Annotated in this window: 42 protein-coding genes (2 of these 42 cut by a window edge); 3 read left to right on the forward strand and 39 right to left on the reverse strand. The window is 35.7% G+C overall.

Going from position 1 to position 57,671, the window contains the following annotated elements; all coding sequences use genetic code 11:
• Nucleotides 1-1,074, reverse strand: the 5' portion of a protein-coding gene (gene uvrB, locus DM447_RS14220; RefSeq protein WP_112181847.1) for an excinuclease ABC subunit UvrB. The gene continues 909 nt to the left of window position 1, outside the view; 1,074 of the gene's 1,983 nt are visible here — the first part of the coding sequence; its start codon is at nucleotides 1,072-1,074; its stop codon lies off the left edge, out of view.
• 159 nt (nucleotides 1,075-1,233) lie between these two features.
• Nucleotides 1,234-2,820, reverse strand: a complete 1,587-nt coding sequence (locus tag DM447_RS14225) for a peptide chain release factor 3 (protein WP_112181848.1) — start codon at nucleotides 2,818-2,820, stop codon at nucleotides 1,234-1,236.
• Nucleotides 2,821-3,128: 308 nt separating this feature from the next.
• Here DM447_RS14225 and DM447_RS14230 point away from each other — a divergent pair, with 308 nt between their 5' ends.
• Nucleotides 3,129-6,359, forward strand: a complete 3,231-nt coding sequence (locus tag DM447_RS14230) for a DEAD/DEAH box helicase (protein ID WP_112181849.1) — start codon at nucleotides 3,129-3,131, stop codon at nucleotides 6,357-6,359.
• 70 nt (nucleotides 6,360-6,429) lie between these two features.
• Here DM447_RS14230 and DM447_RS14235 read toward each other — a convergent pair whose 3' ends face one another.
• The 33 genes from DM447_RS14235 to xylA form a co-directional block, all read right to left on the reverse strand.
• On the reverse strand, nucleotides 6,430-7,317 hold the full coding sequence (locus DM447_RS14235) for a diacylglycerol/lipid kinase family protein (RefSeq protein WP_112181850.1): 888 nt from the start codon (nucleotides 7,315-7,317) through the stop codon (nucleotides 6,430-6,432).
• A 1,207-nt stretch (nucleotides 7,318-8,524) separates the two neighbouring features.
• Nucleotides 8,525-9,172 (reverse strand): GTP pyrophosphokinase, encoded by a 648-nt coding sequence (locus DM447_RS14240; RefSeq protein WP_112181851.1) that lies wholly within the window; start codon nucleotides 9,170-9,172, stop codon nucleotides 8,525-8,527.
• A 105-nt stretch (nucleotides 9,173-9,277) separates the two neighbouring features.
• A complete protein-coding gene (locus DM447_RS14245; RefSeq protein WP_112181852.1) occupies nucleotides 9,278-10,462 on the reverse strand; it encodes a PDZ domain-containing protein in 1,185 nt (394 codons plus the stop codon).
• 152 nt (nucleotides 10,463-10,614) lie between these two features.
• Nucleotides 10,615-12,096 carry a S41 family peptidase gene (locus DM447_RS14250; protein WP_112181853.1) on the reverse strand — a complete coding sequence of 494 codons (1,482 nt, stop codon included), beginning with the start codon at nucleotides 12,094-12,096 and terminating at the stop codon, nucleotides 10,615-10,617.
• 137 nt (nucleotides 12,097-12,233) lie between these two features.
• Entirely contained in the window at nucleotides 12,234-13,628 is a 1,395-nt protein-coding gene (locus tag DM447_RS14255; RefSeq protein ID WP_112181854.1) for a murein hydrolase activator EnvC family protein, read from the reverse strand.
• 81 nt (nucleotides 13,629-13,709) lie between these two features.
• Entirely contained in the window at nucleotides 13,710-14,603 is an 894-nt protein-coding gene (gene ftsX / locus DM447_RS14260) for a permease-like cell division protein FtsX (protein ID WP_112181855.1), read from the reverse strand.
• Nucleotides 14,593-15,279 (reverse strand): cell division ATP-binding protein FtsE, encoded by a 687-nt coding sequence (gene ftsE / locus DM447_RS14265; protein WP_112181856.1) that lies wholly within the window; start codon nucleotides 15,277-15,279, stop codon nucleotides 14,593-14,595. The genes ftsX and ftsE overlap by 11 nt, the downstream gene beginning before the upstream one ends.
• A 314-nt stretch (nucleotides 15,280-15,593) precedes the next feature.
• Nucleotides 15,594-16,460, reverse strand: coding sequence for a YitT family protein (locus DM447_RS14270; protein WP_232824120.1), 867 nt, complete (start codon nucleotides 16,458-16,460; stop codon nucleotides 15,594-15,596).
• Nucleotides 16,461-16,706: 246 nt separating this feature from the next.
• Nucleotides 16,707-17,808 (reverse strand): peptide chain release factor 2 gene (prfB, locus tag DM447_RS14275; RefSeq protein ID WP_112181858.1). Its coding sequence is split into 2 segments (ribosomal slippage): nucleotides 16,707-17,735 and nucleotides 17,737-17,808, totalling 1,101 coding nucleotides; the frame shifts between segments, so codons are not numbered across the junction.
• A gap of 92 nt (nucleotides 17,809-17,900) precedes the next feature.
• A complete protein-coding gene (gene secA / locus DM447_RS14280; protein WP_112181859.1) occupies nucleotides 17,901-20,408 on the reverse strand; it encodes a preprotein translocase subunit SecA in 2,508 nt (835 codons plus the stop codon).
• A gap of 181 nt (nucleotides 20,409-20,589) precedes the next feature.
• The gene (locus tag DM447_RS14285) at nucleotides 20,590-21,204 is read right to left on the reverse strand and encodes a type 2 periplasmic-binding domain-containing protein (RefSeq protein ID WP_112181860.1); all 615 of its coding nucleotides are present in this window, start codon (nucleotides 21,202-21,204) and stop codon (nucleotides 20,590-20,592) included.
• A gap of 177 nt (nucleotides 21,205-21,381) precedes the next feature.
• Nucleotides 21,382-23,697, reverse strand: coding sequence for an alpha-xylosidase (gene yicI, locus DM447_RS14290; protein WP_112181861.1), 2,316 nt, complete (start codon nucleotides 23,695-23,697; stop codon nucleotides 21,382-21,384).
• Between the two features lie 14 nt (nucleotides 23,698-23,711).
• Complete coding sequence (locus DM447_RS14295) at nucleotides 23,712-25,742, reverse strand: beta-galactosidase (RefSeq protein WP_112181862.1); 2,031 nt, start codon at nucleotides 25,740-25,742, stop codon at nucleotides 23,712-23,714.
• A 16-nt stretch (nucleotides 25,743-25,758) separates the two neighbouring features.
• Entirely contained in the window at nucleotides 25,759-26,661 is a 903-nt protein-coding gene (locus DM447_RS14300; RefSeq protein ID WP_112181863.1) for an ROK family protein, read from the reverse strand.
• A gap of 71 nt (nucleotides 26,662-26,732) precedes the next feature.
• Nucleotides 26,733-28,403 carry an ABC transporter substrate-binding protein gene (locus DM447_RS14305; protein ID WP_112181864.1) on the reverse strand — a complete coding sequence of 557 codons (1,671 nt, stop codon included), beginning with the start codon at nucleotides 28,401-28,403 and terminating at the stop codon, nucleotides 26,733-26,735.
• 59 nt (nucleotides 28,404-28,462) lie between these two features.
• Nucleotides 28,463-29,347, reverse strand: a complete 885-nt coding sequence (locus tag DM447_RS14310; protein ID WP_112181865.1) for a carbohydrate ABC transporter permease — start codon at nucleotides 29,345-29,347, stop codon at nucleotides 28,463-28,465.
• A gap of 59 nt (nucleotides 29,348-29,406) precedes the next feature.
• Nucleotides 29,407-30,423 carry an ABC transporter permease gene (locus DM447_RS14315; RefSeq protein ID WP_369974646.1) on the reverse strand — a complete coding sequence of 339 codons (1,017 nt, stop codon included), beginning with the start codon at nucleotides 30,421-30,423 and terminating at the stop codon, nucleotides 29,407-29,409.
• 224 nt (nucleotides 30,424-30,647) lie between these two features.
• Entirely contained in the window at nucleotides 30,648-31,274 is a 627-nt protein-coding gene (locus DM447_RS14320; protein WP_112181866.1) for a kinase, read from the reverse strand.
• A gap of 53 nt (nucleotides 31,275-31,327) precedes the next feature.
• Nucleotides 31,328-31,603, reverse strand: coding sequence for a hypothetical protein (locus DM447_RS14325; protein ID WP_112181867.1), 276 nt, complete (start codon nucleotides 31,601-31,603; stop codon nucleotides 31,328-31,330).
• A 281-nt stretch (nucleotides 31,604-31,884) separates the two neighbouring features.
• On the reverse strand, nucleotides 31,885-32,409 hold the full coding sequence (locus DM447_RS14330) for a GNAT family N-acetyltransferase (protein ID WP_112181868.1): 525 nt from the start codon (nucleotides 32,407-32,409) through the stop codon (nucleotides 31,885-31,887).
• 155 nt (nucleotides 32,410-32,564) lie between these two features.
• The gene (locus tag DM447_RS14335) at nucleotides 32,565-33,029 is read right to left on the reverse strand and encodes a GNAT family N-acetyltransferase (RefSeq protein WP_112181869.1); all 465 of its coding nucleotides are present in this window, start codon (nucleotides 33,027-33,029) and stop codon (nucleotides 32,565-32,567) included.
• A gap of 124 nt (nucleotides 33,030-33,153) precedes the next feature.
• On the reverse strand, nucleotides 33,154-33,468 hold the full coding sequence (locus tag DM447_RS18865) for a TIGR04104 family putative zinc finger protein (protein ID WP_112181870.1): 315 nt from the start codon (nucleotides 33,466-33,468) through the stop codon (nucleotides 33,154-33,156).
• 112 nt (nucleotides 33,469-33,580) lie between these two features.
• On the reverse strand, nucleotides 33,581-34,111 hold the full coding sequence (locus DM447_RS14345) for a hypothetical protein (protein ID WP_112181871.1): 531 nt from the start codon (nucleotides 34,109-34,111) through the stop codon (nucleotides 33,581-33,583).
• A gap of 618 nt (nucleotides 34,112-34,729) precedes the next feature.
• Complete coding sequence (locus tag DM447_RS14350) at nucleotides 34,730-35,428, reverse strand: dihydropteridine reductase (protein ID WP_112181872.1); 699 nt, start codon at nucleotides 35,426-35,428, stop codon at nucleotides 34,730-34,732.
• Between the two features lie 127 nt (nucleotides 35,429-35,555).
• Nucleotides 35,556-36,926 carry a DUF4340 domain-containing protein gene (locus DM447_RS14355; RefSeq protein WP_112181873.1) on the reverse strand — a complete coding sequence of 457 codons (1,371 nt, stop codon included), beginning with the start codon at nucleotides 36,924-36,926 and terminating at the stop codon, nucleotides 35,556-35,558.
• A gap of 114 nt (nucleotides 36,927-37,040) precedes the next feature.
• On the reverse strand, nucleotides 37,041-37,715 hold the full coding sequence (locus DM447_RS14360) for a YesL family protein (RefSeq protein WP_112181874.1): 675 nt from the start codon (nucleotides 37,713-37,715) through the stop codon (nucleotides 37,041-37,043).
• Between the two features lie 19 nt (nucleotides 37,716-37,734).
• Nucleotides 37,735-39,252: a response regulator transcription factor gene (locus DM447_RS14365; RefSeq protein WP_112181875.1), complete on the reverse strand. Its 1,518-nt coding sequence runs from the start codon at nucleotides 39,250-39,252 to the stop codon at nucleotides 37,735-37,737.
• Nucleotides 39,253-39,364: 112 nt separating this feature from the next.
• Nucleotides 39,365-41,161 carry a sensor histidine kinase gene (locus DM447_RS14370; protein ID WP_112181876.1) on the reverse strand — a complete coding sequence of 599 codons (1,797 nt, stop codon included), beginning with the start codon at nucleotides 41,159-41,161 and terminating at the stop codon, nucleotides 39,365-39,367.
• Between the two features lie 52 nt (nucleotides 41,162-41,213).
• Nucleotides 41,214-42,701 carry a glycoside hydrolase family 1 protein gene (locus tag DM447_RS14375; RefSeq protein ID WP_112181877.1) on the reverse strand — a complete coding sequence of 496 codons (1,488 nt, stop codon included), beginning with the start codon at nucleotides 42,699-42,701 and terminating at the stop codon, nucleotides 41,214-41,216.
• Nucleotides 42,702-43,114: 413 nt separating this feature from the next.
• Complete coding sequence (locus tag DM447_RS14385) at nucleotides 43,115-45,439, reverse strand: glycosyl hydrolase family 95 catalytic domain-containing protein (RefSeq protein ID WP_112181879.1); 2,325 nt, start codon at nucleotides 45,437-45,439, stop codon at nucleotides 43,115-43,117.
• A 2-nt stretch (nucleotides 45,440-45,441) separates the two neighbouring features.
• Nucleotides 45,442-48,261 (reverse strand): glycoside hydrolase family 3 protein, encoded by a 2,820-nt coding sequence (locus DM447_RS14390; RefSeq protein ID WP_112181880.1) that lies wholly within the window; start codon nucleotides 48,259-48,261, stop codon nucleotides 45,442-45,444.
• Nucleotides 48,262-48,366: 105 nt separating this feature from the next.
• The gene (gene xylB / locus DM447_RS14395) at nucleotides 48,367-49,863 is read right to left on the reverse strand and encodes a xylulokinase (RefSeq protein ID WP_112181881.1); all 1,497 of its coding nucleotides are present in this window, start codon (nucleotides 49,861-49,863) and stop codon (nucleotides 48,367-48,369) included.
• Nucleotides 49,864-49,876: 13 nt separating this feature from the next.
• Complete coding sequence (xylA, locus tag DM447_RS14400; RefSeq protein WP_112181882.1) at nucleotides 49,877-51,202, reverse strand: xylose isomerase; 1,326 nt, start codon at nucleotides 51,200-51,202, stop codon at nucleotides 49,877-49,879.
• Between the two features lie 855 nt (nucleotides 51,203-52,057).
• Here xylA and DM447_RS14405 point away from each other — a divergent pair.
• The gene (locus DM447_RS14405; protein WP_112181883.1) at nucleotides 52,058-53,242 is read left to right on the forward strand and encodes an ROK family transcriptional regulator; all 1,185 of its coding nucleotides are present in this window, start codon (nucleotides 52,058-52,060) and stop codon (nucleotides 53,240-53,242) included.
• 76 nt (nucleotides 53,243-53,318) lie between these two features.
• Complete coding sequence (locus DM447_RS14410; protein WP_162632658.1) at nucleotides 53,319-54,287, forward strand: nuclease-related domain-containing protein; 969 nt, start codon at nucleotides 53,319-53,321, stop codon at nucleotides 54,285-54,287.
• A 362-nt stretch (nucleotides 54,288-54,649) separates the two neighbouring features.
• On the opposite strand, the gene hpf is transcribed toward DM447_RS14410, so the two are convergent.
• The 4 genes from hpf to DM447_RS14430 all read right to left on the reverse strand — a co-directional run.
• Nucleotides 54,650-55,201, reverse strand: a complete 552-nt coding sequence (gene hpf, locus DM447_RS14415; RefSeq protein WP_112181885.1) for a ribosome hibernation-promoting factor, HPF/YfiA family — start codon at nucleotides 55,199-55,201, stop codon at nucleotides 54,650-54,652.
• Between the two features lie 267 nt (nucleotides 55,202-55,468).
• On the reverse strand, nucleotides 55,469-56,239 hold the full coding sequence (locus tag DM447_RS14420; RefSeq protein ID WP_112181886.1) for a PHP domain-containing protein: 771 nt from the start codon (nucleotides 56,237-56,239) through the stop codon (nucleotides 55,469-55,471).
• A 19-nt stretch (nucleotides 56,240-56,258) separates the two neighbouring features.
• Nucleotides 56,259-57,077 (reverse strand): energy-coupling factor transporter transmembrane component T family protein, encoded by an 819-nt coding sequence (locus tag DM447_RS14425; protein WP_112181887.1) that lies wholly within the window; start codon nucleotides 57,075-57,077, stop codon nucleotides 56,259-56,261.
• Nucleotides 57,061-57,671 carry the end of an ABC transporter ATP-binding protein gene (locus DM447_RS14430; protein WP_112181888.1) on the reverse strand. It continues 1,099 nt past the right edge of the window, so only the last 611 of its 1,710 coding nucleotides appear in the window; the start codon falls outside the window, past its right edge — the gene reads right to left on this strand; the stop codon is at nucleotides 57,061-57,063. The genes DM447_RS14425 and DM447_RS14430 overlap by 17 nt, the downstream gene beginning before the upstream one ends.

The raw sequence follows: 57,671 nt of genomic DNA on the forward strand, positions 1-57,671 counted from the left end.
CTTTCTTGCTTGGTCACCATTAAACATTCCACGAACCTGTGGTAACGTTACATGTGACTCATCAACAACAATCATGAAATCATCTGGAAAATAATCAATTAACGTATATGGAGTTGAACCAGCTTCTCTCAATGTTAAATGACGAGAGTAGTTTTCAATCCCTGAACAGAAACCCATTTCCTCCATCATTTCCAAATCATAACGCGTCCGCTGTTCAATTCGCTGTGCTTCAAGTAATTTATTATTTTCACGGAAAAACGTTAGCTGTTCTTCCAATTCTTTTTCAATATTTTTCATAGCGACTTTTAATTTTTCTTCACCAGTAACAAAGTGGGAAGCAGGGAAAATAGCGATGTGTTCGCGATCACCAACAATTTCTCCAGTTAGCGCATCTACTTCTCGTATACGATCAACCTCATCACCAAAAAATTCAACTCGTATACAGTGTTCTTCTCGAGAAGCCGGAATAATTTCAACCGAATCTCCACGAACTCTGAATGTACCACGTTGGAAATCTATATCATTACGTGCATACTGAATATCGACTAATTCACGAAGTAATGCGTCTCGGTCTTTCTCCATTCCAACCCGAATGGATAATACTTGATTTCGGTATTCTTCAGGAGAACCTAAACCATAAATACACGATACACTTGCTACGATTAAAACATCTTTTCTTTCAAATAAGGCAGACGTTGCTGAGTGTCGTAATTTATCAATTTCATCATTAATACTTGCATCTTTCTCTATAAATGTATCCGTCGAAGGAACATATGCTTCAGGCTGATAATAATTATAATAACTAACAAAATATTCTACAGCATTATTAGGAAAAAACTCTTTGAATTCACTATATAGTTGTCCAGCAAGTGTTTTATTATGAGCAATGACTAACGTCGGTTTGTTTACTTCTGTAATAACATTAGACATCGTAAATGTCTTACCAGTTCCTGTTGCTCCAAGTAATGTCTGTTCACGTCTACCAGCATTAATTCCGGAAACTAATTCCTTAATTGCTGATGGCTGATCACCCTCGGGCTTATATTTCGACACTAACTCAAATTTATCTACCACGATGCACCCTCCGTTCTACTCTTCACTTATCTATGATACCACATTATACTACTTTTCAAACCAAAATGCGAACAAATATTCGTTTTATTCATATTTAAAAAGATATGTAACAAAAAGCTTGAGGTACAGTTACCCCAAGCTTCTTTACTACATTATCTTTTAATAAGATTGATCATACTGATTGACTTCAAACAAGTCAATTAACTCGATATCTTTATGTTTATCTTTAAACCAACGAAGAGCAAAATCATTCTTAAATAATACTAAAAATGTTCCTTCACGGTCTTTAACTAACAGGTTTCGATCGTCGAATAACGTCGTATCGACTTGTTCCTGGTTTAACCAGCGTGGTACTCGTTCACCGATAGATTCTAACGTTACTTCTACATTATACTCGTGTTTCATACGATGTTCAAATACTTGATACTGTAATTCACCAACAGCTCCGATAATGTAGCTTTCCATCGGATAACGTGTAAATAATTGAATTGCACCTTCTTGGACCAGTTGTTCTAAACCTTTTCTGAATTGTTTTGATTTCATTACGTTTTTTGCAGTTACTTGCTTAAATAACTCAGGTGGGAATTGTGGTAATTCATCATAAACAAAAGATTCTTTACCTTCTGTTAATGTATCACCTATTCGATATGCATTCGGATCATATATCCCGATAATATCACCTGCATAGGCAACTTCAACTGTATCACGAGTGGAAGCCACAAATTGTTGTGTTTGAGACAATTTGATTTGTTTACCTGTTCGTTCTAATCTAACACTCATTCCACGCTCAAACTTACCTGAACAAACCCGTAGGAATGCTACACGATCACGATGGGCTGGATTCATGTTTGCTTGGATCTTAAAGACAAATCCTGAAAAATCCGGGTTATCGGGACTAACTAATCCTTCTGTTGTCTTTCTAGGAACAGGTTTGGGAGCCATTTCGATAAACGTATCAAAAAAACTTTGCACACCAAACGGCGCTAAAGCACTACCGAAGAAAACTGGTGTTTGATCCCCACTCAAGACCGCATCTAATGAATAGTCATCTCCTGCTTCTTCAATTAATTCCAACTCATCTAATGTATCTTGATATGTTGGATTTTCCACAAGTGCCTTATTCTCTGGATTATCTAAATCTGCATAAGGAATAGTTGTTTCTGCTTCATTTCCATTATATTGTACAAACTGTTTATTTTGACGATCAAATATGCCTAAGAAACGCTTACCCATGCCAACAGGCCAATTCATTGGATATGTTTCGATTTCTAAAACTTCTTCAATTTGTTCTAAAAGTGCTAATGGTTCACGACCTTCACGATCCATTTTGTTGATGAAAGTGAAAATCGGAATACCACGCATTTTACAAACTTTAAATAATTTAATAGTTTGGGCTTCAATACCTTTTGTTGCATCAATAATCATCACAACACTATCTACAGCTGTTAATGTACGATACGTGTCTTCACTAAAATCCTCGTGACCCGGTGTATCTAATATATTAACTTTATAATCTTTATATGGAAAGTTCATCACACTGGACGTTACAGAAATTCCACGTTGTTTCTCAATTTCCATCCAGTCAGATGTAGCAAATTTACCTGATTTTTTTGCTTTTACAGTCCCTGCTTCTCGAATTAGGTTACCAAACAATAACAATTTCTCTGTTAATGTTGTTTTACCAGCATCAGGGTGTGATATGATCGCAAATGTTTTTCTCTTATTTACTTCTTCTTGCATTGTCATTTTATAAATCCCTTCCTATCTTTAATTTGATTCATTTATAAAACATGGATTACTAAGGGATTTCTACATCGGTATAATGCTCCTTCATCTAATGTATAAGTGCTTTTTAAATGTCTATTCACGTTAGTAAAAATAGCACGTTTTTTAGGATAAAGTCAACTATTTTCACGCCAAATGACTGCCCATTTTAATCAATTGATCCTTAAAATACAAATAAAAATTTTCATTCTTACAGTTTTTGACGACAATTATTTGTTATAATGAAAAGATATACTTTTGCTAATACAAGACAAGGTAGGGAAATAATTATGCGTACCTTTTTTTTAGAAACACAAGACATTGTCAAAATAACCGGCCAACGGTTTTATAAAAGGGGCTTTGACTACTTCAAAAAAGGAAGAGTCATTGGTTTAACATACAATCAAACAATTAACACATGGAGTGCACAAGTTCGTGGAGCAAGTAGCTACAACGTTCGTATTTTCTTTTTTGATGACGATGAGCTAGAAGGTAATTGTGATTGTCCTGCATACGCCACACATTTCACTTGTAAACACATTGCAGCAGTTTTACTCGCAATAAGTAACAGTAATTCTAATGACCCTAGTCAGACAGTCTTGACTAGTACGACGAAACCAAACCCAACATTGCCAGTGAGACCGCAAGCTAAAAGTGATCCATTCACATTACGAATGCTAGAAGCTTTTAGTAGTGAAAATAGAGCGCATGTTTTGGATGCAAAAGAGCTTCGGATTGATTATACGTTAATTCAACGTAAAAACACACAAAATGCAAAACTGTTTTTAGAAGTTGAGTTACAAGTTGGTATAAAAAAAACGTATATAATTAAAGAAATCCGTACCTTTCTTACCCACGTTAAAAATCAGCAACCATACCCTGTTACAAATACATTCACATATGATCCTTTACTTCATAAGTTTGCAGAAGAGGACAAAGACATCATAGATCAGCTTATACAGGCCTATCAAAATGAAATTCTATATGATAATGACTATGGAATGACAAACAAACGTGCGGTTAGAATACCACCAAATTCAGCCAAGCCTTTATTAGAAGGAATTAGTGCAAGAGATCATACGATGAAAGATTTACAAGGCCAAATATTCGGAAGCTTTTTCTTGGAAGATAAGCTACCACCACTTACTTTTCCAATAGATCTTGAGAATGAAGATAGCTTCTCTATTAATCTGGGTGCTTTGCTTCGTTTTAATTATTTTGATGGATATGGTTATTTATATGAAGCACACACCTTTTATCTTACAAATGCTAAACAGCGCTTAATTATTGATCAGCTGTTTTCATTATTGCCTTATCGTACCAAGCATGTACATTTGATTGCCCGAGATAAGATGGAAGCATTTGTATCAAATGTCATGCCGAAATTAGAAAGAATAGGGCAACCCATTTATTCTGAAAAAACAAACGAACTACTTGCGATAACATCACTTAAGACAAAAATATATTTAGATGAATTACAGGATACACTTACAGCAAATGTTGTTTTTCAGTATGGAGATTATGAACTTGCACCATATGAATCACATCAGGCTTCTAATTTAGTAATAAAACGTGAAATGAAAGCCGAACGATCAATTTTACAACTTCTTGAACAAGCTGGTTTTTATTATTTAAATGGTCGTTTTCAACTATTTAATAATGAAAATATCTACAGGTTTTTACATGATGCTTTACCAGAACTTCATAACCATGCACTTGTTTATATTTCTGATGAGGTGAAAAAATTAGTTCGTGCAGAAGAACCAGAATTACAAGCCAATATTCAAGTGAATAACACTACCGGAATGTTAGACGTTTCCTTTGATGTTAAAGGGATATCAAATACAGAAGTACAACAACTTCTACAAGCATTAGTAGAGAAAAAACGCTATTACCGGATTCCAGATGGGCCTTTACTTGCTTTGGAAAATGAATCATTTGAATCGTTTCAACAATTTATTGACCAACTACAATTAAGTAAGTCTGATCTTCAGGATGGACAAGTTCAAATTTCAGCAGCGCGAAGTTTACAAATAGAAGAGACTTTTCCAGCTGAAGTTGCACATTATCAAGATACGTTTGAACAAATGTTAACTGCCTTAAAACATCCAGAAGATTTGCAATTTGATTTACCAACTACGTTAGATGCCGATTTACGCGACTATCAACTTGTAGGATTTCAGTGGTTTAAAACGCTCTCTTACTACCATTTAGGTGGCATTCTAGCAGATGATATGGGCTTAGGAAAAACAGTTCAAACAATAAGCTATTTATTAAGTGAAAAAGCAGAAAAAACAGATGGTAAATATCAAGCGTTAGTCATTGCACCTGCTTCACTGGTCTATAACTGGCGAAAGGAAATTACGAAGTTTGCACCTTCTTTACGTGCAGAAGTAATTGTCGGGACAAAACAACAACGTAGAGCAATCGTAGAACAATTGACTGATGTGGATGTGTTAATTACTTCTTATCCACTAATGCGAAAAGACCAAGATATATACGCATCAGTACCATTTGATGCATTGATTCTTGATGAAGCACAAGCGATTAAGAACCATCTTACTTTAACAGCAAAAGCTGTTCGTTCACTTCAAGCAAAACATCGCTTCGCATTGAGCGGTACGCCTATTGAAAATACATTAGATGAATTATGGTCAATATTTCATACGATATCACCAGGATTTTTCGGAACAAAAAAGCACTTCTTACAACAAGATCCTGCTTATATCGCAATGATTACAAGACCATTTATTTTACGCCGTCTAAAACGGGATGTGTTAGCAGAATTACCAGATAAAATTGAAACAGAACAATATTCAGAGCTAACTAAAAATCAAAAGCAAGTGTACCTTGCATATGTGGAAAAAATGCAAGAGAAGATTGCTGAAACAATTGAACAAAAAGGCTTTGAAAAAGGTAAATTAGAAATATTAGCTGGGCTTACACGTTTAAGACAAATTTGTTGTCATCCATCGTTGTTCTTAGAAAACTATACTGGAAAATCTGGTAAATTAGAACATCTAAAAGAATTAGTCGATGAATTAAGGCAAAGTGGTAAGCGACTATTAATCTTCTCACAATTTTCAAGCATGTTAAAAATAATCAACAAAGAACTACAAGCAGACGGACATGAGGTATTTTATTTAGATGGCTCCACTCCACCATCACAGCGATTAGAAATGGCTGATGCTTTTAACGAAGGTGAGAAATCAGTCTTCCTTATTTCCTTAAAAGCAGGTGGTACAGGACTTAATTTAACTGGAGCAGACACTGTTATACTATTTGATTTATGGTGGAATCCAGCTGTTGAAGAACAAGCAGCGGGCCGTGCACATCGAATTGGACAGAAGAAGGTTGTCCAAGTTATACGTTTAATAACTGAAGGAACAATCGAAGAAAAGATTTTTCAATTACAACATGAAAAAAGAGAGCTTGTGGATCAAATCATTAAACCAGGTGAAACGATGCTATCTACGTTATCAGAAAATGAATTACGAGAACTATTGACCATCGAACGATAATAGAATGATCCCATTATGCCAAACGCCAAAGGTTAGATTACATTCTAACTTTTGGCGTGTTTTCGTTTAACTATTCGATATTTCCGACTACCATTTGTATATGGTTGTGTAAAACAGTAATACTTGATGGTGTTTGATTCTGTCTTTCTCCATCACAATCAATATTTTGTGCTGGATCTGCTGTAACAGTTATACTTTTTGTTTTAAAAGCTTTAATTCCTTCATTAATTTGCTCGTTATTATCTACTTTTGATTGAAGAATAGACCAAAAAGTTGGTAAAGATGCTTCTTTGATAACCAATACATCTAACAACCCATCATGGATGCTTCCTTCTGGAAAGAAAGCTCGAATCCCACCAGTATATGTACCGTTACCCACAATAAGCATAACAGCTTCATCTTCCCAAATTCCATTATCAGATTCTATTTTTAGATGAAAAGACTTTTCTTCGCCAATTGTTTGTAGGGTACGTAAGTAATAAGCCAATCGTCCGATATTTTGTTTCGAATTTGAATCAACTGTCTCAGAAACTTGGGTAATGATACCGATGCCCCAAAAATTCAGAAAATAGTAATGATCACTTTGTCCAATATCAATCATTTTTGTTTCTTTTTCAGCAATTTGTTCAGCTGCTTTTAACGGGTTTTGTAACATTCCAATTTCCCGAGAAAAATCATTGCTTGTGCCCCCAGGGATGATCGCAAAAGCAGGTCGTTTTTCTAGCGGGGCGATCGCATTAATCACTTCATTTACTGTACCATCACCGCCAGCCGCAATAATTAGATCAACTTGACTTGAAACTTGGTTCACATATGTTGCACCATCTCCTGGTTGCTTTGTTTCATAAACAGTTACTTCCTCAAAAGCTATTTCTAATGTATTTATAATTTTTTCTTTTAATTGCAGCAGTTTTGCTTTCCCTGCTGCAGGGTTAAATATTACTGCAACTTTTCTCATATTTCTTAACCTTCCTTCATATCAGGATACTGTAGTTATACCCCTTGCATCCCTATACAAAACGCTAATAGGATAACCTTGATCATTTAATAGATGCTCAGAATGTATCTGTATTTTAAACAGACTCTTTATTCCCCAGGAAATAAGTAACGAAGCATTTAGTTAACTGCGCATGGTGAAGCTATTTCAGTTTTTTTATAACGCAACTTTCACTGATAAAACGCGAATTTAGATCTTGGCAAACTTGAGAAGTCTGCAATCCAATGTTAAAGTTGACTCGTGCTCATTTTGAAAGCATCTGCATCTGATCACGAACTTGAGGTAAACTCAGTCGTAATATAACTCACTTTATATAAAGTTCAATACAAGATAATCTATGCTTCGCTCCTCAAGCGAAATGGGCTCCCTTTCCGCAGGCACGGCTTCAGCTAATTCGGTAAAGAAAACCACTTTACCGAATGGATCTTCAGCCCGTGCTGTTCCTGCAGGAGTCTCGCCCATTTCGCTTGATCCGCTAGTGTAGCCTGCTAATTAAGAATTATATAAAATGCTTGTTATTTGTCATTAAAATACAAGTTAGCAAACATTAAATCAACTACATACAAAACTACCATGCTTCTTATGTTCGCCAACTTTTTGAAGAATTATCATCCAAAGAAAACCGTTTTTTTGAATAGCTATTCGAATTAGTTTATAACACAGGCAATCGGTCACTGGACAGACTTTAAAAATAATACGTTATCTGCTTGTCATAAAGTTTTATTGTACTTATCACTACAGTTGTTAACATTATACCGATTGATTGTAGCGTAGGGCAGTCGATCCTCGAAAATATAGTTCGATTTTCTTCGTGCGGTGTTGGTTCAGGAAGTAAATTCAAAGTCCTGCGGGAAAAGCAAGATCTGAAGATCCACTCCTTAAAGCGATTTGTGCTTTACGGAGTTAGCTGAAGACTTGGGACTGCGATTACTCGCCCCACCGAAAACATTTGCCCGCGGAAAGCGACTGCCTGAAGCGGAAATCAACGTGGCAGTTACGACAGAGTCTATAGTTATTCAGTCATAAACGACAGTATTGTTAACAAACTCTTTTAACAAGCTATATAATGAATACATTCCAGATTCATAACAGCCAACTAGTGGCACTTATTTTTTGTCCCATTCATATCAAAAGACACGCATACAATCATGATTGTATGCGCGTCTTGTTATTTCAATATAGTCGGTGTTACTTTATGTTTTTCTCTTTCCACTTGCGTATGAATGTATTCCATTTTGTCATCAAGTGCTCTTACAGTATCTGCTGCTTGTTTTAATTCATTTTTTAATTCTTGAGGGATTTCTTGATCATATTTGTAAAAAATTTTATGTTCCAAACTCGCCCATGTATCCATCGCGATTGTTCGTATTTGTACTTCTACTGGGACATGTTCAGTTGAATTAGCAAGAAAAACAGGCACTTCAACAATGAGGTGAAAACTACGATATCCATTTGGTTTTGGATGTTTAATATAATCTTTTACTTCAAGTACTTTAATATCATCTTGCTGACTAAGCATATGGTAAACTTTATAAATATCCGCAACAAATGAACAAGTTACTCGAACACCAGCAATGTCACGTACATGTTCTCTTGCATTAGATAGTGTGACTTCTAACCCTTTTCTATTTAACTTGTCCATAATACTATTCGGTTCTTTTAATCTCGATTTAACATGCTCCATTGGATTGTGATTATGAATAAATTCAAACTCTTCACTTAGAATACTTAATTTTGTATCAATTTCATCTAAAGCGAATTTGTACACTAATAAACCATTTTTCCAATCATTAAACCTTTTTTGTAAAGTATTCATTCCGCTCAACCTTTCATAAGGCACTCAAGTTATATTACTAAGTAATTATACATTGAATTAACGGCAAAATGATGAAATTTCTATTAAATTTATATGAAAATTAAATTATTGCGCCTTTTCTATTTTCCATGTTGTTTCGCTAGGAAAAATAATTCCTAATTCATAATGTTCTCCTTGATAGAGGGCGCGCTGCGCAAATCTTATTTCCCCTCTTTCATCTCGAATATCAAGTTTACAATATGCACTGTTTAGCTGAAGTGCTTCATAAAATGCTTGCTCACTGGAAACAGGTTGGCCATTAACCTTGATAATTTTTTCACCAATCATTAATCCAATATTCTCTGCTGGTGTACCTGGGATAATTCCTAATACTTTTAATCCAGTCTCTTCTACTGCAAAATAAGTAGGATTTCTTAAATCACGTAATCGGAATTGTAACGCTAATAGCTCACGTCCAATAATCGCGATAACCACACTTATTAATGTAAAAATAGTAATATAATAGCCTGCTATCGAAAACCCAATTACGATAAAACCTAATATTAATAACGATTGTCCAAATTTATGTGTCGCCTTTATAGGCATTGAACCTCTTACTACATGTTCAAAACCAATTATTGCAGGAATAAATAAGAGTCCAAATTCTGTTTCACCTATAGAAAATATCGGCCACCAATCAGCAAATGGTGTAATTAACCCAGCTGGCAATAGACTTATGAAAGGTATGAGCATTATTTTTTTTACTCGGTGTTGTCCTACCCATTTACCACGACTGCCTTTCTTTAATTCAGGAAAGGTTTCTTCTTGTTGTATACGTATCATTTTAATCGCTTCGATTAAAATAAAAATCCCCATTAAAGTAGTGAATATCAACCATTGAGAGTCTTTTATCTCCGTATTCCATGAAGTTGGTAGATAGGATATGAAATATGGAGAAAAGAGTAAGGCTATGTAGGTAAATCCAAATGTATACGCTGCTGATAACCACGTGAACCTTTTCCCAATTGAAAATAAAATAGTAAACAAAACAAGTCCTGCAATCATGAGATAATGAAGCGACGCACCAATAATTAACATACCTAAAGATAAGCTTAATCCAGCTAAAAGTGTCGTTTTCCATGTGTAACGTAGTTCATCAAATATAGTAAATATTTTCGTACCAAAGTATTTTCGTTCTTTCTTAATCCTGGTAAATGATGCTATGAATGTAACAATAAAAAACCAATATATTAGCGGATTAAAGAAAAGTTTGCCTACACCTTTTGCTAATTCAATTAACCATGTCTCCATATATTTTGCACACCCCTTTCACTTCTTTGTCTAATGAGCCTTTATTTATTATAATTCGATAAAAGATGATCTTTTCCTTCTTTTATAAGAAAATTTTAAGCAATTCCCTTATGAATAAACTTACTTCATAAGGGAATTGCTTACTTTCTTGATTAATCAAATAATACTTCTAATGCCTTTTCTTGTTGCGCGTCCTCTTCACCACTTCTTACTTTTTCAATGACACTTGTTTGTAATTTCTCAGCGGTTGCTTCATCAATCTCGCCTGTTACTTCTAAATCATTTTCTGCTTGATATTCTTCTACAGCAGTTTCTGTTTCGCGACTAAAGTAGCCATCTTCTCGATTTGGATTATATCCTAAACCTTCCAACATAATTTGTGCATTCTCAATGTCTTCATTGCTATCGTTATAGGAATAAGTTTCCTCTACTTGAATAGGATTCGCATAAAAGTATGCTGGCTGCATTATCTCTACAGTCGGCTCAACTCCCTCTTCATGAATCCAATTCCCTTCTGGAGATAACCATTTAAATAAAGTTAGTTTAATTGTACTACCGTCTCCCATTGGGATCGTTTGTTGTACTGTACCTTTTCCAAAACTTGTTGTACCAACTATTTCGGCATTTCCTGCTTCTTTCATTGAAATGGCTAAGATTTCAGAAGCCGATGCGCTACCTTCATCTATTAAAACACTAATTGGGTAATCTTTTGCATTGTCCAATTCAGAGAAATAGCGTTCTTTATTTCCTTCACCATCTTCCACCTGCATATACGGTGTGTCCTTTGTTATAAAGTTCTTCAAGATTTCTTGAATAGAAGGTAATAAACCACCCGGATTTCCTCTTACATCGATGACTAAACCTTCAATCCCCTCTTCTTCTAAACTTGTCAACTCTTCTTCAAAACGAGTAGCAGTATCTTCGGAAAAAGAAGTTATTTCAATTATTCCTGCTTTATTACCATTTACTTCAGTTGTTTCCGAATAAACTGTTTCCAGTGGAATATCATCTCTTGTTAATTCAACTTCAATTGTATTTGTAGCACCAGGTCGTTGGATTTCTAACGTTACTTCGGAGCCCTGTTCCCCACGAATCTTGGAAACAGCGTCATATAAGTCAAGACCTTCGATACTCTCTTCATCAACTTTTAGTATTTGATCATTAGGTTTTAAACCTGCTTGTTCTGCAGGAGAATCTTTTATCGGTGCAACAATAGTAACCTTACCATCAACCATACTAACTTCTGCACCAATCCCCTCAAAAGAAGACTCGATCTGTTCATTAAATTGTTCCATCGTTTCTTGGTCCATATAAACACTATATGGATCATCTAAAGTTGCGAGCATACCTTCAACTGCACCTTCGATCAACTGATCTTCATCAGCACTTTCTAAGTAGTTGTCCTGTATGACACTGTATGCTTGCATAACTTTTGAAAAAGTAGTTGATTCTCCAGCATCACTAAGAATTTCTTCTTGTTCATCCTCAGAAAGATCGGAAAAATTAACTGAGTCGATATTTTCTTCGGTTGATACAGTTTCTTGCAACAATTGCATACTGAAGAAAGTACCTACTCCACCAATAAGTACTGCAGCAACTATAATTAGAACTAGATAATTTTTCTTGATTTGCACTTTTTTCACCCCGATTTTTTTGTTCAATATTATTTTCCTAGTGTACCATATGTATGACACAAAAAGGCACCACAACATTTCGTGCGATGCCTTTGTTTATTTAGATTATGCTTTTATTGTGAAAAGATGTGTACTTATTATGGTAAATATGGTGATGGATTAATTGCGCCATGATAACTCCATCCGCCATTGTGTACTTCAAAATGTAAATGACTTCCAAATGAGTTACCTGTATTACCCATTCCACCAATTGTTTGCCCTTGGGATACACTTTGCTCAAGCGATACCGCTCTACTATTTAAGTGTGCATATACAGTAGTTAGATTTAAGTCTGGATGATAGATATAAATTACATTACCATAACTTGAAGAATAGTTAGATCTGGTAACAACACCTGATGCTGCTGCTTTAATTGTTGTACCGACACTATTCGCAATGTCTAAACCATAATGCATGCCACCGCCATTAAAGCTACGATAGCCATAAGGAGAAGTGAGTGTTCCAGATGCTGGCATCACAAATGCAGCATTACTAGTAGATGGAGCTGGCTGTGATGCAGCTGGAGTAGAGCTTTCACCACTACTTGAGTCGCTATTATTTTCTGCTGCCGCCGCAGCTTCTTCTTTTGCTTTCTCTTCAGCTAATTGTTCTAATTCTTGTTTTTTTGATTCTGCTTCTTTCATTGCGTTAGCAATAATAGAGGCTTGATCATTTAATGTTTGCTGTTGTTCTGCTAACGTCATTGTGTATTCTTCTAATTCGCTATGCTGATCCTCTAAGTTCACCATTAACGTTTCTTTTTCCGCCACTTGACTATCTAGTGTCGCTTGAATAGATTCAAGATCTTGCTTTTGGACAACTAAATTCGCTCGTTTATCTTCTAAGCTAGCTTTATCATCTTCTAATTGTGTCTTCTTATCTTCAACTGCTACTTTTTTGGTTTTCATATCTTCTTTATCAGCTTGATGTGCTTCCATGATACTTTGATCTTGATCCATGATTTTCGTTACAGCTGTTGCACGATTTAGAAAATCACCAAAGTTTTGTGCACCCATCAGTACTTGCAAATAACTGATATCTCCACCATTTTGTTGAATAGCACGCAATCTATTTTTCAATAACTCTTCGCGCTCAGCAATTCGTTCTTCTAAGACTACTATTTCTTCTTCTAAGACTACTATCTCTTCTTCTGTTTCTTCTATTTCTGTTTCTGTTGAACTAATCTCTTGATTAGTAGTTGATATTTCACTTTCTTTGTTTGCTAACTTCGTTTGCGTTGCTTGTAAATCAGCATTAATCGTTTCTATCTCACTTGTAACTTCACTCTGTTCAGCTTCATTTTCAGCAATTTTCTCTTCTGTTTCTTCCGTTTCACTTGTAACATTGCCAGACTCTTCATTTATAGTGCTCTTTTCACTTTCTAGATCATTCAATTTCTCATCCAAACTAGAGATGTCTTCTGCAGTTACTGGTGATATCGTAAACCCAATTATCGTTGTGAAAATTAAAAGGTACATGATGATTTTTTTCATGGTAAAGAATCCTCCCCCTCTAGTAATCTAGCTTTTTAGTTCCGATAATCTATGTAAGTATAAATCTCTTAAAGAAGAGATTTATACTTTTAGAAACTTCCGAACACTCATAACGCTTCCCCAAATACCTATTGATGCTCCAATTACTAAAATCAGTAATGCCAATTGCCATGCAAATGGTGAAAATGGTAGTATTTCTAGAAAACTAAATTGATTAATTGATGAAGCATTAGCATCTAGATAGTAATAACCTGTTAATAAAACCGCAACTGGAATAATACTTCCTAGTACACCAAGTAAAAGACCTTCGACAAAGAACGGCCAGCGAATAAATCCGTTCGTTGCACCAACCAACTTCATTACACCAATCTCTTTACTACGTGCCATTATCGTAATTTTTATTGTGTTTGAGATTAAGAATATTGCTGTGAATACTAATCCTAAGATAAGGACAAGACCTATATTCCGAGCATATTCATTAAATTTAAACAAATTTTGCACAACGTCTTGTCCATAATTTACTTTTTCAACATTTTCTATCTCTTCAATTTCTTGTGCAATTGTCAATGTTTCTTGAGGATCTGTTGTTTTAACAATATAAGCATTATTTAAAGGATTATCTTGTTCATATAACTCCCATGCGCCGCCTTCATCACCCATGCTTGATATTAGGCTTTCTAACTCTTCCTCTTTTGTTGCGAAGTCAACAGTCGATACTTCTGCAATCTCATCTATCTGGTCACCGACTGCTTCAATTTCTTCTTCATCTGCAGTTAATTCAACTAAAACCTTAATTTCAACGTCTTCTTCTAAATTATCAGCGACATGATTCAAGTTAAGCATGAGCGCTAAGAATGCACCAACTAAAATTAATGTCGTGGTTACTGCACCGACAGAAGCAATGGTCATCCATCCATTACGCCAAATATTTTTTGTACCTTCACGAAGATGTCTTTTAATTGTATTAAATCTCATAGCCGTATTCACCTCGATGTTGATCACGCACAACTAAGCCATCTTCAATAGCAATTACGCGTTTTTTTATCGTGTTGACAATTTCTTTACTGTGGGTAGCCATAATAATTGTTGTACCCGTTGCATTTATTTCTTCTAGTATCTTCATAATTTCCCAAGATGTTTCCGGATCTAGATTACCTGTTGGTTCATCCGCAATGACTAGTTTGGGGAAGTTGACAATCGCTCTGGCAATTGACACTCTTTGTTGTTCGCCACCTGAAAGTTCATCTGGGATAAATCGCGCCTTATTTTTTAAACCAACCAAGTCAAGAACTTCCATCACACGTTTACGAGTACCACGTGGTGACTCTTCTAATACTTCTAAAGCAAAAGCTATATTTTCATAGACTGTGAGTTTTGGTAATAGTTTAAAGTCTTGGTAGACAACGCCAATATCTCTTCTTAGGTAGGGGACATGTTTTCGTTTCATTTTGGAGATATCTTTATCGTTAACTTTTATTGTTCCTTTTGAGGCTAATACTTCACGGAAAATTAGTTTAATAAATGTTGATTTACCAGCACCACTAGGACCAACAACATAAACAAATTCACCAGGTTCTATTGCTATATCTATACCATTTAGTGCCGTAACACCATTTGGATATGTTTTATATACACCTTGCATTTGTATCATATTTTTTATCACCTTTATTGTTAGTTTATTTTCTAGATGTAGGACAACTGTTACCAAATGATAGTCACAGCTTGTCTTAAAATATTTGACCTGTTCATTATAACATCTATTTTCACTTTTTTTAGACATTTTTTTATTACATTTTCATTTCAAACCCTGTTAATAATTACAAAATTCGCAAATACGGTAAACTTTTTGTTATGATTTGGAACATTCCCTTACTTAATCTGTTAAATAAAAACTAAGAAGAAGATTCTAAATTATCATCGAATCTTCTTCTTAGATTTAGTAGATCTATACTCTAGTTACTCAATTCATGTATTTTTAAATCCTTCTCCTAATACTTCACTTGCATTCATTGCAACAACAAAAGCTTTTGAATCAACACGACGCACCATCTGTGTCACTTTACTAAATTCATTTTGGGTAACAACACACATAATAATTTTACGGTTTTCGTTCGTATAACCACCTTCAGCATTCCAAACAGTCACACCACGATCTATATCTTTTAAAAGCACTTGTCGAACTTCTTCAACTTGATCTGTTATTATCATAATATTCTTCGACGTATTAAAACCAACTTGAACGAGGTCAATCGTGCGACTTGTAACAAATAAGCCAATTAAAGCATATAACCCTTGTTCCACAGAAAAGACAAAGGTGGCAGTTATTACAATCAGGCCATCAAATAGTGCAACACATATCCCTAAAGGTAATGGAAAGTATTTATGCAGTACTTGTGCCGCTAAATCAATACCACCAGTAGACGCTTTACCACGAAATACGATACCTATTCCAAGGCCAGCGCTCATGCCACCAAATATAGCACCTAACAATGGATCTGGTGTGGCTGCATTCCAATCACTTGTTACGAATACGAACAAAGGTAAAACGATTGTTCCTACTAAAGTTTTTAATCCAAACTTACTTCCTAATATTAGAATACCGATTATAAAGAGTGGAATGTTTATCGCCCACTGAACTAATGAGGGTTCCCAGCCAAAAACAGACTTCGTAATCGTACTTATTCCAGCAACTCCACCAGAAGCTACTTCATTTGGCAAAAGAAATAGATTAAATGCAATAGCTACCAAAAATGCACCTATTAATACATAACTATATTCTATTATATGAATGAAGACGATTGGCACAGGTTCCCGTCTATATTTTGCAATCAAAATAAAACACCTCAAACTTTCTATATTACTATCCGTCATTTTCAACCTTAAGGAGTATATCATTGTTTATAATAAGAGGACAACCGTTTTTAGTAGAGTATAGTAATGGAGTAATGTAGCAAACTCAATAATTCATATGAAAGTGCTCGGTAAGAGAAGCTTTAAAGCACAACTCTTCAAATATAGTTTATTATAAAAAAAAGGAACTTTAGCATATTTCAGCTGAAGTTCCTTTATCTTTACTAGTTAAGCCAATTGTGAGCGCAAATATGCATCAATAAATGGATTGATATCCCCATCCATTACACCGTTCGTATTTCCTACTTCCATATTTGTACGATGATCTTTTACCATGGAATAAGGATGGAATACATAGGAACGTATTTGACTGCCCCAGCCAATTTCTTTTTGTTCTCCCCTAATCTCATCTAATTCAGACTGTTGTTTTTCAATTTGTAATTGATACAACTTTGCTTTCAACATCTTCATTGCTTGATCACGATTTTTAATTTGTGAACGCTCTGACTGACATGTAACAACAGAATTAGTAGGTACATGGGTAATTCGGACAGCTGAATCAGTTGTATTAATATGCTGACCACCAGCACCACTTGCACGATATGTGTCAATCTTAAGATCTTCCGTATTAATTTCAATATCAATATCATCATCTAGTTCCGGCATAATATCACAGGATACAAAAGAAGTATGGCGTCTACCTGAAGCATCAAATGGCGATATTCGCACTAAACGATGTACACCTTTTTCTGCTTTCAAATAACCATAGGCATTGTGACCTTTAATTAATAAAGTCACACTTTTCACACCCGCTTCCTCTCCAGGTAAATAGTCTAATGTTTCAACTTTAAATCCTTTCGATTCTGCCCAACGTGTGTACATCCGAAGTAACATGCTAGCCCAATCTTGTGACTCCGTACCACCTGCACCAGGATGCAATTCTAAAATCGCATTATTTTTATCGTATGGTTCACTAAGTAGCATAAATAATTCAAACCGTTTTAACGCTTCGCTTAATAAGTGTACTTCATTTTCCAAATCAGCTCGTAACTCTTCATCATTTTCTTCTTTAACAAGCTCATATGAAAGCACAACGTTTTCCAAACTTTCCACGTGCTGATCAAACGTATGAACAAACTCTTTTAATTCATTTACATCCGCAATAACTTTTTGTGCTGTTTCTTGGCTATCCCAAAAACCAGGCTCTGACATTTGATTTTCTAACTCTGCAATGCGCGTGCGCTTCTCTTCTAAGTCAAAGAGACCCCCTAAAGTCTGTTAGTTGTTGCTCTATACTATCTAATTCATGTCTTATCTCTGCTAATTCCATTTTCTACACCTCTTATAATCATTCATTTCTCTAGCATTCATACAATAGACAAGACACTTCCAATTAAGGAAGTGTCTCTCTATCTTATCTCATTACTTACCATGACACTGTTTATACTTTTTACCGCTTCCGCAAGGACATGGATCGTTACGTCCAACGCTGTCTGCTTTGATAAAAGGTTGCTTTTTCTTTTTCTTCTTCTCTTGATCACCTGAAACTGCTGTTGCATCTTTTGCTACTTCTTGACGTTTTAAGTTTTCACGGACTTGTGCTTTCATTACATAACGTGCAACTTCTTCATTAATGGACTCAACCATTTGTTCAAACATCGCAAAGCCTTCCATTTGATATTCACGTAATGGATCATTTTGTCCATATGCACGTAGGTGAATACCTTGACGAAGCTGATCCATTTGATCAATATGATCCATCCATTTTGTATCAACTGTTCGAAGTACAATAACTTTTTCAAACTCACGCATTTGATCTGGTGTCAGTTCTTCCTCTTTTTTATCATATTTTTCATCGACTTTTTCAAGGATAAAATCGATCATTTCTTGAGGCTCTTTACCTTTTAGATCTTCCTCTACTAAATAGTCGTCTTCAACTAAATTAGCATGGACATATTCTATGATCGTTTGCGTTTCCCATTTCTCCGCATCATCATCTTGTGTATGTGTATGGACTGTCTGTTCTACTACCGTTTTAATCATTTCTTCGATAATATCACGTAAATTATCAGAATCTATTACATCAAAACGCTGTTTATAAATAATTTCACGTTGTTCACGTAAAACATCATCATACGAAAGAACTGTCTTACGTGCATCGAAGTTATTTCCTTCTACACGTTTTTGTGCAGATTCGACTGCACGAGATACAACTTTACTTTCAATTGGTTGGCTATCGTCCATACCAAAGCGATCCATCATGGCACGCATATTATCAGAACCGAATCGACGCATCAATTCATCTTCCATTGATAAATAGAACCTTGTAATACCTGGATCACCTTGACGACCTGAACGACCACGCAACTGGTTATCAATACGTCGAGATTCATGACGTTCTGTACCAATAACAGCTAATCCTCCACGTTCAATTACACCTTCACCAAGTTTAATATCCGTACCACGACCAGCCATGTTTGTAGCAATCGTGACTGCGCCAGGTTGTCCGGCATTTTCGATGATTTCTGCTTCACGATAGTGGTTCTTCGCGTTTAATACATTATGCTTCACGCCGGCCTTTTTAAGATAGTTTGATATTATTTCTGATGTTTCTACCGCTACAGTACCAACCAATACTGGTTGCCCTGCTTCGTATCGTTCTTTAATATCCTCAACCACAGCCTGGAACTTACCGTTAATTGATTTGAAAATTAAATCTGCTTTGTCATCACGGACAATTACACGGTTAGTTGGGATCGCAATAACAACCATGTTATATATATTCCGAAACTCTTCTTCCTCCGTTTTTGCTGTACCTGTCATACCTGCTAACTTATCATACATTCGGAAGAAGTTTTGGAATGTAATAGAAGCAAGTGTCATGCTTTCGTTTTGAATCTGTAAGCCTTCCTTTGCTTCAATTGCTTGATGGAGACCATCACTGTAACGACGTCCCTTCATTAAACGACCAGTAAATTGGTCAACAATCACGACTTGTTCCTCTTCGATAACATAATCCATATCGCGTTGCATCGCTACAGTTGCCTTTAATGCTTGGTTAATATGGTGTGTTAATGTTACATGATTAAGGTCAAACAAGTTTTCAATATTGAAAAAGCGTTCTGCTTTATTTATACCTTCTTCTGTTAATTGAACACCTTTTGTTTTCTCATCGTAGGTATAATCTGTTTCGTCCTTAAGTCCACCAATAAATGCATTTGCCTGGTTATATAAACTAGCAGATTTACGTGCAGATCCAGAAATGATTAATGGTGTACGTGCTTCATCAATCAAAATCGAATCGACCTCATCAATAATAGCAAAATGCAATGGGCGTTGAACCATTTGTTCTTTATACAGCACCATGTTATCTCTTAAATAGTCAAAACCAAATTCGTTATTTGTTCCATACGTAATGTCTGCTAAATAGGCAGCTCTTTTCTCTTCTTTAGTTAAACTATTGACATTTAATCCAACAGTCAGCCCAAGGAAGGTGAACAGAGCACCCATTTCACGTGCGTCACGTTCTGCTAAATATTCATTGACTGTAATAATGTGTACACCTTTACCTGTTACGGCGTTTAGATATGCTGGCATAGTAGAGGCTAATGTCTTACCTTCACCTGTCTTCATCTCAGCAATATCACCTTGATGCAATACTAAAGCTCCTAATATCTGAACTGGAAATGGATGCATATTTAATACACGTTTTGCTGCTTCACGCACAATCGCATAAGATTCTACTAATAAATCATCTAAAGTTTCCCCATCTTGATAGCGCTTTTGAAACTCTGTAGTTTTTTCACGTATTTCCTCATCAGATAACTTTTGATATTCTGGCTCCATCGCTTCTATTTCATCAACTGTTTTTTGCAATTGATTAAGTTGTCTCTGGTTACCGTCAAAAACTTTTTTTAGTAATCCACGCATGTCATACGCTCCTCTATTGATTAAAATGTTCTTTTTTTATATTATATCATGATACTATTCGTCTATTCTCAATCATAACACTAGCATTTCGTAATGACAAGAATTGAAAAAGTAGCGACTTTAGCTTAATAAGCAGTCACTACTTCTAATTACTTCCACGCATTTTTATTTTACATTCCATTCAGGGTAATAACACGTCCATTACACTTTGGACATATTCCAAATTGCTACTAGTAGCAGGTATGAGAATGAATGTGTCATTAAAACTCTCATCATCAAAATAAGCTATGTTTTTGGTGCTTATACCGTATACTTCATTTGTTCCAAAATCAATTAATTCGTATTGTTCTTGATTAAGCTGTTTCAAATCAATTACCTCAGAAAGGGGAAGAAAAATATCTTCTTCTATTAATTGTGTTGCTAGTGTTTCATCAGTTATCATAATATCGATCTGACCAACAGAAATAGCTGCAGACATTTTTTGCATTTGATCAAAGGCATTTTCTTCAATTTTACCACCTTTGTGTTGTATGTATTCAATGTATAATGTAAACGCCTCAAATGAATGTTCTGACAGGTCTTCTTCCACTTGTTCAATCACAGGTAAACTTGCTTCACTTACTACCATTATTTCCACAACTTTTTCTTCTTCTCCAAAAATATTTCCTATCATTATATAGAGAAATAAAACCGCAGAAACACTACCAATTATATGTAATTTATAATACTCCCAAATATAATCTATTTTTTCTCTTCTACTTGACATCGTCTTTAATGTGGCGATTAATCGCTTCATAAGATACCTCTCCTGTACAAAACAAATTGAAACATGCTACTGTACTTTCCACTGTTTTCTGATGCGTATATAACAAACGGCTCGACATGAAAAGTGAAACCATTTGAATACGCATCAAAATTAGATAAGTTTCGGAATTTATAGACCGCATCTTAAAACTAAAATCTTTTTCAAACGTTACAGCGTAATAGACAGTTTAGTAGTTCCAAGCTTTGGTGAGATCATTGTACCATATGAAACCAACTTTATGCTCCCATTTGATGCAGAAATATTACCTTTTTCTCCTATTAACTTTATGTGGTAAGGCTTTTCTGTTAAGTCTGTTTCAACCTCTAAAACGTTCCCTTGGCGTGAAACAGTTAACGAGCCAGTTAGTTTGCCAGAAGTATCATAGAGATGTTTCTCAACATGGGTACCTTCCTTAATCTGATATAATTCAAAAGTAACATTATTATTGTAGTCATATGAAGGTTTTTCCTCATTTACGCCAATTGGTAAAATACTATTCTCTCGAACAAACAATGGCAGATTAAAATAATCATAGTTTTGTTTAATCCATTTTCCACCTTCTACTTCTTCACCAGTTAAAAGCTGCGTCCACGTTCCTTCTGGTAAATAAAACGAACCGAGTCCTTCTTCATTGAAAATTGGTGCAACTAAAATGGAGTCGCCCAACATGTATTGGCGATCAAGTGTTTCACAAGCTGGATCTTCTGGAAATTCAAGTAGCATCGAGCGCATAACTGGAACCCCAGTCTTACTATTTGCTACTGCTTGCCCATATAAATACGGCATCAAACTATTTTTCAATTTTGTGAAATGGCGCGCAACAGCTACAGCCTCTTCATCAAAATTCCATGGTACACGATAAGAAGAGCTACCATGAAAACGACTGTGACTTGATAGTAAGCCAAATGCAGTCCATCTTTTAAATACATCAGGAGTCGCCGTATTTTCAAAGCCGCCAATATCATGACTCCAATAACCGAATCCGGATGTTGTTAATGATAAACCTCCACGTAAACTTTCCGCCATCGCCTCATACGTTGAATCACAGTCTCCACCCCAATGTACTGGGAATTGCTGTGCTCCTGTTGTAGCTGACCGTGCGAATACTACCGCTTCTTCTGATCCTTTTTCTTCTTTCAACAAATCATATACGACTTCATTATATTTATAAGCATAATAGTTATGCATTTTCTGGGGATCTGATCCATCAAAGTATACTACGTCTGTTGGTATTCTTTCGCCAAAATCTGTTTTAAATGAGTCTACTCCCATATCAATAAGCACTTTCAGTTTGGATTGAAACCATGTTGCTGCATCTGGATTTGTGAAATCAACTATGCCCATACCAGCTTGCCAACGATCCCATTGCCATACATCGCCATTTGCTTTTTTCAGTAAATAGCCGTTATCACATGCTTCTTTAAACAACTCCGATTTTTGTGCAATATACGGGTTAATCCATACACATATCTTTAATCCCTTATCTTTCAGGCGTTTTAGCATGCCTTCTGGATCCGGAAAATTACGTCGATCCCAGATAAAATTACTCCATTCAAATTCCTTCATCCAAAAGCAATCAAAATGAAATACGCTTAACGGAATCCCTCGTTTCTCCATACCATCAACAAAATGCATAACCGTTTCTTCATTATAATCAGTAGTAAATGACGTCGATAGCCATAGTCCAAAAGACCATGCTGGTGGTAATGCTGGTGTTCCAGTAAGTTCTGTATAGCGACTCACTACTTCTTTTGGTGTTGGACCATTAATTAAATAGTAATCCAAATATTCTCCCTCTACACTGAATTGAGAACGAGACACTAATTCAGATCCAAGCTCAAAACTAACTTCTTCTGGATGATTGACGAACACACCATAACCTTTATTACTTAAATAGAATGGAATATTTTTATAAGATTGTTCTGAACTTGTTCCACCATCTTTATTCCAACTATCTACTGACTGCCCATTTTTCACATAGGGCGTAAAGCGTTCGCCTAAACCATATAAATTCTCACCAACACCTAAACCTAATTGTCCACGCATAAATGTTTTTCCTTCTGGACCTTCAATCCATGCTAAACTTTTACTATCAACTGCCGTTAATTTTCCGATAGCGTTTTCAAAAACGAGGCCAAATACTTCCTTATTTATTGTCAATTTTAATTCTCCACTAGAAAAAGATACTGTTTCTTGTTCTGACGTAAGATCGATTGATTTTCGTTCTTCTTTCACGTCAAAATTCGGATACCTTTCTTTTCCACCTTTGAAATGCCAAGTTTGCACCCGTACAACGTTATTTATTGGTGCTGATAATTTAATAGTAAGTAATGGTCCATCTAGTGTATCACCACGGTGGTTTATAAACTTACAAGGAGCATATAATGTAACTGCATTCTCTTCTTCGATAACTTCATGTACGACTCTAGGAAAGTGAATCTGATACCCTTCTCTTTCAAGCCAATTTCCATCTGTGAATTTCATCTATTAAAACCCCTTTATTGTTGTTTTAAAACGAGCACATCTCGCGCTTTTATTTTACCTGTTCCGGTATACGTATCATTTGTAATCAGGTTGCTATATACTATTTCTCCAGCTTCAAAGCTTGCGTCTTCTGGATTATGGTTTATTACAAACAAGTAGGAAACCGAATCCTTCACACGCTCCGTTACTTCTACACCTTCTGCCGCTATCATCAATGTATCTATATTCTTATCTGTACAGATATTTTCAATAAAATCACGCATAAATGTAGGATCTGGACTTGACGCTACATAATACGCATCTCCTTGACCAAACGTATTCTTTGTTAAAACTGGCATTCCTTGATAAAAATCAGACCCATAGGTTGCTAGAACTTCAGCACCTTCTGCATGTATCAGATCAAATAAACTGTTACATGTGTACGAGCCTTGCAATGCGCCAATAGCTGTATCAAATACCATTGCATTTGTATGTGAAGGTTCTAATGCATCTATTTCTTCTGACCATATTCCTACTAGTTCACGAAGTTCACCAGGATAACCACCAAGTGTCACTAAATCATTCTCGTTTACAATCCCACTAAAAAATGTGGTAACAAATGTCCCCCCATTTTTAACGAAATGCTTCAAACGATCAGCATGACCTGCTTTGATCATATATAATACAGGCGCGATTACGACTTGATATTGACTCAAGTCTTCCTCTACACCGATGATATCAACTGGAATGTTCTTTTGATAAAAGGCGTCATAATATTTATGCACTTCCTTTACGTAATCAAACGCTACGGATGGACCACTTGATAAATGAATAGCCCAACGATTCTCCCAGTCAAACACGATTGCAACTTTTGCATGCGTCCTACTGTCAATAATCTGATCAGAAAGGATGCCTAATTCTTCACCTAATTTTGCACTTTCTTTAAATACTCTTGTATGTTCATGGCCAACATGTTCAATTACAGCCCCATGATATTTCTCTGTTGCACCACGTGAACGTCGTAATTGAAAAAACATTACCGTATCTGCACCATGGGCAACTGCTTGGTAGCTCCAAAGTCGCATAACGCCAGGTCGCTTTAGTGCGTTAAATGCTTGCCAGTTTTGTTGACTAGGCGTTTGCTCCATTAACATAAAAGGTTGACCACTTTTTAAGCCGCGCATTAAATCATGTGTCATTGCCGTCATGCTTACTGGTGTGTCAATTGATGGATAGTTATCCCATGATACAACGTCCATCTCTTTTCCCCACTTGAAGTAATCCAATTCCGGGAAAAAGCCCATTAAATTTGTTGTAACTGGAATAGCGGGTGTATGTTTTTTTAATTGATCCCGTTCTAGTTTAAACACATCTAGTAGACTATCAGATTGAAAACGACGGTAATCTAGTGAAATTCCTTGAAAATTCGTATTATTGCCATGTTCCCATTCTTCACTTAAAGCATTAGGCACGACTATTTCATCCCACTCGTAAAATGTATGCCCCCAAAATGTCGTATTCCATGCCTGATTAACTGCATCAAGTGTCTGATAACGATCTTTGAGCCAAACTCGAAATTCTTTTTGACAGTTGTCACAATAACAATATCCACCATATTCATTTGAAACATGCCAAATCAAAACAGCTGGATGATTTTGATAACGTTCAGCTAATTTTTCTGCCATTCTACTTGCATATTTTCGATAGGTGGGACTATTGGGACAAGAGTTATGTCTACCACCGAACTGACGCTTTCTCCCTTCGTAATCTACGCGTCGCACATCAGGATAACGCTTAGCCATCCAAGCTGGGTGTGCAGCTGTACTTGTAGCTAAACAAACATACACATTCTTTTCATATAGACGGTCAATCGTTTCATCGAGCCAACTAAAATCATACGTATTCTCAGATGGTTGGTTAAGTGCCCAAGAAAAAACATTGATAGTTGCAACATCAATACCTGCTAATGTAAACATCCGTTCATCTTCTGACCAAGTTTCTTGGTCCCATTGCTCTGGATTATAGTCTCCCCCATACCAAATCTTCGGTAATGCTTTATTTATCAATTCAATTCCTCCTGCCTTAAGTGTGTAGTTGCTCTGTCTGAACCGCTTTAAACAAAGCACCTAAAAGTCCTGCATTATTGTGGTGGTGGCAAGCCTCAATTGGCACTTTAATGTCCTTCCAATTATAAATTTGCTTTAATTTATCGTTAATTCTCTCGTACAAGTCTTCTCTTACACTAATTGCGCCACCGATTAAAATTTTCTCAGGATTTAATGTAGCAACGAGATTAAATATGCCTGCACTTACATAGGAAAACCAGCGATCAAGCATTGCTTCAACTTCAGGATTAACAAGGGCATCTTCAAATACTATTTCACCTTCTATCCTTGTTTCTTGATCGATTTTTTTTATCTCTTTATAGTTATTAATTAAGGCACTTGTTGAGGCAATATCGTGTAAATTCTGATAACCATTGTCTAAACCATTTACGGTCATTAGACCAAACTCACCTGCCTGAAAAGCATGACCATGTACAATCTCACCATTAATAAAAATACCGCCACCGATTCCAGTTCCAATCGTCATACAAATAAAATCGTTACAATTGATAGCGTTCCCACTATGTTTCTCAGCAAGTGTAGCACAATTGGCATCATTCTCTATGATAATTGGTAAGGAAGTTTTTTGACTGAGTAGCGTTCTTATATTTGTTCCATCTAGAACATCTATTGCACCAGCAAGTGCTGCAAATCCAGTACTAGGATTAATAAAGCCTGGAAAACTAATTGCTATCTTTTCGATTACATTTGTCGCTGTTATGGTCTCAATAACATTTACCATATCAGCTATAAATTGATCAGCTGTTTCTTTTCTAGTTGGATAGCTCGATTTCTTAATAAATTCTCCTTCAGCGGTTAATATTCCATATTTAACGTTCGTTCCACCGACATCAAAACACAAATAGAGCTTTGTATTCATTTACTTCACATCTTTCTTTTTTTAAAATACAAGCCCGTATCCGTATGGAAACAGGCTTGTTACATGTTCTATTAGTTTGTTTGCCAAAGTTCGATAACATCTTGCGTCATTTGCGTCATATCTTGATTTGCCTTTTCAATATCCATTACTTCTAGATCTTTAATCATGCTTTCCCACATCTCGTCAAACTCTGCTGGATCAGCTAAAATTGCTTGTGTTATTCGTTGTTCAGTTAAATCATCCGCTTTTTGCTGAATAATTTGAACATCACTACCAGATGGAATAGTATAGTTTGCAACCGTACCATGTTTTGTTACACCTAAATCTTCTGTTGCAGGGAACCACTCAATCCAGTTAGTCATGCCATATTCTGCTAACACTTCTTTTTCAACACTATTAAAGTTGTCAATAATATCTTGTTCTGAATTTGGTGTAATCGATTGACCAGTCGAATCAACTGCACCGTTACCCATTTGTGGGAATGGATAGATATAATATCCTACACCCGTTTCCTTGCCATATTCACTATCCGTGTTCATACGCTCACGGTCTTCTTCTTTCATTACCCGTTTACCATCAACTATGTCATAGTTTTCTCCTTCAATACCCCAGTTAACAAGAATCTGAGCTTCTTCTGATGCCATCCAATCTAAAAATTCAAATGCTTCATCTTGATGTTCACTTGTAGAAGAGATTGCAATACCCCATCCACCAGCAAAACCATAGTCTTGTAATCCTTTAGATTGATAGTCATCACCAAGTGTTACAGGTAATGGTGCGTACGTTCTTTCTTCTCTACCGTCTGATACTAACGCTTTATCTGCATCTGCGATATCCCAATCTTGGTCAGCAACACTTAATACACGACCGGATGATAATTTGGAAATATACGTATCATACGTATGGGTAAACGATTCTGGATCTAACAATCCTTTTGCATTCATCCCATTCAGCCATTCAAAATATTCCTTCATTTCTGGAAGTAAGAACTTATAAGTTGTCTCTCCAGTTTCATTATCAACAGCCCATTGGCCATTATCCTCAAGACCTGCTGCAAAACCAGCTGGGTTACCAACAGTAATCAACCAACGCCAATCACTACCTAGTAATGATAAAGGTAACGTTTTTTGACCGTCTATTTCTGGATACATCTCATAGTATTCTGTCAGTGCCGCTTCAAATTCTTCTAATGTGTTAATTTCCGGATATCCCAATTCACGTAGGACATCTAATTGAAGTTGGAACGTTCCACTCGTTGCCCAATATGCATTTTCTACACCATAGGTTCCTACTGTATATATGCTTGGATCATCAAGTGTATTACGTAAACGGTTTAAATTATCGCCATAAAGCGCTTTCAAATTATCGCCTTTTTCTTCAATTAACTCATCTAATTTAATTACGCCACCAGCGTCAATCAGCTTTCCTATATCACCTTTCGCATAAATTAAATCTGGATAGTCCCCACTTGCTATCATTAATGGAATTGTTTCATCATTTCCACCAACTGGATAATCAATGTCTAATTTAACACCAGTTTCTTCTGTGATTTTTTGAGCTACAGGATCATTAAACTCTTTCTCTTCCCCGTCGGCACTAAAGAATGTAAGTGTGACTGGTTCATCCGAATTTCCTCCATCATTTGAATCGTCTGATGAACTTGACGAGTCGTCACTACATCCTGCTAAGATAAGTGCACCAAAGATCAATACCAACATGAATATAGATAAATGCTTTTTCATCATTTCCCCTCCATTTTTTGTAAATGAATACTTTATATTAATTTTCATTAATAACATAATTAACTTTTCACAGCACCTAAAGTAAGTCCTGTAACGAAATATCTTTGTAAGAATGGATACACCATTAAAATTGGTACTGTTGCAATAATAGTGATTGCCATTTTAATAGATTGTGGATTTGTTTGACCTGCTAAAACCTCAGCATTTTGTGAGGTGACATCTCCACCCGAGATATTAGCATTGTCGAGTATTTTCATTAACTCAAATTGCAAAGTAGTTAAATTATCACTTGATCTAGCATATAAATACGTATCAAACCACATATTCCATTGCCCTACCGCCAAGAACAGAGCGATCGTCGCGATAACTGGTAAACTCAATGGAATCACGATACGCCAGAAAATAGTAAAGTCATTTGCTCCATCAATTTTTGCTGATTCTGTCAACGCCATTGGTATGTTGTCCATAAAGGACCGGATAATAATGACGTTAAATGCTGTAATTAACAATGGTAGAATATACACCATAAAGTCATTAATTAAGCCAAGCTCTCTAATTAACATATAATCAGGAATTAATCCTCCACTGATAAACATCGTAATTACTAATAAAAAACCTACTTGCTTATTAAAAATAAAATCACGACGACTTAGTGTATAAGCTAGCATAGTGCTCGCAATGATACCTGTTATCGTCCCAACTACAGTTCTTAGAATCGACATAAATAGTGCTTGTAATAGTCGATCATTACTACCAAAAATTTCCGTATAGTTTGCAAAAGTAAATTCTCTTGGCCATATATTAATCCCGCCTCTAGCGGTATCTATCGCATTATTTAATGAGATTGCTAGTATATTTAAAAATGGATAGAGTGTAAGAACTAATACGAAGAACATTAAGATTAATAGTAAAATATCAAACATTGTAAACTTTTTCTTAGCCATGGTGTTTCTCCTTTCCATAATGTGCCTTGGTATGAAGGATAATCTATTTATAAATTGTATTAAAATACTCTTCCTTCACCTATTCGTTTGGCAAAACCATTTGCTATTAAAATCAGGATAATACTTATCACGGATTTAAATATACCAATTGCTGTACCAAAGGAATAACGGAACATCCCAATACCATAATCTAGAGCATATAAATCAATAACTAGTGCTTTATCCGCAACAACGTTATTTCCTAATAGCATTTGTTTTTCAAAACCAATGTTTATTAAGTTTCCAATGCTTAAAATTAATAGAACGATAATGACCGGGCGAATACTTGGTAATGTGATATGCCACATTTGGCGAAACCTGCTGGCACCATCTACTTTTGCTGCTTCATAAAGCTGTGGGTCAACACCTGCCATTGCAGCAAAATAAATAATTGCATTCCAACCCATTTCTTTCCAAACATCTGATACAGTTATAATGCCCCAAAATAGATCAGGATTGGACATGAAACTGATTGGTCCATCAATGATATTTAAACCCATTAATACTGCATTGATCGGTCCATCTTGCGATAGCATAGTTGTCACGATATTCGCTACAATAACCCAAGATACAAAGTGCGGTAAATAAGATACCGTCTGGGTAAACTTCTTGAATGTCTGAAATCGCATTTCATTTAGTAATAATGCGAAAATAATTGCGGCTAATGTACCAAATATTATTCCTAAAATCCCCATGCCCAATGTGTTTTCTAAAGCTTGATAGAACATTGGCTCATTAAATAAATCTTTAAAGTGATCCAAGCCTACCCATTCTTGATTAAATAAACCATTCTGTGGTTTATAATCTTGAAATGCCATTGTCCACCCTGCGATTGGTATATACTTAAAAATAAATAACCAAAGTATAAATGGTAAGGCCATTAAAATTAATGCCTTCTGATTATTAACTCTTTTCCAAAAGCCATTCTTTTTTGGTTGAAGCTGTGGTTTTTTGGCCTTTTTATCTAATCCAATCTTTGTAGCTGTATCAACAGCGAGGTTTGATTGCTCTCCACTTGCTTTCATATGTTTACTCATTTTATATTCTCTCCTTACTGCATGATGAGTAGAAGTACCTTTTCTTTATATTTATATTATATAAGTAAACGCTTACAATAAAAACAGAACAATAAGGATATAAAATCATGTAAAAACAAGAGGTCTTGTTTTTAAACCTTCTCTACTACCATGTCCCCACTAATCCTGCAATGAGTAATAATGAAATCGAAGCGATCTGAAAACTTCAAGCAATTTATTTTAGTTTAATTTTGAATCACTAAATCAGCTCTTTCTAATGGTGAAACTCTTCTCATATAATGGTCTTCTGCTTTCCAGTATCTCTTTTCAAATTTTTCGATATTACTTTGTGTTACATCACTTTCACGATTAAATCTCTTTTCTCTTGAACAATCCAAATAAACCATAAAATCGTAGAAATGTCTCCACTCTTTTCGTTGTAAAAATACGCCTTCGATTATAATTAGACAAGTATCAGGTATTTTAACTGTCTGTAATTTTTGTTTATCAGAACTATAATCATAAGTTAGTAAGTTTAGTTCATTCGTTTTTTTTAGTCTGTTGAATAAATTCTCTTTGAGCCCCTCTATATCCCATTGCAAATGGTAATACTCATACCACTCATCATCGCCAGTGTTATAGCGCCTTTTTCTTTCTACAATGTAATCATCTATATGAAAAATACAAACCGAAATGTTTTTTTCCTGAATATACTGTTCAATGTATCTTACAAATGTTGTTTTCCCTGAACGAATTAATCCATCTATTCCAAGAACAACTTTTTTACCTTGTTCAACTTTAGGGATTTCCTTCAATATATTTACTATTTTGTCTTCCAAGCCATTCCCACCCCAATTTAAATATTTCCCCATCTATTAACTTACATATTAGCGAAACATCGTACACGCTATCATAATATAAACTACTATTCTGAAATGGTGGAAACAGGTGAATCTTGTTTCTCCCAATTACTTGGCCCTTCATTCGGTGTGATAAATTTTCTCCAGTATTCACCAGTCTGTTTATCAAAGATGATAATGTTAGATTCATTTGGAGATAAAAATTCATATCTGAACTGTTCTTGTTCTGTCTTTACTTCTATCTCCTGACTGGAACTTAATGATTGTGAGATAAACCAACTTCCCGCAAGAATACACAAACCTAAAATGATAATGGATAAAGACTTTAAATTATTATTCAAAATATTCCACCCCTTAATAATATGTATTATTCAATTAACCTACTGAGTTACTTCAACAACTTTTTGTTCGCCAAATTATCTACCCATATATAAATCTAATTATTTATTTGTCTATTTCATTTTACATTAACGCTCTTCTACTAAACCCACTAAGTATTCAAACACTGTTAGACACATAGTTATTTTAAATTAAAATCCTCTTAAATCCATTAAATGAAAGATAGGGATGCTGTTATCGATAATCCCTTGTTTAACTATTACATCCGTTAATGTAATAAGACTCAAAGTTCTATCCAATATCTATTTATAATATTTCCATCTTCCTCTGTAAAATCTGAGTCAGGAATACCTCCACTCTTAAGTATTGTTTTGAATGAACCTACATTATCATGATCACAAACTACTAAAGCTTTTTTTATACCCAATTCTTTTGCTTTTATAAGAGATAAAGCCAATAATCTTGTTGCAAAGCCTTTTCTTCTTTCTGAAGGACGGATACCGTAACCAATATGTCCGCCACTTTCTAACAGAATATTTGTTAATTGGTGCCTTATATTAACTGCCCCAATAATTACATTCATATCGTTTATTAACCAATATGTTGAATGAGAAACCCACCCTTTTGGAAGGTTAGTAGCACTTTCATTATCTTCTAAAGAAGATACCATACTCTCAAAGTTTGAAGGGTCATTTTGAATAACCCAAGGTACCATATTTTCACCACTATCTAGCCACTCGCTATAAAAATTGAGATACTCTTCCTTTAAATTCACTGTTGGTTTAACTAAATACAAACTATATCCCATTGAACAATCTCCTCGTCTTATTAACTCCACTTCAGCATAGTCAGAACACGCTTCTTTGTTCAACAAACCTGCTACGTCAGCTCAACAAGCAATTAGAGCTGCGACATCAACAGCACCTTGTTCCACTAAACAACCAATTTCTTTAACAGGAGTTTTTAACATTTATACTCCATCTTTAGAAACTCGAATGTACTTCCATTTGTATCTTGCATAAAAGTCTCTATACCTTGAAATCCGACCTTTCTATATAACTTTATTGCTCTTTGATTAAAAGTTGCAACTGATAATGTGATTTTTTTAGGTTTAATTTCAGATTGAATAAAGTTAATACCTGCCCTCAAAAACTCTGCACCATTGCTTTGTCCAGTTAAATCAGGTCTCATTCCTAAACCAATATCACAAGTTGTGACGGCAACTTTACTAAAACTTAAGAACGCAACCAATTCATTTTCTTTTGTTACAGCAAATGTTGATTTCCCTCGCTCTTCTGGGTTTAAAAATTCAGCTAAATCTTCTTCATCAGATTCCATATTATAAAATGAATATTCGCCTTCATAATGCCAGTTAAATGCAATATTTTCTGCTTGCTTTTGTGTCATGACACTAAATTCATAAGCCATTTTAATTCTCCATCGTTTCTAAATATATTTTCTCTCCTTGTTCAACTCTGCGGTTCGTTAGTCCACTACAGCTTTTCCAGTATCGCTCACGTTTGTTAAATAAAACTATATCAACTTCTTTTTATTAATTCGATTCATAATCAGTACGGTATTTGGATTTAAATTTAGCAATGAAAGGAAATAAAATTGAGGGAATGCCTATTGATATTAATACCGCCAATAAATAATAAACAAATGAGGTATATAAAAACCCTTCTATTAAAAATAACGTTAATGAAAGTATCACTAGCATCATCAAAAACACGATGACCTTTGAAGAAGTTTCTATAAAATGTTCTGTATCACATTCCTTGCAATTCATAGGTTGATTATTTCCGATTTGGGATTTGTAAATTTGGCTCCAGCTAAATTTAATTAAACATTTCTCGCACCTTTGCACAGTAGAACTACCCCCACTCCTTTAAAATTAACTTGCGTATTTGTTTTACAATGTTAATGTTGAATTGTACTCTATAGCGATACTGAAAAAAACTTCCAAAAATACGAGAAACCTATTCTAAGAAAAACTCTAAAAAGGTAATAACGTAATATGCAAAGAAGAAGTTCAGTGCCTGCATCACTAAGAAAACAACGAAAATAATTATAAAGTTTCTCATAGTTGATTGTCTTATTTGTAGATAGTAACCTATTCCCCATATAACATAAATGAGCATGATTTGTATGTGTTCTGCTAGGTAGGGATCTTGTTGTGGAACGAAATGCTGTCCGAAAACCGAAAAGAAGCCTAAAACTAATAAAATAACAAGTAATATAAAATTTGTTATATGAATTACTTTTCTAATAATTCGAGAATTGTTTAATATAATTCCTACGATCATTTCAAGAACCGCAAGCACCAATGCACATATCATAATTATAAATTCCATTTGAAACACATTGAAAAGTAATAACAAAACTACCAAAACAAAATGGACAACTGCAGAAATATATAAACCTATCGTTTTTTTAGAAAATACGCTATAAATCGCATAGACTAATCCCACCAATGCTATTCCTGCAATCCAAACAGCCCAAGACGTCACTCAAAACTCCTCCTTATAGCTATCCTTTGATTACAATTTTCAACAACCCAACAATTCCTCATATCTATACCATACCAGAAACTTAAAAGTTTTTGCTGTTATATTCCATTAATATGTAAATATTCAATTCAAACAAAAACATGGGTGTCCCAAATTCCTTTCAACTCAGGGAATTAAAGAATACTTAGCTTGATCTAGCGAAAGATTAAAACCATCAATGTTTCACACCATATTCGTTTTATTCAGTCTATTTTTATTATTTAAATGAGGAAGGACATAATCGATATTTAAACTTAAAACAAAACTATAGCAAAGGCATTAGCAGTGATCTTAAGCTGGGCACTATACGGAGCGTTAATTATTGGATGCAACATCAAATGCAAAAAGATATGGAGGGATGTAAACTAATATAGGTTTTTTATGAAATCTAACTATTTTCATTTCTAAATATAAAAGAGCCTGTTTTTTAAAACAGACTCTTAAGAGTATTTTCGGACACTTCCATCTTCCACAATTCTGCTAGAAGCAATTGCTCTCATTCTGATATCGCACCAATTAATTGAACATCTATTTAGGGGTTATCATTAAAAATATCTCGGGTTAAACTTACAAGATTAATCATAAAAAATTAGGCAGTTGTTGTTCATGCTTATCGAGCATAATCTGTTCTGGGTTGATGCCTTGCTCACGTAGTACTTCAATATTTTGGACAAGGAATTCGTCACTACCGACAATATAAAAGTGTCCATCCTTGTCTGAAGCGAGATTTTTCACTTCTTCATAGAAGTCTTTACGGTTGTCGACGAACCGTGACGTAAAATTCTTCTCAGATGCGGTTTTAAAAATGTTAGTGAATAAGAAATCTTTTGATGAATCGATGTTCAAGGAATGAATTTGATTAACGTTGTCTTGATGTTCGAAATAGTTTAGTACAAGCGGTCTAAAAGTCGCCAAGCCGACTCCTGATGATAGCAGGTACACATTTTTGTCTTCTCTTTTAAGCGGTATATTTGAATGCGTTTTAAAGATTGCAACTTCATCGCCGACTTTAAGATTTCTTAAAATCGCTTTAAACTCAGAACACTGCTCTTTAATACGTGTTGTGATTCCAATTAAATTTTCGTTCGGTAAAGTGGAGATTGACATATGGCGAATTAGGCTGCGGTTTGGTTTTTCTCCTGCATTAAAACCTTCCAGTGCGAAGTGGATGTGTGCTCCCTCTTCCCATGTATAGTCTTTCGGACAGTCGAGTAGGTACGTTTTCACCTCAGCCGCTTCTTCAATGATCTTATTTATTTTAGTCCAGTATATTTGCATGATATATTCCCCTTTATTATACGTATTGTTACTATTTAATGTACACTAATTAATAACTATTATCAATTAAAGGGATCTTCCTTTACACAACTAGCCATCGGAAAAATTATAGTTTACGAGAAGCCTTTTATTTTGTAATCTTTTTCATCTCTTCTAGCATCTGACTAACATCATCTTTTAAGACTAAGAAGTCTACTACTTCGTCAACAAATACAGCGTAATGTGTTTCATCATATGGCACAAATGCGACGTTAACTTCTTTTTGTTGATCATTTTCTATATTTATGACATATGTCAACTCTATTTCTGGATCTTGATAAGTGACATCATCCTTAGCTACTTTATCCACCTTCAAACCCGCTACAAACTTATACGCATCACGAAATGTATCTTCGTCTAATATTTTGTCATCTAAACGAAAAGTAGAAGCAATTTCCTCTTCACCCTCCGCGTTTATTTCCGTAGTATGTTCCATCATAATAGCAGCCGAAATTTCTGCGGACTCTATTTTTAGTTGATTCATAACATCTAGAGCAATAATTTTTACATAACCATCCAATAGATCAAATGCCTGATAGCTATATAAATCTAATAACTGATTATTAATCGTAAAAACAGTTGATTTACCGTCTAACATAGCATAATAATTACCACCAGCAGCTGGATCACCAATTATTATTTTTTCTGTTTTTTCAGCTGACCCTAACGTTATTGTGAAATCTGCTTCATCTAATCCATATTCGCTCAAATCAGTTGGATTGGTGGAAACTAGTTCAGTCATTTCAAATTGATCAATTGCATAAATCATATCTGACATTTTAGAGTATGCTGCGTTATAATATCCACTATAAGGCACATGCACATACCATCCCGTTATGTTTGCACGTGATTCTTCTTCAGGATAAGGAGCATCATTTGTAAGTTCTATTGTTTCTGCTCCATTATCTATCGTCATCTTATTAACTGTTTCAGATGTAATCGTAATAATTTGATTATCTGTGTAACCTTGCTTTTGTAATGGCAACGTTTCAATTAATGTGCTTGCAACAAGATAGATGGTACCCGCATTTTGATTCTCTACGTAATAAGCGGAACCTGCTGCATTTAAATCACCGATTGTCCATGTTTCTTCTGTATCTTTATCCGAATAGCCAACCTTCAACTTAATTTGTGGAAAATCTAATCCGACATCCTTTTTCTTCACATCTACTTTTTCACCTTCTAAGCTAAATAAGGTTGTTAAAGCACTCTGTATTTTTTCTTGATCTGCAGCTTGTTGACTATCTTTAATCGTCCATGTTTCTTCTTCAACCTTTTCTAAGGTAACCGTGTTATCCATTTGTATTGTTACTTGATCTACCTTTTCACTCTCTGTAATCAAAATTTCAGGTGATTGCTTAATTCCATTGGCAACTTTTTCTTGATCAGTTAAAAAAAACAATAGCACGGCCAAACCAATTATCACGATGCTGATTATCAGTAGATACTTACGTTTCATGATAAAAACCTCACAGACTGTTATTTATTTACTAGTTTAATCAATTTTATAATACCAATTTAGTCACCACTTATATTCCAAACCATCTATTTTATGAGTGGTTTGATATTGTAATTATGAAATTGACTCAGTTGATAAATCAATTTCCATTTGTTTAAGTGGGCGTTGAATATTAAACATGATGAAAAAACAGGTTATGCTCATTAAGAAAAGGATAAAAATACTTGGGACTGCATAATAGATAATTCCTAGTGCAACAATGGTTGTCATATTTAATAAGGTAGTTTTAAAAAAACGGAAATTCGCATAAAACGAAACTAGAAACAAATTTTTTATTTTCACTTCAAAACGTGTCATAAGTGGTAACGCATAAAGCATAATTGCTACATTTACCAAGATAAACACTAAAAATATTGGAGATAATAGTGAAAAGTATAAATTTCCATAATGAATATCGATAATTAGAATAGTTATAACAGACCATTGTATTAGCCAATACTTCATTGTTACCTTGAAGTTAGTACCATAAAAATGCCAATAATCCTTTGTTGGTTGAATAACCTTATCTTTCACTAATTTATCCATAGTTGCTAATAAAGCAGTAATTGAAGGACCAAAAGGGAGAATAGCTACATAAAACAAAAGAATGTTTTCTATTGTAAACTCGACAAAGTAAAACGCGAAAACGAATAGGCTATTCGCTATAAAAAAATAAAAATTAGTGACTAAAAATGCATAAATATAAGTAATCACATTATATATTGGTCTATCTATAATTGAATTTGCCACTTTTATCCCCCACTAGTCTTTATAAAATTGAACGTTCTTTTCTACTTTCTTTTTGATACTCTTTAGGACTCATCCCTACATGTTTCTTGAATTTTTTATAAAAATAATCCATATTACTGTAGCCAACTAAATCCGATACTTTATATACTTTATAATCTTGTTTCACTAGCAATTGTTTAGCTTTTGCAATCCTAATCTTATCTAGATAGGTATGAAAGTGCTCACCTGTGTGGATTTTAAACTTCTTCCCTAAATAAGAGCTGTTATAATTAAATAAATTAGCTAAAACTTTTAAATTTAAATCCTGATAATAATATTGTTGTGTATAATTTAATATCTTTTTCATATTGTCTTCAGCAGATAAAGAAAATCCATTGATTTGTTTTGCAAGTAACCAAAGTCTTAATTCAATAACATTAAACAACTCTTGGATATTGTTTGTCTGGTAAACTTGTTTAACAAATGGCTCTTTTTCTCCTATTTGCAAGTCTTGATAAGTTTTTGACATTTCCTTCATTATTTCTGATACAAATTCAATCATTTCTGCCTGAATTCGACTTTTTTCAAATTTTGCGAGTTGATAATACCGAATGAGTACTTTTGATTGTTCTTCTAATTTGTTTCTATCTTTGAATTCTAAAGAACGAATAATGATGGAAGAGATTTGGTTATAATCGGGTTCTGCTATTCTTTCATTATCAAGTATCGAATACGTCAAATATGGCGTATCTCCAAAACAATAAGCAAGTTTGTCAATTTGGTCTATTTGTCGAAGTGCTAAGCCAATTTCACTAAGAGATTGAAAAGAATTTGCTAGATAACCTTTAATTGGATTAGTAACAAGCTCCTGGATTTTATCGTTAAAAAGTGTAAGATAGGCTATTACTTCCTGCTCCTCACAGGAAATACATAATAAATAAATCGCCCGATCTTTCCAAATTAACTTCACTTTTTGTGTTTCATATGGTTTTAAAATTTCTTTTATTTCTTGCTTTTTCATGTCTTCATCAGCATGTAAAACAGCTAAATGAAAGTGATCTGGGCTTATTTCCATAAGATTTTGTATCTGCCTATCATCCGCTCTTCCTTCAATTACGGATTTCCACCTTTGTTCTTCAGAAAGCTGTTGATACTGTGTTAATTGGGTGTGTATTTTTTTATCATTCGTTAGGGCAGTCTTAATCTCAGCTAATATCGCAACCAATTCATCTTCATCTATTGGTTTTAGGAGATAAGATTCAATACCTAATTTAATCGACTGTTTTGCATAAGAGAAACTAGAATAGCCTGATAATACAATAAATTTACACGTGTATCCTTCTTGTTTGGCTTTTTCAATTACTTCTATACCTGACATACCTGGCATTCTAATATCTATTAAAACCACTTCTGGCTGATGAATTCGAATCTTATTCAGACCATCACGACCATCTAACCCAACATCACAGATTGTAAAACCATACCGTTCCCACTCTATTACTTGCCGTAAACCTTCTCTAATTAAAGGTTCATCATCAATTAGCAACACCATAAACATGATAAAACAACCCCTTTATCATTGAATCGTCACTATATATCTTTTTCTTTCTGAATCCTTTCGCAGATACTAATTCTTTTCAACATACAAACTTGGTGGAAAATGCAATTTTTTAAAACTTCTTTTTGATTACTGGTAAACTAAAGACTACTTTCGTTCCTTCATTTTGTTTGCTAGTTATTTCAATTCCGTAGTCCATGCCGTAGTATAACTGGATGCGCTGATGAACATTACGCACACCTATTCTTTCGCCATCCGGCTGATCTGTCTCTTCATTTAAACGTTGATAAACTTGTATTAGACGTTCACGCGACATGCCCACTCCGTTATCCTCGACAGTTACTTGTAGATGTTGTTCTCTCTCCTCCACATGGATTTCCACCCATCCAGGTCCTTCCTTTGGTTCAAGTCCATGAATAATGGCATTTTCAACGATCGGCTGGATTAATAACGGGAACAACTGATATTTCTTTATGTCGCAGTTCAGTTCAAATTGGTAACTGAACTTCTCACCAAAACGCATGGTTTGAATTTCTAGATACGTAGTAACCAAATCGATTTCTTTTTTTAATGGCACAGGTAGGTCTGTTCGTTCTAATGCAGATCGCATCATTTTACTTAACTTTTGAATAATCTCAGCAACTTCTTTATCTTTATTTAATAAAGCCTTCATTCGAATCATTTCTAACGTGTTATAAAGAAAATGTGGATTTATTTGGCTCGAGAGCATTTTAAAATCTGTTTCTTTTTGCTTTCTACGCCACCTCTCCTCTTTAATCTTATGAACATAGACTTCATCAATCAATTTTTGAATACTCTGGGACGTTTGGTAAAGTTCGTCATATACTTCGCCAATTTCATCTTTACCTGGAATCTCTTTTTTAATATTAAATTTGCCCTTTGCTACGCGAAACATTGCTTTTTTTAACGTATTAATTCGAACATTAAAGGTTTTAATAAAAATAATAATGGAAAAGATAGATACACTTAATGCAGCCAGTATGACCATAAATCCGCGAAAGAAAATGTGATTCGGTGCTTGCATAATTTCTTCTACTGGTACAATACTCGCCACTTGAATGTCGTTACTCAACGCTCGTTCTGGTTGAAAAGTGTGGACATTAATCTTTACATCTTTTTCTTCATAGTGTTTATCGATGACATAATTAGAATGTTCACTTTTTTCATTTGATTCTAGAAAGGCTGGATAGTCACCGATCTTTCTTTGGTCTTGGTGATAAACAATGACTTCTTCGTCCAAGGTGATAAAAACATCTTGTAATTCACCTATTGATATCTCTTTTAATTTATCTGGTGAAACATAAATACTTAAAACTCCTAAAAATATATTATCCTGATCATAAATTGCACGAGTTAAGGTTAAAAAGGAATCTCCAGTATATTCTTCCTCTTTAAAAACCCAGTAGATTTTGCCTTTGTTTTCCACCGCTTGTTGATACCATTTTTCTTGCATTGTATTTTTATCAGCATGAATAAAGTGCGAATTCGTAATCATTTGCTTACTCATATGAAATTGAATATTCTCGATTTCATCATAATATTTTAAATATTCATCAAAAATTGGATATTCATTATATGCGTTATACACTTGTAAATTCGTAAGATATTCTTGATGCAATAAATGTTGCATGTCTTCACTTAAGTAGATTAAATCGGAAATACTAGTGACACGATTTAAAATCGTATCAAGTCGCATTTCTAATTTATCTACATTCGATTCAGCTTCGTATACAGCATTGCTTAACACAACATCACGCGTTGCATAATTCATATAAGCACCTACCAACAAGATTGGTAGAACTGTTGCAAGGAGATAAATACCTAACAGTTTGTGGCGAATTTTTAAATCTTGTAACAGCTTTCGCGCCTTTTGTATAATCTGTCGCATATTTATCCCCCACAACTAGATTACTTCTTTATTTTGTAATCGTTTACATTGTCTATCTATTACTATACAATTCTTTTCCATTTGTTTCAATTACTTTTTTATACCAATAGTAGCTTTTCTTCGGAATGCGTTTTAAATCTTTTTCACTTGTATCATCACGATCAATATATACAAAACCATATCGTTTCTTGTAACCATTCAACCAACTTAATAGATCCGTAAAAGACCATGCACAATAACCTAACAATTCAACACCGTCTGTGATTGCTTTTTGCACCTCAATAAGATGCGTTTGTAAATACTCAATCCGGTAATCATCTTCAATTGTTCCTTCGTCCGTTAACTGATCAATTGCACCTAAGCCATTTTCAGTAATCATCATTGGTAAATCATATCGATTTTGAAGTCTTCTTAAAGCAATCCGTATGCCAATCGGATCAATTTCCCAGCCCCATTTTGTTGTTTCTAAAAATGGATTTGCAACATTTTTAAACATCGTTGTTTCTGGACTTTGTGCTTGCTCCGTTTTTGGTTGCATTAAATAAGGATCTGTTGCTTGAAATGCCTTTTCTTCAGTATCTTGATCTTCGCTTGTTGGTGGTTGCTCTATTTCATTAGCTTTTACTGTTCCACCATGGTAATAGTTCACCCCAAGAAAATCTGGTTTCGCAGATTGCAGTAATGCTTCATCACCAGCTTCCAACGTTGGTGCGATACCTAATCGTGTTAAATGTTTAAATGTAACTTTCGGATATTTTCCGTGAACATAAACATCCATCCACCAGTGGTTCTGGAACTCTTCGCCATTTAATGCAGCTAATACATTCGATGGATCACAATCAAAACTGTACATCGGACCATATCCAAAGCTTGGGCCAATTAAACCATTTGGTACCAATTCATGAAAACTATTTATTACTTTTGCATTGGTTAAATTGATGATATGATTCGCCGCAAACATTCGTTTTACGTCGGTAACTCTTGGCGGATGTGTATCCCAACGATATCCCATTGCAGTAAAAACATTCTGTTCATTAAAGCTTACCCAGTACTTGACCTTATCCTTAAAACGTGTAAAAAGCGTTCGTGCATATTGATCAAAGTCATCGATTACTTTCCTTGATTCCCAACCGCCATATTTGTCCTGCAAAGCTTTTGGAATATCCCAATGATACAACGTTAAGACTGGTTCAATTTTATATTTACGTAACGCATCGATAAGTTGTTCATAAAATGCTAATCCTTTTTCATTTACTTCTCCGCTTCCTTCTGGAAAAATTCTGCTCCAAGCAACTGAAAAACGGTAGGATTTCATTCCCATTTCAGCCATTAGTTTGACGTCTTCTTGGAAACGATGATAGTGATCAACTGCCACGTCACCATTTGTTCCTTCAAACGTCTTCCCTGGAATTTTAGCAAATTCATCCCATACAGACGGTCCCTTACCATCTGCATCCCATCCTCCCTCAATCTGATAAGCTGCTGAAGCCGCTCCCCATAAGAAATCTTTTGGAAATGGATCAAGTTTTTCATGGTACATATCTATCCGCTCCTTTTATTATTATTTATTACTCAACTTTTACAGAGTAAAACATGCAATTAAGTCTTAGTGTAACTAGGAAGTTCTGCATTCCAAAATTGAAGTTGACATCGCGCTACTTCTGTAAGCATTATCGCGATACATATTACGAACTTGATAGAAAATGTGATGTAATTCAACTTCCTGACCCGCTCCTCAAGTGAAATTGACTCCCTTTCCGCAGGCACGGCTTCAGCTAACTCGGATAAGCAAAGTACGCTTTCCGAGTGGATCTTCAGCCCGTGCTGTTCCTGCAGGAGTCTCGCCAATTTCACTTGATGCGCTAGTTTAGTACGCAACAGAAGTGCCTAATTGGATTATAATTCCTTCTTATTCCAAAAATTAAGTTCCTATTTAGCACTGCGAAAGTTGATTTATTTATTATTTAATTGAAATACAATTTCTGTGTGTTCATTAGCATGCAAGTTCAAGCTGATATGACCTGCTTTTTCTTCAATTTTGCAGCCAGTAAACGCTGTTACTTTCGCATTTGGATATAGCGGTAGTTTTACTGCCATGTTTTGATCACTTCCACTTGCTAGGAGGTGCACTCGTAATTTACCTTCTGCTAACTCCCATTCCAAATGTGCAACTTCAAGTTGATTTGCTAAACGGATACCTTTTATTTCGCCTTGATCTATTTGACTAGGCAATGCACCTAGTAGGGAAAGCGTCTGATTATGGTAGTCAATTAGCATTTCATGTATTACCTGTGGAAAAGCACCATTACCATCGACATTAAAAACCTCTTGATTATTATAATGACTCATCATCAATGATGGATAAAAACAATCATACTTTGTTAACATCGTAAAAATATCATAGACAAGTTCTGGCATATGAAACTGTGTTGCACATAAAGCTGCGTGCATCCTACCATGCGTAGAAGTTGTATCACCTTCATCACTTTTCAACCATGCTTCTAACCGTTTATCAAATGCCACTTTACTTGCTTGCCAGAGCACCGGCTCGCTTTCCTCGGTAAACTCTCTACTTTGAAAGACTGGATATAAGTGAGAAAAATGCCGGTGATTAAAATTTTCTTCACTCTCTGCTGTTGACCATTCCTTTAACGCTCCATCAGCGTTTATTTGGTAGCCTGGCAGATTATCTAGTATTTCTTGCCATTGGTCAATTTTTGGTGAATGAATTTGTAAGACATGATAGCTAGCTATTAAATGCTGCAACACTTCTTTTGCGACTGCGATGTCTTGCGTTGCATTATCTGCACAGCCATTCTCTGCAGAATAAGACGGCGTAAAGCGGTACGTTCCATCTGAATCTTTTATTAAAAAGTCCTCATAAAATAGTGCCACTTCTTCTAAATATGGTACTGCCTCTTTTGCTAAAAATTTCTTATCACCTGTGAACAGATAATATTGATAAAACCAATGCCCAAGCCATCCAGCACCACACGTCCAAAAATGGAGCGGCCATTCCTCATTCCAATGGATATGCTTTCCGGTGTTACTAGAATGTGCGGATGACATAATTCCCCTACACCCATAGTACTTTTGTGCATTTTCTCGAAACCCTGGAAGTAACTCTTTAAGGAGTCGAAAGTAACCTGCCAATCCTTCTGATAAATTACTAGATAGTGCGGCTGCGATTGATAACTGGACGTTGGTATCAAAAGTGAAATCTCCACTCCATGCTGGATGAAATGTACCGGTCCAAATCCCTTGTAAATTTGGCGTTAGCTCCCCTGCACTTGATAGGTACATATAACGACCTGCATCATAGATTTTTTCTATTAATGCTTGAGGTAAAACGGAATTTTCCTTTGCTTCGTCCAATAAGCTTTCAATATTGCGCTGGCGTTGTGTATCAGTTGTAAGATTAAGCGCAACACGATCAAACATTTCTTGATGTATTCTAGCATGTGCTTGAAATAAATCTTGATAAGTTTTATCAAACCCTATCACACTAGTTAAACTGTCCATGTTACTATCTTTTTCATCCTGATAAGGGAAGATCTTCATGATTATGAGGAGCTTCGTTGTGTTTCGAATACGCACTTTGTCTAACTTCTGTTCACATATAGCATCTGGTGCAATCAAACGTATCACAACATCATAACCACCTGCACCATTTACATAACGGTAATGAGCTGTTATCCCTTCTTCACTTAACTGTTTCTTACTATCTAACCCTTGATTATCATAATTAGCTAAGCTTACATTGCAATCAATCATTCCCTTATTCGCTTCTAATTGATAGACAATAACATCGTCTGATCGGGATACAAATGTTTTACTTTGATAATCTGTCGTTCCTTCTGTAAAATTCACTGCGATTTCACCAGTTTGATAATTTATACTTTTATAATAGCTCTGATAATTTGTTACTGGCATATCAATATGCAAATGAAAAGCTGGGTGATATGGATCACTCATTGTTAATCCTGGATAACCAGATTGTTTTGCTTTTTGGTAGTAAAACTTTAAGGCTTCTTTGTATCCTTGTGTACGAATTAATTCTCTCACCTCTGGTAAATGTTCTGCCATTTCTGGTAGCTGGTGGCTATTACCTTGTGGCAAAAATAACCGACAATGGTTACCAATTATCGTTTCGTGCATTGGGTCACCATATACCATCACACCTTGGATACCATTTCCCGCAAGATAAGCTTCTTCCCATTTCGTAGCGGGGGCCTTATTCCAAACACCTCTTAAAGGTATTTTGTCTTTTATATTCATGATTACTCTTCTCCCTTCATTAGTTGAACAGTTAAAAGAGAAATTGGACCTTTAAAAGAAAGATAGATATCATGTTTTCCTTTACTTGTTTCGATCTTGACCTGTTGATCAAGCCATTGATATGGAAATCCTGTTTCAATTACTGCTGTAGCGACGGGGTCATTATCTAATCGATCCATATGAAAATGTATTTCTCCACTACCACCATCCGTTGTAACACGACATTGCAACAGATTAATTGCTTCGAAATTCACCTGTTTAAAACAAATCCAACCGTCTGACTGATTGGTAATACAATTTTGTTCATGTTCTCCTTTATCAATAATTACACGCTCGTAATCATCATAATTCTCTGCCATTGTTCGCTTTGTTAAAGAGCGTTCTGTCAACTGACAACCAATGACAGGAATTGGATCTGCTGTTACATAGATAGCCTCACTTGAGGATCCGACAGAAAAGATACACCTTCCTTGTTCTAAACAAAATGCTTCTTCTGCTACATCATAAACCTGTAATTGATCCGCCGTAACTGAGAAAGAAACGGTTTGTGATTCACCTGGATTTAATTTGACCTTCTCAAACGCAACTAGTTTTTTCTTTGGTCGTTTTACTTGTGAATCTACTATCGTGGCGTAGACTTGGGCAACTTCTTTTATGACACGCTCACCTTTGTTGATTAATTTAATTTGGAGCTTGATTTTTGAATTCTCTACTATTTCTGATTGATCAATTTCTAAGTTTTGATAGACTATATCTCCGTAATGGAGCCCATGTCCAAATGGATAAAGAATGTTCTCGTCTGCATACATATAAGTGCGTTTACCTTTGATAATGTCATAGTCAAAGATATCTGGCAGCATATCGGTATTTTTGTACCAAGTCATACTTAGTTTTCCAGAGGGAGACGTATCTCCAAACAGAACATTACTTATTGCTGTACCAAGCTCTTGGGAGCCGTGTGCACTATATAAAATTGCTGGAATATGATCTTGTTCCCAATTTAACGCGAATGGATAACTGCCTATCACTACAACAATAGTGTTAGGATTTGCATGATAAACTGCTTGAATCAACTGTTGTTGGTGTTCCGGTAAAGAAATACCAGGGCGATCTTCTGTCTCTCGACCATTAACCATTGGATGATTCCCAACGCAGACTATCGCAACATCACTCTGTTTTGCTTGCTCTACAGCTTGCTCAATACCTGATTGAATCACAACCTTTTCAAACATATCTGCTTTTATGCCTGATGAAATTGTCTGGTCATCTAATACCGCTAATGGTTCCTCTTGCCAAGAAGTAAGATGATATGTCGAAGCTTTTTCATCGTTCGGATAAAAACCGATTTTTTCACGGACAAACCAGTCAAATACTTCTTCTTTATTTGTTTGTAACACGTTTGCTAGTTCCGGTAATGTCAGGTATTTGTTTGTCGATACACTCTTTAGTAGGTTGGCGTTCCAACCCCAGTTTTCCTGTATGAATTGCGCACTTTCTGTAATAAATTTTGAATCTGCATGGACAATACCATCTTCTGAAATAGCTAAATACTTCTGTTTGTCTACTGCTTTTATCGCAATCCGATCATGACCACTGGTGTAAGTAACAGCTTGTCGGAAGCATCTACTCGTGATAGCCTCTAACGGTGAAACAGCATAGGCTGGATAACCAGTATACCAATCACGAAATACTTCTGTTGCTGTTGGACCAATTACCGCTATTTTTTGAAGTTTTTCTTCATCTAATGGTAGGATCTTGTTATCATTTTTCAATAAAACAAGTGCTTCTTCTGTTACTTTCAAGGCTAACCTCGAACGCTCCGGGCTGCACATTGTCTCCTTTTCTAATTTTGAATATGGATTCTTACTAGGATCAGCATCAAAATGACCGAGACGAAAACGGACTTTCAAGATTCTAGAAACAGCTTTTCTAATGTCTTTTGCGGATATCCAATCGTTGGCTAGCGCTTCTTTTGCTGCATCTTCGACGGTTTGTTTATCATCAACAAAACAATCAATCCCTTTTTTTAACGCATCAGCTAATGCTCTCGCGAGACTGTCATAATAACCATATTCCTCGACGTTTAAACTAAGTGCACCACCATCACTTACAATAAAACCGTCCATTTGCCACGTTTCTCTGACTACCTCTTCTATCTCCTTCAACTGCATTGCCGGAATACCATTTACACCGTTATAAGCAGTCATCATAGATAATGCTTTTGCTTCGACAAAGGCTGGTTCAAATGCTTTCAGATAATATTCATGTCGATTTCTAGGATCGATACTATTTGAGATACTTCCTCGTCCATATTCATTATTATTGCCATAAAAGTGTTTTGGAGCTGCAACCATTTTTAAATAAAAAGGGTCAGCACCTTGCATACCTTTTATCAATTCTGTGGATAATTGTCCTGTTAAATAGGGATCCTCACCATATGCTTCTTCTGTACGTCCCCAACGCGGATCACGTTCCATATCAATCGTCGGTGCCCATAATGTTAAACCCGTCTTATGATCTTGTTGGTAGTAAAATATCCGCGCTTCGTCCCCAATTGCTGAGCCAACTTTATGCAGTAATGCTTTATTCCATGTATTTGATAGACCGATTGGTTGCGGATAGACGGTTGTTTGCCCGCCTTTTCGATCTACTATGCCATGCGCCGCTTCTCCACCAATCGCATATGCTTCCATGCCTAAACGCGGAATTGCACTTTGCGAAGTAGATAAAAGGGTAATCATCTCTTCTAATGTTAACGCTGTCATTAAATCGTTTAAACGATCTTCTAACGGAGCAGTTGGATTGCTAAATAAGTTCCCCAATTAATCCATCCCTTTCTTTTTCAAAAATGAGCTATCTACTATGTATGTAAACAATATGATAAGAACTACTAAACAACCTAGTCCTTATCATATCTTTGTGGTTTATTAACGAAATGCCATTAAGCCTTGATTTATTGTTTTCGTTTGCTTGTAAATGTCTTGATATAGCTCAAATAACTGCTGATAGCTCGCTACATTTTCATGAATTGGTTGGTACGTTTCTGCTTCTTCTAAAAAGTGATCTGCACAATCTTTTAGCGAATCGAACCAACCTGAGCCGAACGCCGCTAACATAGCCGCTCCCATACCTGGTCCTTGCTCACTCTTCAATTTGATTACCTTAGCATTAAAGATATCTGCTTGCATTTGTAACCATACTTTGTTTTTTGCACCGCCACCAATTGCATAAATCGTATCAATCTGCTTACCGTTCTCACGAAATATTTTAATCGACTCGTGTAACGAAAACGTAATACCTTCCAAGACCGCCCTAGCAAAATCTTTTAACTGATGCGAGCTGTCCATCCCGATATAACTGCCACGAATTGTTGCATCCGCGTGCGGTGTCCGTTCTCCAACGATATAAGGTGAGAAAAGCAAACCGTTAGCGCCAACTGGGACTGTACCAACATCTTTTAAGAGTGCATCAAAGTCTTCATTCGGTGCAAAAGTGTCTTTAAACCAAGATAGACTATGACCAGCAGCTAACGTGACGCCCATCGCATAATAAGTATTCTTTTCACCGTGATTGAAATAGTGCACTTTTCCTTGATAATCTTTTTCACCAGTTGGTTCGTAAGATAGCACCACACCAGAGGTACCAATACTTGCGAACGTTTTCCCCTCAGACAGAATGCCAGATCCGATTGCGCCACATGCATTATCTGCTCCACCTGCAAAAACATTCGTTTCTGGATTAAGTCCTGTTTCTTCAGCAATTTCCGTTGCAATCGTGCCAACGTTTGTTTCTGCATCAACTAGTGGTGGACAAAGGGAGAACGGAATCGCTAGTGTTTCACAGATTTCCTCACTCCACTTCTTCGCACCAACATCTAGTAAACTAGTACCTGCTGCATCAGAATAGTCCATTGCAATTTGACCCGTTAAGCGGAAACGAAGGTAATCCTTCGGCAATACAAATTTCGTTGCTTTTGCAAACAGTTCTGGTTCATTTTCTTTGACCCATAAAATCTTTGGTAGCGTGAATCCTTCTAGTGCTAAATTTTTGGTAATGGAAATAAACCGGTCTTTCCCGACTTTTTCATATATTTCCTGACATTGTTTCGTTGTCCGTGTATCATTCCATAAAATCGCATTGCGCAACACGTTATGCTGTTTATCTAAAAGAATAAGTCCATGCATTTGACCTGAAAAGCTCATACCTTGGATATCCTTGGTATCGCCAGCATAATTCGTTGTTAACTCTTTCAATGCTGCTTTTGTTTGGATGATCCACTGCTCTGGATCTTGTTCGCTGTAACCAGCTTTTTCTTGAATTAATGGGTATGACTTCGTTACTTCATCTGTTACATTTCCATCTTGATCTACTAATAAAACCTTTACTGCACTTGTGCCTAAATCTACACCAATTACATATTTCATCTGTTCACCTCGTTTATTTCTCTGCCATCACTTGTAATAAATACTGATTAATTGTCGCTTTAATTAGCTCTAAACGTCCAGATTTATGCTTGATTTCACCTAAGTCTAAAGCATGTGCCTCCAACTTTTTGAAATCAGTCTTTCCACTTACGATATCAAGACCTATTCCTTCGTTATATGTGCTATAACGATTTGATAGAATGTCTTCAAACACATTATCTTCAATCATTTTGCTAGCCACTTTATAACCTACTGCAAAACTATCCATTCCCGCTACATGTGCATAAAATAAATCTTCCGGTTCAAATGATCCTCTTCGCACTTTCGCATCGAAGTTTAAACCGCCTTTACCTAGTCCACCATTTTTAATTATTTCATACATTGCTAGTGTAGTAGAATATAAGTCAGTTGGGAATTCATCTGTATCCCATCCAAGTAATGGATCACCTTGGTTTGCATCGACAGAACCTAAGATGCCATTTATACGTGCATAACGTAATTCATGTTCAAATGTGTGTCCAGCCAATGTTGCGTGATTTGCTTCTATATTAAGTTTAAAGTGTTTTTCTAAACCATAGTTTAACAAAAATGCATGTGCTGATTGGCTATCATAATCATATTGATGTGTAGTTGGTTCTTTAGGTTTTGGTTCAATTAGAAATTGACCATCAAAATCAAGTTCCTTCGCATAGTCAACTGCCATATGAAAGAAGCGTCCTAAATTATCTTGTTCCAATTTAAGATCTGTATTTAGTAATGTTTCGTATCCTTCACGGCCACCCCAAAAGACATAGTTCTCAGCCCCAAGTTCTTTTGCTACTTCCAATCCCTTTTTCACTTTAGCTGCAGCATATGCATACACATTCGCATCACTTGATGAAGCTGCGCCATGCACAAAACGTGGATGTGTAAAGTTATTAGCGGTGTTCCAAAGTAACTTCACACCGCTATCCTTCATATAACCTTTCATCATTGAAACAATCGTGTCTACATTTTTATTCGATTCTCTTAATGTATCACCCTCTGGTGCGATATCAACATCATGAAAACAGAAATATTTCACTCCTAATTTATCAAAAAACTCAAACGCGGCTTCCACGCGGGCTTTTGCTTGATCCATTCCTGTGAATTTATCCCATGGACGAATGGCAGTTCCTGCTCCAAACGGATCCGATAAATCTTGTGTAAAGGTATGCCAATACGCAACACCAAAGCGTAAATATTCTTCCATTGTTTGCCCATTAACTACTTCATTTGGATTATAAAATTTAAATGCGAGCGGATCCTTCGATTGAGCACCTTCATATTTAATCTTGTTAACGCTTTCAAATACTGTCATAAAGAAAACCTACCTCTCTTGAAACGTTTTTTTATCTTACTATGGGCTTAGTATAGCAAGCTTAACTAAGTTTGTCTAGTGAATAAACAAAGTTTGTAGTATTATTTTTTATGTTATGATACATTAGTAATAACATAAAAAATAATTGCTAATCCTTGACTGATTTATAAAAGATTCTTTTATTATGAAACATCTATAAATGCAGGTGAAACGGACCCGTTGCTCAAGTGAAATGGACTCCCTTTCCGCAGGCACGGCTTCAGCTAACTCGGATAAGCAAAGGTCGCTTTCCGAGTGGATCTTCAGCCCGTGGGACTGCGATTACTCGCCCCATCGAAAACATTTGCTGTTCCTGCAGGAGTGTCACCCATTTAACTTGATACGCTAGGTTTTTCTTATAGAAGCCAACTGTGCAAAACAAATTATTTTATTAACAGAACAGGGTTGTCAAAAATAGCGATAGAGAACTTTTTTTATCTCTTGCATGTAATTTCAAGTTACGAAAGAATGCGTCTATGCTAGCTCTGGAAATATACGTAGACTCCTGTGGGAACAGCACGGGCTGAAGATCCACTTAGTAAAGCGTTTTTTGGGTCTGCGGTTACTCGACCCACCAAAACATCTGCTTTACTAAGTTAGCTGAAGTCGTGCCCACGGAAAGCGAAGTGTATTTCCAGAGCGGTAGGTTATCTCGCAATTTCTATAACATTCGTAAGGTAAAACGTAATAATACTTACAAAAGGAGCACGAAGTCCATCTTTAGATTGTAAGACCTTTTAATAATATCAAGACTTATTTGTCAATTTCACGCTGCGAAAGTTGAATATTATAAATACAAAGAGGATGTGAACAACGATGAATCAAACATGGAACCAGCATGTTGTCAAAAAGGAAAATAAGACACTTGTGCTTGAAACAATTAAAACGAATACACCCATTTCACGTGCTCGTGTCGCCCAACTTACTGGATTAAACAAAGGAACAGTATCCTCTCTTGTAAGTGAACTAATCGATGGAAATATTATTGAGGAGTCAGGACCAGGAGAATCCAGCGGCGGTAGACGACCTGTTATGCTTTTATTTAATCATCTTGCAGGCTATTCGATCGCAATTGATCTAGGTGTAAATTACATATTAGGCTTGTTAACTGATTTGAATGGAAATATCATTTGCGAACAGCGTGTTCATTTTCAAGATAAGACATTTGAACATGTCATGCAGCGTTTATTTGAAATAATAGAAGATCTTCAACAGGCTGCACCAGAAAGTCACTATGGTGTGGTCGGCATCGGCATCGGTGTTCCTGGCGTTGTAAGTAATGATGGTGAATTGCTACTAGCTCCAAACCTCGGATGGAAAAGAATTCATTTGTTAAACGTACTAGAGGAACGTTTTCATTTACCAATTGTGATAGAAAATGAAGCAAATGCTGGTGCATATGGTGAAAAGGTGTTTGGGGTAGGTCAAGATTTTAGTAATATGGTTTATTGTAGTATTGGAACTGGTATTGGTGTCGGGCTGATTTTAGAAGAAAAACTCTATAAAGGATTTAATGGTTTCTCTGGAGAACTTGGACATATGACGATCGAAAAAGATGGCATTCCTTGTCGTTGTGGGAACAAAGGTTGTTGGGAGCGTTATGCATCTGAAAGTGCCTTACTTGAAAAAGCTCTTAAGTTAGGATTAATTGAAAAAAATGACGTCACACCAATTCAAACGCTCGTTGCGCTAGCTGATAATGGTTTAGTTGAAGCAATTGATTTATTTACAGAGATTGGGGAATATATAGGTGTTGGATTAACAAACAGCATTAATATCTTTAATCCTCAAGCAGTAATTATCGGTAACCAAATGGCTGTAACCGAAAAATGGATTCGTCCTGCGCTTGAAAGGTATATCAAGAATCATGCGATTGGTTTTCATCAAGAAGACTTAAAAATTAAATTCTCAAGTCTTACCTCTCATTCAACTGCTTATGGCATGGCAGCTTTTACGATTGAGGCATTTTCTATTCGCTTTAATAATACTATTTCAAATTGATTGATGTCTCTAGTATTTGCTAGAGACTTTTTTTATTGTATAATAACTTTAATTTAATAGAAAAGAGGTATCTATTTTGATCATTCGTCCCCCTGTAAAGAACCCCTTACTTAAGCAACTAGAAGTACTCCTCCCTCGGCTCGACCGTTCCAATCCTAATTATGAAAAGCTCGATAATCTCCTTGGCAGAGAGACTGCTGGCTATTTTGGTGAAACATCATTAGACTATTACTTTAATTTAACGAATATAAAGGAAACATTACTTTTATATGGATTACGATTACCAGCTGAAGCTAATGCATTCCAGATTGATGCACTACTCTTAACACGTTCCATTTGTTTTATCATTGAAGCGAAGAATATGAAAGGGACGATTACCTTTAATCAAAACGACCAGATGATTCGGACCCTCGATCAAATTTCAGAGACATTCCGTAATCCAGAAATTCAAGCAGATGTGCAGAAAAGGCAACTGAGGGAATTTTTGGCGAAGTCTGGATTTCCTGCAATTCCAATTCACCCAATCGTGACATTTACCCATCCGCGGGTTATTCTTCAATCCGACCAGAAATATGATGATATCCTCACTAACGAACGACTACCCAATCGAATTAATGCTGTTAAAAGCGCGCATGCAAAAGTAGTTTATCAAAAAAGACAACTCGATAAACTAGCACACTTCCTAAATAAAAAGCATCAAGCTAACCATTATTCTGTAGTCGAAAGATATCAGATACCAGACCAAAGAATTCGTAAAGGCGTATGGTGTCAAAGTTGCCAATCTAATGGATTAAGAAATATAATGCACCGCATAAAACGCTACTGGTACTGCCCAATTTGCCACGAAAAAAATAATACAGCCCATATCCAAGCACTACGCGAATATGCGCAACTATTTGGAACTTCTATTACAAATAAACAAGCACGGCAATTCCTTGGCCTAGAATCTGAATCTGCAACTAAGCGTATCCTAGCAAACTTAGAATTAAGTAGTACAGGAAAAACAAAAGGACGCGTTTACTATTTAGATAGACTACTCGAGTAATAGTGCTTCCGTTGGATTACTGCTTAGCTCCGCCGAATTAATACACACTTCCGCTGAATTAACGCGCACTTCCGTCGGATTAACGCTCGCTCCGCTGAATTAACAGGCACTTCCGTCGAATTACTGCTCACTCCGCCGAATTAACAGGTACTTCCGTCGAATTACTGCTCGCTCCGCCGAATTAATAGGCACTTCCGCCTAATTAACGCGCACTTCCGCCGGATTACCACTCAACTCCGCCGAATTAACACCCTCTTCCATCAGATTAAATTACTGCACATTGCCCCAAAGCCTTCCACCAGTAAAAAATTCCATCAAAATAGGGTTCCGCCTAAGCGGAACCCTTTATTATTAAGTAATAGTTAACTTGTTTCAATTAGACCGTATTTTCCATCTTTACGTCGATAGACAACGTTTGTGTCTCCTGATTCTGCATCTGTGAATACATAGAATGTATGTCCAAGCATATCCATTTGTAGGATCGCTTCTTCAGAATCCATTGGTTTTAAGTCAAATCGTTTTGTACGAACAACTTCTAAACCATCTTCTTCCTCATCGTATCCTTCTTCTATTTCTTTTTCCATTTCCGCAAAAATATGTTTTGGTGCACCTTGTTGACGAGCTTTGCGATTAACTTTTGTTTTATATTTCCGAATTTGTCTTTCTAACTTATCTACTACTAAATCAACTGCGGCATACAAATCAGTATGTTGTTCCTCAGCACGCAATAATAGATTTATCATCGGGATGGTAATTTCAATTTTTTGTTCTTCTTTATAGACACTTAGATTCACGTTTACATCTGATTTTGGGGGTGTATCAAAATAACGTTCTAACTTACTAACCTTTTTCTCAATGTATTCTTTTATTGCCCCTGTTACCTCAACGTTTTCTCCACGAATGTTATATTTCATAATAAGTGTCCTCCTTTATATATCTATATTTCTATATTACCCTGTCTTATTCCTGCATAAACTCATAAAAAATTTGTCGAAAATTTAAAAAATACGATAGAAAATTTTACAATCACCTCTGAACACTGATATATCAACATTTTGTTAACGCTGTCATCTAACAGTATGCAAAACTATTTGTTAAAAAAATTTACAAACCGTACACATTTTAAATAAACAAATAAAAAAACCGAGCTTATAATCGCTCGATTCTCACACGCGTATTTTTTATCTAACAGCTGTTTGATCTTCTAACAACTTTTTCATATATTTTTTCACTAATGCAGCTGCTTTTACTTTTATCATTAAATTGTCTGCTATCTCTACTTGATAATTCCCATTCCTAATTGCCGTCTTTAGTTCCCCAACAGTAGAGCATACTTGTTCAAACTGATTAAACACAGCGCTATACTGGAGGAATTGATGGGTATCACTACCTCCGACAATTGGTAAACCTAGTTCTTTCGCAAAATCGATCAATTGCGTATAGTATGGTTCCACACCTTGTGCGTATAAATCTTTACCATTTAAATCTAGTGCATCTAATCGGCGTAATTGTTCTGGCAGTAAATGTGTTAATGGGGTACCCTTACGAAATGGATGAGCACCAATTTTCAAAATATTATATTCCGCCGCAAAATCCATCAATTGATCAAATTCAATAAAATTGGCTGGGTCTGTGTAAGGTTCAAGTGCAGAACGGATCTCCAATATATCGTTGCGATCACCTATCAATAAGATATGTCCAACCTCTTTGACATCAACCTCAATGCCAGGAAAAACACGGATATCGCCAACTACATAATAGCCATTTTCATAAGTATATTTGCCATCGATATAATCATAAATGTCCATAAATCGTTTCGTATTAAAATGCTCTGTCATGGCAAGTGCCGTTAATCCACTTTTACTCGCCTCTTCCATCATTTCTGCAAAATAATCTGGCATAAACATTGATTTTTTTGATATTTTTACATGACTATGAAAATCAATTTTCATTCTAGTATTCTCCTTTTTATTAAGAAATAGTTCCTAACATAAACACACCAACCATATAAACAATCGATAAAACTAAAAACGCGTAATCTCTACGTCTCATTCGCAAATGGGCTAGTTTAATCTTTTTCACTTTTGGATGGTTGAATCCGTAGAAGCTACCTTTCGTTTCTAGTGCTTCAACAGTTGTTCGTGCCCGCTTCGCTGTGCTTAATAACAGCGGATAAAACGATAAGACAGCTATTTTACAAAAGTAAGTAATCGAGCGCCAGTATAAAAAGCCATGTCGAACTGGTGCTTTTCCACGTAAGCGAAATGATAAGAAAACATGATGATATTCCTCTAACAAACTAGGAAGCATCCGGTATCCATACGCAATACTGAACGAAACCTGGCCAGGAACACCAATTTTCAACAGGCCATTACTCAATTTCTCGGGATCCATTGAACAAAAGACAATAATACTAGCAAGCGAGATCACCGACAGTTTTAACGTCAAGACGAGCAATGGAATAATTACCGATACATCGCCACCAAAAAAGAGTGATGCGATTAAAAGATAACCGCCTTGTCCAAGTAAGCCTAAACAAAGGATAAAGACAATTAACGGACTGACTTTCGCGAAAAAAGTAAGCACAACCATCAACGCAAACATCCCTAACAAGACAACTTGATTATGAATAAACCAAGGCACAATACCGAAAAAGAGATACCAAGTAAACAGTGTACGCGGATCTAATTTTGCTAAAAATGTATCACCATTTCCATAAGCAGTATTTAATAATTCGATTTTCATCTGTTCTACTGATAATTTATCGGAGAACTTACGCGTATATTCCATCAAATTCCTCCTTCTGCTTCCAAGCAGCAACAAAATCAGTTACCGTATAAGCTAAAGGTTCAACCTGTAGTGCTTTACTAAGCTCCAATATTTGCGGTGCTTTCAATCCAGCGCGATCTAACAATGCTGCATTACCAAACACAGAAGCTCGATCACCATCATGGATGATTTGCCCGTTGTTTAAGACAATAATTCGATTCGCCCATTCTGCAACAAGCTGCATATCATGTGTCGCGATTACTACTGCGGCAATTTCTTCTAAATCACTAATTAATCTAGTAATATGTTTACGGGTCGCAATATCCAAGTTTGCTGTAGGTTCATCTAAGAGAATCACTTCTGGATCCATCGCAACACCAATCGCAAGTGATGCCCGGCGTTGCTGTCCCCCACTCATCAATCTGCTATCCCTATCCTGTAAATCCGTTAATTCGAATTGCTCGAGAATCTTATCAACCTTTTCTTGATAGCCTTCTACTTTCCTAGCTTTTAAGAAAAATTCAACATCTTTACGTACACTATCCTCGATAAACATTTGCTCTGGATTTTGATAGACATAGGTGACAAGATCAGCCAACTTCTCGGGTGAAACAT

It is taken from the genome of Paraliobacillus zengyii, assembly GCF_003268595.1.
Classification (GTDB): domain Bacteria; phylum Bacillota; class Bacilli; order Bacillales; family Amphibacillaceae; genus Paraliobacillus_A; species Paraliobacillus_A zengyii.

What these genes read in the sequence shown, in the direction of transcription:
- DM447_RS14225 (WP_112181848.1), bottom strand. Translation starts at nt 2,820, where the DNA reads ATGACAATGCAAGAAGAAGTAAATAAGAGAAAAACATTTGCGATCATA.
- DM447_RS14230 (WP_112181849.1), top strand. Translation starts at nt 3,129, where the DNA reads ATGCGTACCTTTTTTTTAGAAACACAAGACATTGTCAAAATAACCGGC.
- DM447_RS14235 (WP_112181850.1), bottom strand. Translation starts at nt 7,317, where the DNA reads ATGAGAAAAGTTGCAGTAATATTTAACCCTGCAGCAGGGAAAGCAAAA.
- DM447_RS14240 (WP_112181851.1), bottom strand. Translation starts at nt 9,172, where the DNA reads ATGAATACTTTACAAAAAAGGTTTAATGATTGGAAAAATGGTTTATTA.
- DM447_RS14245 (WP_112181852.1), bottom strand. Translation starts at nt 10,462, where the DNA reads ATGGAGACATGGTTAATTGAATTAGCAAAAGGTGTAGGCAAACTTTTC.
- DM447_RS14255 (WP_112181854.1), bottom strand. Translation starts at nt 13,628, where the DNA reads ATGAAAAAAATCATCATGTACCTTTTAATTTTCACAACGATAATTGGG.
- ftsX (WP_112181855.1), bottom strand. Translation starts at nt 14,603, where the DNA reads ATGAGATTTAATACAATTAAAAGACATCTTCGTGAAGGTACAAAAAAT.
- ftsE (WP_112181856.1), bottom strand. Translation starts at nt 15,279, where the DNA reads ATGATACAAATGCAAGGTGTATATAAAACATATCCAAATGGTGTTACG.
- secA (WP_112181859.1), bottom strand. Translation starts at nt 20,408, where the DNA reads ATGCGTGGATTACTAAAAAAAGTTTTTGACGGTAACCAGAGACAACTT.
- DM447_RS14285 (WP_112181860.1), bottom strand. Translation starts at nt 21,204, where the DNA reads ATGAAGCGATTAATCGCCACATTAAAGACGATGTCAAGTAGAAGAGAA.
- yicI (WP_112181861.1), bottom strand. Translation starts at nt 23,697, where the DNA reads ATGAAATTCACAGATGGAAATTGGCTTGAAAGAGAAGGGTATCAGATT.
- DM447_RS14300 (WP_112181863.1), bottom strand. Translation starts at nt 26,661, where the DNA reads ATGAATACAAAGCTCTATTTGTGTTTTGATGTCGGTGGAACGAACGTT.
- DM447_RS14305 (WP_112181864.1), bottom strand. Translation starts at nt 28,403, where the DNA reads ATGAAAAAGCATTTATCTATATTCATGTTGGTATTGATCTTTGGTGCA.
- DM447_RS14310 (WP_112181865.1), bottom strand. Translation starts at nt 29,347, where the DNA reads ATGGCTAAGAAAAAGTTTACAATGTTTGATATTTTACTATTAATCTTA.
- DM447_RS14315 (WP_369974646.1), bottom strand. Translation starts at nt 30,423, where the DNA reads ATGAGTAAACATATGAAAGCAAGTGGAGAGCAATCAAACCTCGCTGTT.
- DM447_RS14320 (WP_112181866.1), bottom strand. Translation starts at nt 31,274, where the DNA reads ATGGGGAAATATTTAAATTGGGGTGGGAATGGCTTGGAAGACAAAATA.
- DM447_RS14330 (WP_112181868.1), bottom strand. Translation starts at nt 32,409, where the DNA reads ATGGGATATAGTTTGTATTTAGTTAAACCAACAGTGAATTTAAAGGAA.
- DM447_RS14335 (WP_112181869.1), bottom strand. Translation starts at nt 33,029, where the DNA reads ATGGCTTATGAATTTAGTGTCATGACACAAAAGCAAGCAGAAAATATT.
- DM447_RS14350 (WP_112181872.1), bottom strand. Translation starts at nt 35,428, where the DNA reads ATGCAAATATACTGGACTAAAATAAATAAGATCATTGAAGAAGCGGCT.
- DM447_RS14355 (WP_112181873.1), bottom strand. Translation starts at nt 36,926, where the DNA reads ATGAAACGTAAGTATCTACTGATAATCAGCATCGTGATAATTGGTTTG.
- DM447_RS14365 (WP_112181875.1), bottom strand. Translation starts at nt 39,252, where the DNA reads ATGTTTATGGTGTTGCTAATTGATGATGAACCTTTAATTAGAGAAGGT.
- DM447_RS14370 (WP_112181876.1), bottom strand. Translation starts at nt 41,161, where the DNA reads ATGCGACAGATTATACAAAAGGCGCGAAAGCTGTTACAAGATTTAAAA.
- DM447_RS14375 (WP_112181877.1), bottom strand. Translation starts at nt 42,701, where the DNA reads ATGTACCATGAAAAACTTGATCCATTTCCAAAAGATTTCTTATGGGGA.
- DM447_RS14385 (WP_112181879.1), bottom strand. Translation starts at nt 45,439, where the DNA reads ATGAATATAAAAGACAAAATACCTTTAAGAGGTGTTTGGAATAAGGCC.
- xylB (WP_112181881.1), bottom strand. Translation starts at nt 49,863, where the DNA reads ATGAAATATGTAATTGGTGTAGATTTAGGCACAAGTGCAGTAAAGGTT.
- xylA (WP_112181882.1), bottom strand. Translation starts at nt 51,202, where the DNA reads ATGACAGTATTTGAAAGCGTTAACAAGATTAAATATGAAGGTGCTCAA.
- DM447_RS14405 (WP_112181883.1), top strand. Translation starts at nt 52,058, where the DNA reads ATGAATCAAACATGGAACCAGCATGTTGTCAAAAAGGAAAATAAGACA.
- hpf (WP_112181885.1), bottom strand. Translation starts at nt 55,201, where the DNA reads ATGAAATATAACATTCGTGGAGAAAACGTTGAGGTAACAGGGGCAATA.
- DM447_RS14420 (WP_112181886.1), bottom strand. Translation starts at nt 56,239, where the DNA reads ATGAAAATTGATTTTCATAGTCATGTAAAAATATCAAAAAAATCAATG.
- DM447_RS14425 (WP_112181887.1), bottom strand. Translation starts at nt 57,077, where the DNA reads ATGGAATATACGCGTAAGTTCTCCGATAAATTATCAGTAGAACAGATG.